The sequence below is a fragment of the Planococcus antarcticus DSM 14505 genome, assembly GCF_001687565.2.
Lineage (GTDB): Bacteria > Bacillota > Bacilli > Bacillales_A > Planococcaceae > Planococcus > Planococcus antarcticus.
In genome coordinates this window covers 620,172-677,842 of the sequence record NZ_CP016534.2, presented here as the reverse complement: position 1 = coordinate 677,842, position 57,671 = coordinate 620,172, and the positions used below count along the sequence as shown (strand labels likewise).

The 57,671-nt window shown below is 46.5% G+C and carries 54 protein-coding genes and 1 riboswitch (2 of these 55 cut by a window edge); of the genes, 15 read left to right on the top strand and 39 right to left on the bottom strand.

Going from position 1 to position 57,671, the window contains the following annotated elements; genetic code table 11:
• From BBH88_RS03490 to BBH88_RS03435, 12 genes are all read right to left on the bottom strand, one after another.
• Positions 1–241, bottom strand: partial view of a MarR family winged helix-turn-helix transcriptional regulator gene (locus BBH88_RS03490; RefSeq protein ID WP_006828580.1) — the 5' portion only. It extends 233 nt beyond the left edge of the window; 241 of the gene's 474 nt are visible here — the first part of the coding sequence; it begins with the start codon at positions 239–241; the stop codon falls past the left edge of the window.
• 166 nt (positions 242–407) lie between these two features.
• Positions 408–671: a hypothetical protein gene (locus tag BBH88_RS03485; protein WP_006828581.1), complete on the bottom strand. Its 264-nt coding sequence runs from the start codon at positions 669–671 to the stop codon at positions 408–410.
• 148 nt (positions 672–819) lie between these two features.
• Positions 820–1,707, bottom strand: a complete 888-nt coding sequence (locus BBH88_RS03480; RefSeq protein ID WP_065537282.1) for a TIGR01777 family oxidoreductase — start codon at positions 1,705–1,707, stop codon at positions 820–822.
• 67 nt (positions 1,708–1,774) lie between these two features.
• Positions 1,775–2,221: a DUF4385 domain-containing protein gene (locus BBH88_RS03475; RefSeq protein WP_006828583.1), complete on the bottom strand. Its 447-nt coding sequence runs from the start codon at positions 2,219–2,221 to the stop codon at positions 1,775–1,777.
• Positions 2,222–2,488: 267 nt separating this feature from the next.
• Positions 2,489–4,126, bottom strand: coding sequence for a glycoside hydrolase family 13 protein (locus tag BBH88_RS03470; protein WP_006828584.1), 1,638 nt, complete (start codon positions 4,124–4,126; stop codon positions 2,489–2,491).
• A gap of 12 nt (positions 4,127–4,138) precedes the next feature.
• Positions 4,139–5,158: a LacI family DNA-binding transcriptional regulator gene (locus BBH88_RS03465; protein ID WP_006828585.1), complete on the bottom strand. Its 1,020-nt coding sequence runs from the start codon at positions 5,156–5,158 to the stop codon at positions 4,139–4,141.
• A gap of 12 nt (positions 5,159–5,170) precedes the next feature.
• Positions 5,171–5,986: a carbohydrate ABC transporter permease gene (locus BBH88_RS03460; protein ID WP_006828586.1), complete on the bottom strand. Its 816-nt coding sequence runs from the start codon at positions 5,984–5,986 to the stop codon at positions 5,171–5,173.
• Positions 5,986–6,846, bottom strand: coding sequence for a carbohydrate ABC transporter permease (locus BBH88_RS03455; RefSeq protein ID WP_006828587.1), 861 nt, complete (start codon positions 6,844–6,846; stop codon positions 5,986–5,988). Before BBH88_RS03455 ends, BBH88_RS03460 begins: the two co-directional genes overlap by 1 nt.
• 723 nt (positions 6,847–7,569) lie before the next feature.
• The gene (locus tag BBH88_RS03450; protein WP_006828588.1) at positions 7,570–8,874 is read right to left on the bottom strand and encodes an ABC transporter substrate-binding protein; all 1,305 of its coding nucleotides are present in this window, start codon (positions 8,872–8,874) and stop codon (positions 7,570–7,572) included.
• Positions 8,875–9,121: 247 nt separating this feature from the next.
• Positions 9,122–9,994, bottom strand: coding sequence for an ROK family protein (locus tag BBH88_RS03445; protein ID WP_006828589.1), 873 nt, complete (start codon positions 9,992–9,994; stop codon positions 9,122–9,124).
• Positions 9,995–10,024: 30 nt separating this feature from the next.
• Positions 10,025–11,617, bottom strand: a complete 1,593-nt coding sequence (locus BBH88_RS03440) for a glycoside hydrolase family 13 protein (protein WP_006828590.1) — start codon at positions 11,615–11,617, stop codon at positions 10,025–10,027.
• 243 nt (positions 11,618–11,860) lie between these two features.
• A complete protein-coding gene (locus tag BBH88_RS03435; protein WP_006828591.1) occupies positions 11,861–12,436 on the bottom strand; it encodes an MEDS domain-containing protein in 576 nt (191 codons plus the stop codon).
• 171 nt (positions 12,437–12,607) lie between these two features.
• Here BBH88_RS03435 and BBH88_RS03430 point away from each other — a divergent pair, with 171 nt between their 5' ends.
• Both BBH88_RS03430 and BBH88_RS03425 read left to right on the top strand, forming a co-directional pair.
• Positions 12,608–13,498, top strand: a complete 891-nt coding sequence (locus BBH88_RS03430; RefSeq protein ID WP_006828592.1) for a PucR family transcriptional regulator — start codon at positions 12,608–12,610, stop codon at positions 13,496–13,498.
• Positions 13,499–13,604: 106 nt separating this feature from the next.
• A complete protein-coding gene (locus tag BBH88_RS03425; RefSeq protein ID WP_006828593.1) occupies positions 13,605–14,702 on the top strand; it encodes an ABC transporter ATP-binding protein in 1,098 nt (365 codons plus the stop codon).
• A gap of 213 nt (positions 14,703–14,915) precedes the next feature.
• Here the strand turns inward: BBH88_RS03425 and BBH88_RS03420 are convergent, their stop codons facing one another.
• Both BBH88_RS03420 and BBH88_RS03415 read right to left on the bottom strand, forming a co-directional pair.
• Positions 14,916–15,788, bottom strand: coding sequence for an ROK family protein (locus BBH88_RS03420; protein ID WP_065537283.1), 873 nt, complete (start codon positions 15,786–15,788; stop codon positions 14,916–14,918).
• Positions 15,789–15,965: 177 nt separating this feature from the next.
• Positions 15,966–16,607 carry an alpha/beta fold hydrolase gene (locus tag BBH88_RS03415; RefSeq protein ID WP_065537284.1) on the bottom strand — a complete coding sequence of 214 codons (642 nt, stop codon included), beginning with the start codon at positions 16,605–16,607 and terminating at the stop codon, positions 15,966–15,968.
• Between the two features lie 115 nt (positions 16,608–16,722).
• Between BBH88_RS03415 and BBH88_RS03410 the strand changes: the two genes are divergently transcribed.
• Entirely contained in the window at positions 16,723–17,283 is a 561-nt protein-coding gene (locus BBH88_RS03410) for a maltose acetyltransferase domain-containing protein (protein ID WP_006828596.1), read from the top strand.
• Positions 17,284–17,567: 284 nt separating this feature from the next.
• Here the strand turns inward: BBH88_RS03410 and BBH88_RS03405 are convergent, their stop codons facing one another.
• From BBH88_RS03405 to BBH88_RS03395, 3 genes are all read right to left on the bottom strand, one after another.
• Complete coding sequence (locus tag BBH88_RS03405; protein WP_083387738.1) at positions 17,568–18,074, bottom strand: alpha/beta fold hydrolase; 507 nt, start codon at positions 18,072–18,074, stop codon at positions 17,568–17,570.
• A 201-nt stretch (positions 18,075–18,275) separates the two neighbouring features.
• Complete coding sequence (locus BBH88_RS03400; protein ID WP_006828598.1) at positions 18,276–19,259, bottom strand: ornithine cyclodeaminase family protein; 984 nt, start codon at positions 19,257–19,259, stop codon at positions 18,276–18,278.
• A gap of 24 nt (positions 19,260–19,283) precedes the next feature.
• On the bottom strand, positions 19,284–20,600 hold the full coding sequence (locus BBH88_RS03395) for an MFS transporter (RefSeq protein ID WP_006828599.1): 1,317 nt from the start codon (positions 20,598–20,600) through the stop codon (positions 19,284–19,286).
• A gap of 162 nt (positions 20,601–20,762) precedes the next feature.
• On the opposite strand from BBH88_RS03395, the gene BBH88_RS03390 reads away from it, so the two are divergent.
• Positions 20,763–21,281: a helix-turn-helix domain-containing protein gene (locus tag BBH88_RS03390; RefSeq protein WP_006828600.1), complete on the top strand. Its 519-nt coding sequence runs from the start codon at positions 20,763–20,765 to the stop codon at positions 21,279–21,281.
• A gap of 13 nt (positions 21,282–21,294) precedes the next feature.
• Positions 21,295–21,651 (top strand): DUF1801 domain-containing protein, encoded by a 357-nt coding sequence (locus BBH88_RS03385; RefSeq protein ID WP_006828601.1) that lies wholly within the window; start codon positions 21,295–21,297, stop codon positions 21,649–21,651.
• 187 nt (positions 21,652–21,838) lie between these two features.
• On the opposite strand, the gene BBH88_RS03380 is transcribed toward BBH88_RS03385, so the two are convergent.
• Together BBH88_RS03380 and BBH88_RS03375 are read right to left on the bottom strand one after the other, a co-directional pair.
• Entirely contained in the window at positions 21,839–22,591 is a 753-nt protein-coding gene (locus BBH88_RS03380) for a class I SAM-dependent methyltransferase (protein WP_040851858.1), read from the bottom strand.
• An 18-nt stretch (positions 22,592–22,609) separates the two neighbouring features.
• The gene (locus BBH88_RS03375; protein WP_006828603.1) at positions 22,610–22,894 is read right to left on the bottom strand and encodes a DUF5316 domain-containing protein; all 285 of its coding nucleotides are present in this window, start codon (positions 22,892–22,894) and stop codon (positions 22,610–22,612) included.
• 102 nt (positions 22,895–22,996) lie between these two features.
• Between BBH88_RS03375 and BBH88_RS03370 the strand changes: the two genes are divergently transcribed.
• On the top strand, positions 22,997–23,239 hold the full coding sequence (locus tag BBH88_RS03370) for a hypothetical protein (protein WP_006828604.1): 243 nt from the start codon (positions 22,997–22,999) through the stop codon (positions 23,237–23,239).
• Between the two features lie 72 nt (positions 23,240–23,311).
• Here BBH88_RS03370 and BBH88_RS03365 read toward each other — a convergent pair whose 3' ends face one another.
• The 3 genes from BBH88_RS03365 to BBH88_RS03355 all read right to left on the bottom strand — a co-directional run bounded on the left by BBH88_RS03365 (position 23,312) and on the right by BBH88_RS03355 (position 25,907).
• Entirely contained in the window at positions 23,312–24,334 is a 1,023-nt protein-coding gene (locus tag BBH88_RS03365; RefSeq protein WP_065537285.1) for an ABC transporter permease, read from the bottom strand.
• Entirely contained in the window at positions 24,331–25,056 is a 726-nt protein-coding gene (locus BBH88_RS03360) for an ABC transporter ATP-binding protein (RefSeq protein ID WP_065537286.1), read from the bottom strand. Before BBH88_RS03360 ends, BBH88_RS03365 begins: the two co-directional genes overlap by 4 nt.
• Positions 25,057–25,367: 311 nt before the next feature.
• Positions 25,368–25,907 (bottom strand): GNAT family N-acetyltransferase, encoded by a 540-nt coding sequence (locus tag BBH88_RS03355; protein WP_065537287.1) that lies wholly within the window; start codon positions 25,905–25,907, stop codon positions 25,368–25,370.
• A gap of 172 nt (positions 25,908–26,079) precedes the next feature.
• Between BBH88_RS03355 and BBH88_RS03350 the strand changes: the two genes are divergently transcribed.
• From BBH88_RS03350 to BBH88_RS03335, 4 genes are all read left to right on the top strand, one after another.
• A complete protein-coding gene (locus tag BBH88_RS03350) occupies positions 26,080–26,337 on the top strand; it encodes an SHOCT domain-containing protein (RefSeq protein ID WP_006828608.1) in 258 nt (85 codons plus the stop codon).
• A gap of 31 nt (positions 26,338–26,368) precedes the next feature.
• Positions 26,369–26,623, top strand: a complete 255-nt coding sequence (locus BBH88_RS03345; protein ID WP_065537288.1) for an SHOCT domain-containing protein — start codon at positions 26,369–26,371, stop codon at positions 26,621–26,623.
• Between the two features lie 99 nt (positions 26,624–26,722).
• Positions 26,723–27,049, top strand: coding sequence for a four-helix bundle copper-binding protein (locus tag BBH88_RS03340; protein WP_065537289.1), 327 nt, complete (start codon positions 26,723–26,725; stop codon positions 27,047–27,049).
• 297 nt (positions 27,050–27,346) lie between these two features.
• Positions 27,347–28,825, top strand: a complete 1,479-nt coding sequence (locus BBH88_RS03335) for a phytoene desaturase family protein (RefSeq protein WP_065537290.1) — start codon at positions 27,347–27,349, stop codon at positions 28,823–28,825.
• Between the two features lie 275 nt (positions 28,826–29,100).
• Here the strand turns inward: BBH88_RS03335 and BBH88_RS03330 are convergent, their stop codons facing one another.
• Genes BBH88_RS03330 through BBH88_RS03320 form a run of 3 tightly spaced genes read right to left on the bottom strand, consistent with a single transcriptional unit; the run spans position 29,101 to position 32,165 of the window.
• On the bottom strand, positions 29,101–29,769 hold the full coding sequence (locus tag BBH88_RS03330) for a response regulator transcription factor (RefSeq protein ID WP_050977212.1): 669 nt from the start codon (positions 29,767–29,769) through the stop codon (positions 29,101–29,103).
• Complete coding sequence (locus tag BBH88_RS03325) at positions 29,762–31,150, bottom strand: sensor histidine kinase (RefSeq protein ID WP_006828613.1); 1,389 nt, start codon at positions 31,148–31,150, stop codon at positions 29,762–29,764. The genes BBH88_RS03330 and BBH88_RS03325 overlap by 8 nt, the downstream gene beginning before the upstream one ends.
• A gap of 34 nt (positions 31,151–31,184) precedes the next feature.
• Positions 31,185–32,165, bottom strand: a complete 981-nt coding sequence (locus BBH88_RS03320; RefSeq protein WP_006828614.1) for a F510_1955 family glycosylhydrolase — start codon at positions 32,163–32,165, stop codon at positions 31,185–31,187.
• Positions 32,166–32,298: 133 nt separating this feature from the next.
• On the opposite strand from BBH88_RS03320, the gene BBH88_RS03315 reads away from it, so the two are divergent.
• Positions 32,299–32,916, top strand: coding sequence for a YdhK family protein (locus BBH88_RS03315; protein WP_065537291.1), 618 nt, complete (start codon positions 32,299–32,301; stop codon positions 32,914–32,916).
• A 659-nt stretch (positions 32,917–33,575) separates the two neighbouring features.
• Here BBH88_RS03315 and BBH88_RS03310 read toward each other — a convergent pair.
• The 9 genes from BBH88_RS03310 to BBH88_RS03270 form a co-directional block, all read right to left on the bottom strand.
• Complete coding sequence (locus BBH88_RS03310) at positions 33,576–34,310, bottom strand: SIS domain-containing protein (RefSeq protein WP_006828616.1); 735 nt, start codon at positions 34,308–34,310, stop codon at positions 33,576–33,578.
• 25 nt (positions 34,311–34,335) lie between these two features.
• Positions 34,336–34,605, bottom strand: a complete 270-nt coding sequence (locus BBH88_RS03305; RefSeq protein ID WP_006828617.1) for a phosphocarrier protein HPr — start codon at positions 34,603–34,605, stop codon at positions 34,336–34,338.
• A gap of 18 nt (positions 34,606–34,623) precedes the next feature.
• Positions 34,624–35,346, bottom strand: coding sequence for a GntR family transcriptional regulator (locus BBH88_RS03300; protein ID WP_006828618.1), 723 nt, complete (start codon positions 35,344–35,346; stop codon positions 34,624–34,626).
• A 5-nt stretch (positions 35,347–35,351) separates the two neighbouring features.
• Entirely contained in the window at positions 35,352–36,092 is a 741-nt protein-coding gene (gene nagB, locus BBH88_RS03295; RefSeq protein WP_065537292.1) for a glucosamine-6-phosphate deaminase, read from the bottom strand.
• Positions 36,089–37,258 carry an N-acetylglucosamine-6-phosphate deacetylase gene (gene nagA / locus BBH88_RS03290; RefSeq protein WP_065537293.1) on the bottom strand — a complete coding sequence of 390 codons (1,170 nt, stop codon included), beginning with the start codon at positions 37,256–37,258 and terminating at the stop codon, positions 36,089–36,091. Before nagA ends, nagB begins: the two co-directional genes overlap by 4 nt.
• A 69-nt stretch (positions 37,259–37,327) precedes the next feature.
• Positions 37,328–39,244: an N-acetylglucosamine-specific PTS transporter subunit IIBC gene (gene nagE / locus BBH88_RS03285; protein ID WP_065537294.1), complete on the bottom strand. Its 1,917-nt coding sequence runs from the start codon at positions 39,242–39,244 to the stop codon at positions 37,328–37,330.
• Positions 39,245–39,601: 357 nt separating this feature from the next.
• Complete coding sequence (locus BBH88_RS03280) at positions 39,602–41,629, bottom strand: TRAP transporter permease (RefSeq protein WP_006828622.1); 2,028 nt, start codon at positions 41,627–41,629, stop codon at positions 39,602–39,604.
• Positions 41,626–42,057, bottom strand: coding sequence for a DUF1850 domain-containing protein (locus BBH88_RS03275; RefSeq protein WP_006828623.1), 432 nt, complete (start codon positions 42,055–42,057; stop codon positions 41,626–41,628). The genes BBH88_RS03280 and BBH88_RS03275 overlap by 4 nt, the downstream gene beginning before the upstream one ends.
• Before the next feature lie 22 nt (positions 42,058–42,079).
• On the bottom strand, positions 42,080–43,069 hold the full coding sequence (locus BBH88_RS03270; protein WP_006828624.1) for a TAXI family TRAP transporter solute-binding subunit: 990 nt from the start codon (positions 43,067–43,069) through the stop codon (positions 42,080–42,082).
• Between the two features lie 232 nt (positions 43,070–43,301).
• On the opposite strand from BBH88_RS03270, the gene BBH88_RS03265 reads away from it, so the two are divergent.
• Positions 43,302–44,630 (top strand): TrkH family potassium uptake protein, encoded by a 1,329-nt coding sequence (locus BBH88_RS03265; protein WP_065537296.1) that lies wholly within the window; start codon positions 43,302–43,304, stop codon positions 44,628–44,630.
• 304 nt (positions 44,631–44,934) lie between these two features.
• Here the strand turns inward: BBH88_RS03265 and BBH88_RS03255 are convergent, their stop codons facing one another.
• Positions 44,935–46,059, bottom strand: coding sequence for an NADH-dependent flavin oxidoreductase (locus BBH88_RS03255; protein WP_065537298.1), 1,125 nt, complete (start codon positions 46,057–46,059; stop codon positions 44,935–44,937).
• Positions 46,060–46,242: 183 nt separating this feature from the next.
• Between BBH88_RS03255 and BBH88_RS03250 the strand changes: the two genes are divergently transcribed.
• Positions 46,243–47,271: an NADP-dependent oxidoreductase gene (locus BBH88_RS03250; protein WP_065537299.1), complete on the top strand. Its 1,029-nt coding sequence runs from the start codon at positions 46,243–46,245 to the stop codon at positions 47,269–47,271.
• 250 nt (positions 47,272–47,521) lie between these two features.
• On the opposite strand, the gene BBH88_RS19105 is transcribed toward BBH88_RS03250, so the two are convergent.
• Positions 47,522–47,659: a hypothetical protein gene (locus BBH88_RS19105; protein ID WP_154669116.1), complete on the bottom strand. Its 138-nt coding sequence runs from the start codon at positions 47,657–47,659 to the stop codon at positions 47,522–47,524.
• Entirely contained in the window at positions 47,634–48,641 is a 1,008-nt protein-coding gene (locus tag BBH88_RS03245) for an LLM class flavin-dependent oxidoreductase (RefSeq protein ID WP_065537300.1), read from the bottom strand. The genes BBH88_RS19105 and BBH88_RS03245 overlap by 26 nt, the downstream gene beginning before the upstream one ends.
• A 346-nt stretch (positions 48,642–48,987) precedes the next feature.
• On the opposite strand from BBH88_RS03245, the gene msrA reads away from it, so the two are divergent.
• Positions 48,988–50,127 carry a peptide-methionine (S)-S-oxide reductase MsrA gene (gene msrA, locus BBH88_RS03240; RefSeq protein ID WP_006828630.1) on the top strand — a complete coding sequence of 380 codons (1,140 nt, stop codon included), beginning with the start codon at positions 48,988–48,990 and terminating at the stop codon, positions 50,125–50,127.
• A 704-nt stretch (positions 50,128–50,831) separates the two neighbouring features.
• Here msrA and metH read toward each other — a convergent pair.
• A complete protein-coding gene (gene metH / locus BBH88_RS03235) occupies positions 50,832–54,269 on the bottom strand; it encodes a methionine synthase (protein WP_065537301.1) in 3,438 nt (1,145 codons plus the stop codon).
• Positions 54,250–56,109, bottom strand: a complete 1,860-nt coding sequence (locus tag BBH88_RS03230; protein ID WP_006828632.1) for a bifunctional homocysteine S-methyltransferase/methylenetetrahydrofolate reductase — start codon at positions 56,107–56,109, stop codon at positions 54,250–54,252. Before BBH88_RS03230 ends, metH begins: the two co-directional genes overlap by 20 nt.
• 71 nt (positions 56,110–56,180) lie before the next feature.
• Positions 56,181–56,285, bottom strand: a riboswitch (SAM riboswitch).
• Between the two features lie 322 nt (positions 56,286–56,607).
• Between BBH88_RS03230 and BBH88_RS03225 the strand changes: the two genes are divergently transcribed.
• Positions 56,608–57,671: the 5' portion of an ISL3 family transposase gene (locus BBH88_RS03225; RefSeq protein WP_065537302.1), read on the top strand. It continues 172 nt past the right edge of the window; 1,064 of the gene's 1,236 nt are visible here — the first part of the coding sequence; its start codon is at positions 56,608–56,610; its stop codon lies off the right edge, out of view.

The following is a 57,671-nucleotide window of genomic DNA, read 5'->3' as shown; positions in this document are numbered from 1 at the left end:
CTTCTTTAACCAGTCCATCTATCGCTTGGCTCAAAGTACTTTTGGGCAGAACGGTTTTTTCTCCAATATTCTTCTGCGTCATTTCATTGCAGCCAATAATGGTCATTAAAATCGAGTATTGCGGAATCGACAAACCCTTTTTCACGGCCGACTTTTGAATAAAACGCACCATGTTTTTCTGTACTTTAGCAAATGACAGCATTAACTGCATATACGCTTCCATCTCTTTTTTATCACTCATTTGCTGCACCATCTTTCATTTCCGAACCGTTCCAAACGGAACAATCGGATGTAATGCCTTTAAACTACTCTGATTGCTGTGGTACGTCAACTTTGTAGATCGTGTTTTTGAATCAATAAAAACAACTCCCATCAGTATACTGGTGGGAGTTGTGAATGGTTCGTGATCAGTTCTTTTTTATCGTTGCAGCGCTACGCGACCGGCAGCAGTCAATCAGCAGCATCAGCAGTTTGCGATTTTGAATAAAGTCTTGTGGTTTTGCCCAAACAGCTCGGAACACATGGGTGACAAGTTGCTCACAGACGGAACAATCTGTTTCGGACTGGCGGGCAATGTTCCATATAATTCGGTGGTAGCGGTCGTACAAATCGGATAATGCCTGTTTTTCCCGATTACGAATTCCAGTCATCAATTTCTCGTCTATGGTCAATTTGTCACCCCCCTCTTTTCCTATTCCCTTTGAAGCAATCGTCCTAAACCTAATTATCTCGAAATAAAGGCAATAATTTGAAATAAATAAAAAAACACTAGAAAAACTCTACTTTCGCAGATTTCCCTAGTGCCATTGGATTATTCTGTTATTGATGAAGGATATTTTCAAGCGCTACGTCGAGCGTCGGGTAGGTAAAACGAAATCCAGCCTGCTGCAATCGTTCCGGCAAAATCCAGCGGCTTTTTAAGATTAGTTCCGGTTCTGTCCCGATGACAACTGCTCCCATACTCAGCATCCACCCGGTTGCCGGCAAACCGATTTTTTTGTCCATCGTCATTCGCAGTTGCTTCATTAATTCGCGATTGGTGACAGGTTCAGGCGATGTAGTGTTGATGACACCACTGATGTTGTCATGATCGCGCACGAATAGGATAATGCGGTAAACGTCCTCCAAATGGATCCAGCTGAATAGTTGTCGGCCAGAACCCTGTTTGCCACCGAGACCAAAGCGCACCATGTTCTCATAAGGCGTCATGACACCACCATCTTTGCCAAGGACAATCGACAGACGCAATGCAACTTGACGCGTATTTGGCAAATTGAAGCTGAATAGCGCCTGTTCCCAAGCTTTGCCGACTTCTACTGAAAAGCCGGTGCCAAATTCTCCGTTCGCTTCCGTCATCGGCCGATCTTCCGCGTGGCGGTAAATCGTCGATGTGCTGGAATTGACCCATACCGGAGGTGGATTGTCGCAGGCCAAGATTGCTGTGCCCAGTGCTTCCGTCGTCTCCACTCGCGAATCAAAAATCTCTCGTTTATTAGCTTCGGTGTATCGGCAATTTACCGATTTTCCCGCCAAGTTGACCAACATCTCAGCGCCATCTAAAGCTTTGACAATGCCCGTGTGATTTTTCCAATTCAAGTGATCTGGCTGTCTTGAAATAATGATGACCCGGTAGCCCTGGTCTGTAAATTTCCTTTCCAAATACTGCCCAACAAAACCGGTACCTCCGGCTAATACGATTTTTTTCATTCTATCACCCATTTTCTGTAAATTATTCTTCTGCTACTTGACGCTTTATCTGAACAAAAGATGCGCCTCAGCCAAATTCTTTTTGGTGCTCTTTTTTGCGCCTTAAGTAATCCTCATCTTCCCGGATTTCGTCCCAGCGCTTCTTGAAAATCGCCGCCGACTCCGCTTTTATCGGATCGATTTCCCGCTCTTTGATGCTGCCGTCTTCGTTGTATTTGCGACCGCCTTTGTAATTCGTGTAGCGGCGCGCCCGCGTATAGCCCATCTGAATAAACTTGCGCGCCATGTCCATCCCCACAAAATCATCCTGCTTGCGGTATTCTTCGAACATCTCTGAAATCTTATCGCATGATTCCTGGGCAATGTCCGGCGTCTTGAAGCGCCAATGCGGCAAAATTTCACCCTTATACGGCTCTACCATCAGCACGCCCTGCTCTCCTTTGCCAACTCGGTACAGCTCTGGATGCTTCCGCAAATCCAGGCTCTCATAGTCCAGGTCATAATCAAACGCCATGCAAATCGACTCCTTTTATGCTTTGTTAAAGTTATACCCTTGATTGCACTTAGTGAATCCAGGGTATGCCTATGATTTTCATGTAGAAAGTGTGAGAATACTTAAATAGAACGTGAGGATTTGTTTAGAAGTTTTGATGGTTTATGTAGGAGTGTTGATTTTTCATGTAGAGATATGAAACACCTGGGTAGAGAGCAGCACCCACCACTAATTGAAAAAAGACCGGAGAAAATTTTCCGGTCTTCCATTTTGTAAGCTGCTAATTTTTCAACTACCAAACGCTTCTTTAGAAATTTTATAGACACGCGCTTCATATGGCCGCAATTGTGCCGAATCAATGTTTTGGTAATTTGCCAAAAGCAATGTCGAGTCTTCAGGATCAATGCTACACAAGCATGCATGCTGGGCAAGGTTTGTAACAATGAGCACCTTGTCGTCGTCATATTCGCGCGTATAGGCAAAGATCGATTCGTGGCCCAACTCCACCAACTTATACTCCCCATAAATGAAAACATCCATGTTCTTTCGGAGCCAGATCATCTGTTTATAGAAGGCCAGCACTGAATGCGGATCGTTTTCCTGCGCTTCGACGTTCAGCCACTCATAATTTGGATTGACGTTGATCCACGGCATCCCCGTCGAGAAACCAGCATGGAGGCTATTGTTCCATTGCATCGGTGTCCGTGAATGATCGCGGCTTGTCGCGCGCAGCAAGGTCATGATGGCTTCGTGTTCCATGCCTGTTTCTTTTTTATGGAAGTATAAATTATGTGTATGGACATCATCGAAATGGTCGAGTTCTTCAAATGGGGCGTTTGACATGCCGATCTCCTGGCCTTGGTAAATGAACGGCGTCCCTTGCATGAAGAAATACATGCAACCAAGTGCTGTCGCGCTTTCGCGCCAATATGATTGGTCATTCCCCCAAGTTGAAACGACGCGCGGCTTATCATGATTTTCTATGAATAAGGCATTCCAGCCAACACCGTTCACTTTTTCCTGCCATTTGCTGAGCACCTTTTTCAGTTCTGGTGCATTCACACCGTTTTGCACTTCCACATTCCACAAGTCAATGTCCTCGAATTGGAAGATCATATTGAATTTGCCGGTCTCAGTGCTGACCCAATCATGGATTTCGTCTGCCGAAACACCATTGGCTTCGCCGACTGTCATGATGTCATGTTTGCCAAAAGTTTCATCGTATAATTCCTGCAGGAGCGGCTGGATGCCATCAACATTCATCATTTTGTCCCATGATGGTACAAACAAATGCCCTTCTGTGTTGTCAGTGTTCGTGTAGTCTTTTTTGATATGGCTGATAGCATCCACCCGGAAGCCATCGATTCCTTTGGCTACCCACCAATTGACCATTTTGTAGAGTTCACTGCGGACTTCAGGGTTTTCCCAATTTAAATCGGGCTGTTTTTTCGAGAAGATGTGCAGGTAGTATTGTCCAGTCTTTTCATCGTAATCCCAGGCCGGTCCCCCGAAAATGCTTTCCCAATTCAACGGTTCGTCGCGCCAGACATACCAATCGCGTTTCGGGTTGTGGCGTGATGAGCTTGATTCCAAAAACCATGGGTGCTCATCACTCGTGTGGTTAATCACTAAGTCGATAATCAGCTTCATGCCACGCGCGTGTACTTCTTCCATTAGACGTTCGAAATCCGCCATTGTGCCGAAGTCTTCCAGTATCGCCTGGTAATCGCTGATGTCGTAGCCATTGTCATCGTTTGGTGATTTGTACATCGGACATATCCAAATCACATCGATGCCAAGTTCTTTCAAATAATCCAATTTGCTCGTGACGCCGTTAATATCACCAAGTCCATTACCGCTGGAATCCATGAAGCTGCGCGGATAAACTTGATAGACGACTGCTTCTTTCCACCATTTTTTATTCATATCGAATCCCTCTCATAGACGGCGACAAGATCCTCTTTCAATCAGTCGAGATGAAACTATGACTTGTTTTGGAGGCACCGACTCGTCCGTTATTTTCTCTAATACCAATTCTGCTGCGTGCAGCCCTAGATCGTAAATCGAAATATCCACTGTACTGAGCGGCGGCTTCAAATGCCGTGAAATAGCATGATTATTAAACCCGATGATGGAGACGTCCTCCGGCACCTGGATTTTCAAATCCTCGAGATAGCCAATCACTTCGTACGCCACCATGTCGTCATGTGTGACGATGGCCGTTGGCGGAACTTCAAGTGCCATCAACCGGCGGATCGCCTCGCGCTCGTTGCCGCCCATCAGTTCTTGATTTGCCGTATAAGCTTCATCAAACGGAATACCGTGTTGCGCGAGAGTTTGCTTATAGCCTTCCAATCGATCGAGCGACACTACGAAATCCACGGCTCCCCCGACAAATGCAATATGCCGGTGGCCAAGCCCGATCAAGTATTCGACCGTCTCTTTGGTGTTATTGATGTTGTCGTTGTCGACATACGATATGGAACACGGGTCTTTAAACGGACGCCCGACTACAGAGAACGGCAAGCCACTTTTACTCAAATATTCCATGACCGGATCGCCAATTTTTGAGTACAGCAGAATGATGCCATCGACCCGCCTGCCTTGTGCCATTTCAACGACTTCGCTATAGATTTCCTCTTGCGTGGCACCGGTCGACAAATACAAGCCATACTGACTGCCATGCGCACGAGTTGAGATTCCCCGCAACACTTCCGGAAAGAAAGGATTTTGGAATGCCAATGTCGCTGAGTTTTCCATGACGACTCCGAGGGTCTGGCTTTTTTTCGCTACCAGATTGCGGGCTTGGAAATTCGGGTAGTAGCCTAGTCCTTCCATCACTTCACGTACTTTCACTTTCGTCTTGCTGCTGATTCGTGGATTATCGGCGATTACCCGGGAAACAGTAGCAGGCGACACGCCAGCCTGTTTCGCAACGTCTTTGATCGTGACGGCCATTTGAGTACCTCCTTATTTTACTGCTCCATCTGATACCCCTTTAATAATTTCACGTTGTGCAAAGAAGTAGAAGATAATGACCGGAACGATGGCGAGCGTCAATCCGGCAAGCGCCAAATGCCATTGTTTCGTATATTCTCCGAAGAAGAAGAACATCTTCAGCGGAATCGTTTCGCTCCCTGGTGTATTGATAACAAGTGACGGCAACAAGTAATCGTTCCAGATCCAAATGATGTTGAGGATCGCCACCGTAACCGTAATCGGCTTCAGAATCGGAAAGATAATGTGCCAGAATACTTGCCAGCGATTTGCCCCGTCAATCGTCGCCGCTTCATCAAGTGAGCGTGGTACATTATTCAACGCCCCATGATATAGGAAAATGGAAAGACTTGCGCCGAATCCAAGATACATGAAGATAAGGCCGCCGCGGTTCAGCATTTCAAATTGGCCGAATACCGTTACGAGCGGAATCATGACCGACTGAAACGGAATCAGCATCGCTGCAACGAATGTAAAAAACAGCACTGTGCTTAGCCTACTCTTAGCGCGCGATAACGCATATGCTGCCATCGCGGAAAAGACAATGATCAAAACCACACTGACGACGGTGATCAAAAGAGAGTTAAAAAGCGTACGCATAAAATCAAGTTCTTCAAAAGCAGTGATGTAATTGTCAAAACTCCATTGTTCTGGAAGACTGATCGTATCCATGAAAATTTCCTTCTTCGATTTAAAGGAGTTGACGAACATCAAATAAAATGGGGCTAGCCATAATAGCGCCAGCAGTCCCCCGAAGACTTCCAGTTTGATATCCCACTTTTTCTTCATTACATTTCAACCTCCTTGCGTTTGTTCAAATACACTTGGACAAGGGCAATGATTGCGACAATCACAAAGAAAATGACGGCTTTCGCCTGCGCGTAGGCGAAGGCGTTCTGTGTGAACGCTGTTTTGAAGATTTCCATTGCAACCATTTCGGTCGAATTGTAAGGTCCGCCGCCTGTCAGCGACAAGTTCTGGTCGTATAGCTTGAACGAATTGGACAGTGTCAGGAACATGCTGACGGTGAATGCTGGAGCAACGAGCGGAAAAACGATATAGCGAAAACGCTGAAACGTTGATGCCCCATCGATTTCAGAAGCTTCCAGCAATTCTTTCGGCATGCCTTCCAAATAAGCGATGTAAATAACCATTATGTAACCTGCCATTTGCCAGCTCATTAAAATGACCAAGCCCCAGAATCCGGTGTCCGTCGTGGATAGCCATCCCTGAAGACTTTCCATTCCAATGATTTCGCCGACACTGGCAAAAACTTTAATGAAAATAAACTGCCAGATAAAGCCCAAGATCAATCCACCGATCAAGTTTGGCATGAAGAACGTTGTGCGCAACAGTTTGCTTGAACGGACACGTCCAGTAACGAGCAATGCCAGCGACAAGCCGATAATATTAATTAGGATAACCGAAACAATTGAGAATTTCGTAGTGAACCAAAGAGAATCCAAGAACCTTTCATCTTTGAACAGGTCGATGTAATTTTGGAACCCAACAAACTCACCGGTATCAATCCCGTTCCAGGTGGTGAACGAATAATAAACTCCAAGAAGCATAGGAACGATGACAACCAGCGTAAGTGCCAGCAAAACCGGGGCTAGAAACAACCAATAAGATAAATCTTTTGTACGCATAAAGGCACCATTCCTTTCATATTTCATTCGGTAAACTTTAATGAGTGGAGTGAAGAAAAGAAGAAATCGCTCCAGACGGACGCTTTGGGCCCACAGGATGTGGGTCATGCAACTGGCACGACAGGACTTCGCGCCAGTTGTGTCACCCCAGCCTCCCCGTCGCAAGCTCCTGCAGGGTCTCCTGGGTGTCGCTTCAATGCTCCAGCAGGAAAGTCATTGAACGAAGAGAGTTCGGGCAATGGCTTTGCGATGCAGGAGCACATCTTTGCACTTCGCCGTCTTCCGTTCTTTCTTTTAGGTATCTTCTAACAACTCATCAGGATATGGAGCAAACTAGCGAAAACTCCTAAGGGAGCATTGCGGCGACATGGAAAGAAATCGACTCGGGGGTAAAGAGTTAGTTCGGCGCAATCCCTTGGCAGCTGCCCCACATTCTGTGTCCCCCTCAGCAAAGCTAGTTTGTGGAATATCCATTGCAGAACAATTTTCATTACAAATAATCGACTCGACATATCTAGCAAATTTCTTAGCGACGGCGCGTCCAGGGGCTAGGCGGAGCAATAAGACGAATGTTCTTCTCGGCTTATTGTGGGAGCCATGTCCAAATCGGCCGCAGTGGTTTATAAAAGTAAATCATGTCCAATTTACCCTAGTAACAAAACAAAGTAGCACAGAGGCTACTTTGTTTGAAACGCTCATAATGAAAATTAGCTTGAGTTTTTATTATTCAGCTCTGTTTGTTCCCCAAGCTTCTTTGGCTGAATCGATGACTTCGTCCCAGCTTGCTTCTTCGCTCAGGTACTTCTGGATATTAGATCCAAGTTCGTCTTCTCCCCATCCAGTCGGATAGCCCATGAAGACCCAACCGATTGTGTTGCCTGACTCGGATGCATCATAGATTGCTTTCGACATAGGATCTGTGATCTTCGAAGTATCATACCCTTCGTAAGCGGGAATGAATTTGAAGTCTTCCACTACAGCAGTTTTGCCTGCATCAGATGTGTAGAGCCAATCTAAAAACGCTTTCGATTCTTTAACGACAGCTTCATCAGCTTTTTTGTTTACGCCCCAGTACATTGGTACGCCAACTGGCAATCCTGCATTTTCCACTCCTTCAACAGGAATTGGCATCATGCCGATACCATTGTCTGCAAGTTCAGGATCAATACCAGCGATTGAGCCGTAAGCCCAGTTTCCTTGCTGGATAATCGCAACACGTTCCAGCGAGAACAATTCTTCTACTTGTTGAGAGTAGTCAAGGCTTACTGTCGGCTGTTTGGAATATTCGTTCTGCAGATCAACGATTTTCTTGAAACCGTCTGCATATTTGAAATCGACCGTTTTCGCGTCGAATGCCGTTAATACGTTGTTGTCGAATTCAGGAGCAAGGAATGTGTTCGACAAATGAAGGCCTGTAACCCACGCTTCTTTTCCTGGGAAAGCGAAGACCGATTCCAGTCCAAGTTCCTCTTTTTGCGAATCCAATGTTTTTACAGCTTCCTCAAGTGCTGCGAAATCAGTGATCGATGCAGGATCGATTCCGGCTTCTTCGAATAAGCGTGTGTTATAGATGAATCCGTATCCTTCCTGGTTATAAGGAAGTCCCAGTACTTCAGACTCGACGGTTACGCCATCAAGTGTTCCTTCAAGTGCTGCTCCAGCAGCTTCTGTGTCTGCTAAGTCTGATAAGTTATCTTTCCAATCCGCGACATCTTGGGGTCCACCGATGTTAAAGATCGCTGGCTCGTTGCCAGATGCAAAACGTGAACGAAGTGCTGCGCCGTAATCCTCTCCGCCACCGACAGTCGTAATTTCAATGTTAACGTTCGGATTTTCTTCTTCGTAAAGCGCTACAACATCTTCAAACTGGTCTTTGAACTCCACTTTAAATTGGAAAATATCAACTGTCACTTCTTCCCCATCAGATCCTGAAGCATTTTCCTCTCCATCACTATTACATCCTGCCAAAACTGCTGCTGACAGCATCAATGACGCCACAAGCCCCTTGCTGAACTTTAATTCCTTCATCCCAAAATCCCCCTTTAAAATGTTGTGAAATCGTTTGCACAAATTGGTAAATAAAAAATGGAAACAGCATCGATAAAGTTTCCAATAATTAATTATTTTGATCATACCACCATGAAAACGTTTGCACAAGATAAAATTTTAAAAAAGTCAAATTTTTTTCTGTATCCAGAATCACTTTCAAACTGAAAGAAAAAAACAGGATCGACATTTCTGCCGCTCCTGCTTTAAAATAATCAGAATTATCCACTTAATCATCTAACACTAACAACGCCGCGCCTAAAATGCCTGCATCGTTTTCAAAACGCGCCACTGCTACATCCAACGGATTCAGCAGCACAGGTTTGAGCTGCTGCTGGAGCGATTCCATCCATAGATCCGCTGCTTCTGAAACTCCGCCGCCGATGATCACCATTTCCATATCAAATGCCGCTTGCAGACTACTGATAACAAACGCCAGGTCTCTGGTGAATTCTTCCACGACTTGCTTAGCTGCCGGGTCCGTTCGTGCATTTTCAAAAAGCTCAGGCGGTGTGATTGCGAGTCCCGCTTCACTGATCCGGCGGCGCAACGCCGTTCCAGACACATACATTTCACTGCACCCCAAGCGACCACACGCACATTTTACGCCATTCGGATAAAGGATCATATGGCCGAGCTCTGCCGCTCCCCCGTGAGGACCGCCGCTTAAGAGCTTTCCGTCCCACAGCACCCCGCCGCCGAGGCCAGTACCGAGAGTCAATACAACCACACGATCAAGCCCTCGCGCAGCACCAAACTTCGCTTCTGCAAGCGCCACAGCGTTTGCGTCATTTTCTACTTCGACGCGTTTTCCTGTCGCTTTCTCCAGCCATGCTTTTACAGGTGTATCGGTCCACCCTGGCAAAGTCTCTGCCGCATAGATTACTTTCCCTTGCTTCGGGTCGACGAAGCCATGCGTACCGACGCCGATTGCGCTGATTTCCGGCCGTTTAGCCAGCACCCGCAAGATATTCTCTTCTAGATAGGGATACAGCGGAATTTGTGTGGGAATTTGTTCTTCGTATAAAATCTGGCCGCCGCCGTCAATAACGCCCATGCGGATTTTGGTGCCACCAATGTCGATTCCTAATACTTTTGCCATAGCTCCTCCTAGTATTGTCCGTATTTCTGCTTATTGTTGATAATAGACCATCGCTTCGTATGGTCTGAGCAGAACATCATTTCCAGCATTCGTTTCCGTATAATTGCCGATTAGCAATTTGCCTTCCGGACGGGCTGCCGATTTTATGTTTTTCGAGAAATTGCAATAGACGGTCAGCTGCTCATCATTCCATTTGCGCGTATACGCAAAGATCTCGCCGTCTTCGCGGTACAACAATTCGAAATCGCCATGTGTGATAATATCCATTTTCTTGCGGTATCCAATCAGTTTTTTATAATACTGGTAAACCGAATTCGGATCTGTGTGCTGCAATGCGTTGATTTTCTTGTAATTCGGGTTGGTTTTCAGCCACGGCGTCCCTGTCGTAAAGCCGCCGTTCGGCTCAGCGGACCATTGCATCGGTGTCCGCGCATTGTCTCGGCTTTTGACTTGAATTTGCTGCATGATGTCATCGTGCGGAACACCGGCTTGGCGTTTTTCTTTGTACATATTCAAGGTCTCGATGTCTTTATAGTCGTCAATCGAGTCAAAGTGAACATTGGTCATTCCGAGTTCTTCGCCTTGGTAGATATAAGGCGTGCCTTGCATGAAGTGAAGGCACGTGGCGAGCATCTTCGCTGATTCAACGCGCCAGTCCGTGTCTTCGCCAAAGCGTGAGACAATACGCGGCTGGTCGTGGTTGTTCCAATACAGGCTATTCCACCCTTCGTCGTGGAGGCCATGCTGCCATTTTTCCATATTCTTTTTCAAATCAGTCAGTAGCAAGGGCTTCAGATCCCATTTTTCACCGGATGCCTGATCAAGCCCCATGTGCTCAAACGTGAAGATCATGTTCAGTTCCTGATTTTTCACAGCGGTATAGTCACGTGCCTCTTTCGGCGTCGTGCCTGGAGTTTCGCCGACCGTGACAATATCGTATTTCGACAGCACCTCTTTGTTCATCTCTTTTAGATATCTATGGACGTTCGGTCCGTTCAGAAATTGATGGCTGCCATCGCCGCCTGGTGCATCGTGCATGTCCGATACTTTTGAGATCATATTGATAACGTCCATGCGGAAACCGTCCACGCCTTTATCGAGCCACCAGCGCATCATTTCGTAAACCGTCTTTCGTAGTTCCGGATTGTCCCAATTCAAATCCGGCTGTTTTTTTGAAAATAGGTGCAAGAAATATTGACCACGTTCTTTTTGGTATTCCCAAACAGAGCCACTAAAGAATGAACGCCAGTTTGTGGGTTTGTCGCGCCATATGTAAAAGTCTGGATGGTTCTTGAACCATTGGTGTTCGTCGGAAGTATGGTTGACGACAAGATCCATGACAAGTTTCATGCCACGATCATGGACTTCCGACAACAGCTCATCAAAATCAGCCATTGTTCCAAACTCTGTCATGATTTGATAATAATCACGGATGTCGTAGCCGTTGTCATCATTCGGCGAATCGTAGACCGGCGACAGCCAGAGAATGTCAACACCTAGACCGTTCAAGTAATCAAGTTTCTGAATAATCCCTTGAATATCACCGATGCCATCACCATTCGAGTCCATAAAGCTGCGTGGATAAATTTGATACACGGTCGACTTTTTCCACCATTCGTCCATAAATCTCCCTCTTTTCTTTAAAGTAAATATTATTCTAACATCATACATGAATTTGCTGAATTGCCAACTAATTTATGTGAATTTATTTTTTCCACCTATAATTCTAGTGGGATCCCTCTGCCTTTTTAGTCGATTTTTTGGGCGGAGAAGCTTCATTCTTCACGAAAATTCCATGTAATAAAAAAACCACCGTGGTTTCCCGGCAGTGATTGAAGACGTCCCGATTTCTAGGAGCGTGGATGGCTATTGATTTTCAGCTTCTGTTGCAGGATGTAGACCTGAAACGATGACGTCGTCTTCGACCAGAATATACGGATGTGTTTCGAGCACCATTTTTTTAATGGTTTCCGGCATCGATTTGCTGGCGTATGCGCAAATCAATGGAAACTCTAATTTCTTCACTGCGACGTCGATGAGCTTATCAAAATCCTTTACCAAGTGGATAGGATCTTCCAATGTCGCCCATTCCACATGCGCCCATGACCGAAAAGTTGCTTGCCTCTCCAAATAAGGACCGACCGTTTTTTCGAAATACGCCTGGATTGCAGACGGATGGTAGCTGCCATTTGAATAATAAAAATCGTAGTTTTTTACAAAATGGATAAATTCCATTTGTGCCTTTGTAAGCTGGATCTTCAACTCAGCATCTATCTTTGGAGACAAACGGGGATTTTCAATTAGGATGACGTAATCCCCTGCTTCAACACCGTGCTTGGCATAAGCTACAACTTGATCGATATAATTTTGGGTTTTTTCGTAAGAATACAGCACATGGACATCGCGCCTTTCGTCAAATAACCGGAGCATGTTTTTGTTCAATTCATCACCCCTTTACTAAGTTGGTATCACCCTACCATAAAAGGGAACGTTCGTCCCCAATTTAGAGATCGTTTTGCTGTTATAATGAAGAAATTAGAGTAGCAACCAGACCTGCAATAAGCAAACCAACAGGTTGAAATCACTATAAACTTTATTGAAAAGAGGTATTCAATGATCAGCCAATTGAGTAAAATTTATCCTTCACTACAAGTTCACGCTCAAGGTACTCCAGCTGCCGATCCGGATTACAAATGGTTTTCTTCAGCAGACGGTCTTATTGTCGGCATCCACGAAATGGAACTTGCTCAGAAAGACTTGACGCTGTTGTCGGCATTTCTCACTCCTTATAACCCGAAGTTCCCGGTCAACACAGCTGAAGAAAAGAAATGGCTGGCTGCGGTAAATCCTGCCGAACAAGCTGATATCAACGAACTCCAATCGGATTCCCTCTACCGCTTTGTCCATTTCTCGATTCAGGAAAAGCAGATCAGTCCAGTTTCTTTCAAGCATGCAGTTGATGATTTCTCCGCCCAACAAGTTCCCATACTGTGGGAAAACGACCACGAGGGCATTCTTGTCGAATACTTGGCAAAGGAAGACGGTCCCATCTCCTATGAGGAGATCATTGACATATTAATGAGCGACCTGTATGTTAAAATCCGTTTTTTTGTCGGCCCTTTTCGGGACAGCCTGATCGATACGGCTGCTCATTACCGCTCAGTGACCACTGCCGCGAAGGCGATGGTCCTTCATTCCAATAAAGCAGTCACTAGGTATGTAGATGCTGTTCCCTATCTGTTAATCGGCCAAGCTCAGGAGCCATTGCTCAGTGATATCAGACAGACCATTTTGCAAGTCTATCAGGACGATGAAGAAACAGTGAAAATGCTCAAAACTTTTGTTGGCAATAACTTAAATATCTCTGAGACGTCAAAAGCACTGCATATGCACCGTAACAGCCTGCAATACCGGCTCGATCGCTTCCATGAAAATACTGGCATCGATGTCCGCAATTTCCATCATGCTATGGCTGTCTATTTGGCGATATTGATCCAAAAGTAAATGTGCACAAAAAAGCGCTTTCATTTTTAGGCAGTTTTGACATTCTCTTAAAACTGTCTTTCGGTTATGCTGTTACCCATGACATTACATTATTGGGGGAAAACAAATGACTGGCTTATCTTTAGTAAATATTAAAAAAGAATATGAAAAAGGCGTGGTGTCTGTACAAGACTTCAACCTTGAAATCCGCGATAAAGAGTTTTTGGTGTTGGTCGGCCCTTCAGGCTGTGGGAAATCAACAACACTCCGCATGATCGCTGGATTGGAAGACATTACAGAAGGTGATTTGTTTATCGGTGACAGAAGAGTCAACGACGTCTCACCAAAAGACCGCGACATTGCAATGGTCTTTCAAAACTACGCGCTGTATCCGCATATGACCGTTTATGAAAATATGGCTTTTAGTTTGAAATTACGCAAGATGAAGAAAGAAGATATCAAAGCCCGCGTAGCCAATGCTTCAAAAATCCTCGGGCTGGACGACTATTTGAACCGCAAACCAAAAGCGTTATCAGGCGGGCAGCGTCAGCGTGTCGCTTTAGGACGCGCAATTGTCCGTGACGCAAAAGTATTCCTGATGGATGAACCTTTATCGAATCTAGATGCAAAACTGCGTGTGCAGATGCGTGCAGAAATTCAAAAATTGCATCGCCGCTTGCAGACAACGACTGTCTATGTAACGCATGATCAGACGGAAGCTATGACCATGGCTACTCGCTTGGTCGTTATGAAAGACGGATTTATCCATCAAGTCGGTACACCAAAAGAAGTATACGATTTACCTGAAAACATTTTCGTTGGCGGATTTATCGGCTCGCCGTCTATGAACTTCCTGCGCGGCAAATTGGTCGGCAACCATTTTGTTATGGGTGACAACCAGGTCCTTATCCCTGAAGGCAAATTGAAGATGCTCAAAGAACAGGGCTATGAAACGAAAGATTTTGTCCTAGGCATCCGCCCTGAAGATATCCATGATGAGCCGCTTTTCCTTGAGCATTCACCGAATACGAAACTCAAAGCATACATCGATGTTGCAGAATTAATGGGCGCGGAAATCATCCTCTATTCCAAAATCGATGATCAGGATTTCGTAGCGCGCGTCGATTCGCGATTTAATGTCGAAGCAGACTCTACAATCGATATGGCCTTCGATATGAATAAAGCACATTTCTTCGATAGCGAATCCGAGCTGCGCATTCGTTGAGTGATTGTTTCTTCAGAAGGATAAATGTTTGCCACCGAGGGTTTTCGGTGGCTTTTTTTTGTTTGTTAGGTTGTGAGGGACAATCCTTGTAGAAGAATTTTTGTTCATGTAAGAGTATTTAGACTCCATGTAGAATCTTTAGCCATGCCTTATATACCAACAAAACAACTAGAACAAGAGCGGTCTATCCACACCCTCATTCTAGTTATTTAATCACTCTTCAAGCACCAACAACGCAGCACCCAAAATTCCAGCATCGTTTTTGAAACGCGCTACTTCAACTTCTAAGGGATTTAATAAAACCGTTTCGAGCTTTTGTTGGAGCGAATCCATCCACAAGTCAGCAGCTTCTGAAACACCACCGCCGATGATCAGCATTTCCATGTCGAATATGGCTTGTAAGTTGCTGATGACAAGCGCCAAGTCTGTGGTGAATTCTTCAACAATTTTCTTTGCATGTGGGTCCATACTGGCGTTTCCAAAAAGCTCAGGTGGTGTAATTGACAGTCCCGCTTCTTTGATCCGGCGTTGCAACGCAGTTCCCGAGACATACATTCCGCTGCACCCTAAACGTCCGCAAATACATTTCACACCATTTGGATACAGGGTCATATGGCCAAACTCTGCGGCTCCCCCGTTTGGACCGCCACTTAATAATTTGCCATCCCACAACACGCCACCACCAAGACCAGTTCCGAGTGTTAACACCACCACGCGATTTAGTCTTTGTGCTGCACCAAAATTTGCTTCGGCAAGGGCTACGACGTTTGCATCATTTTCGACTTCAACATGTTTGCCTGTCGCTTTTTCGAGCCATTCTTTTACAGGTGTGTTGCTCCAGCCAGATAATATTCTTGGAGAATAAATTACTTTTCCTCTCTCAGGATCAACAAAGCCATGGGTTCCGACGCCAATTGCCCGAACTTCTTGTTGAGCTGCTAAAATACGCAACACATTCTCTTCGAGATATGGATAAAGCGGATCGCGCGCCAGAATTTTTTCTTCGTATAAAATTTGTCCGTTTGTGTTGATGATGCCAAAGCGGATTTCTGTACCTCCGATATCAACTCCTAATACTTTTTCCATGGCGCCTCCTTATGGTTATCGTCTGATTTGGGCAAAATTTGTCTTTGACATCAGTATATCAATTGCAATGGAGTTCTTGCCTCCTTTAAGAATTAAATGAAGCGTCTGCTCATTTTTCTCTTGATTGTATCGAAAACACTTCTATCAAAAAAGGCCACCCAAAAGGGCAGCTCTACATCAAAAATTTTTGATTCCAGCGATGATCTGCTTCAAGGCATCGATGGATTTGAGTGGATCGGTTGCGCTATCCAATCGGTGGTTGATGTCTGGCAATAGTGTCAACTCCAAGTTAGGATTTGCCTTCAGCAATTCAAATGCACCTGGTGAATAATAGCGATCTTTATCGCCGATATAGCATTGTGCAGCATTTTTAGTGTTGACCATTGTGTTCAGCACTCGTTCTCGATTCAATAGCGGCGTGACCCATACGGCTTTGGCTTCGTTGAATTCAGAACGCTCCATTTCAGCTCCCATGGCAATCGTACCGAGAGATTTGCCGACCAGGTAAAAATCCTGATAGTTTCTTCCTTTGAGCACTTCACTAATCACTAAACGCACGTCGTGAACAATCGCCTCGTCCAATTCTTCCATGGTGAATTCATCGTAGGCCTTGTCTGTGTATTGATAATTAACCCGCAGAACATCGTAGCTTTTGTCTAAGAAAATTTCTTCTGCGAAATGAAACAGCGGACTTTTTGTCGTATAGCCGGCACCGGGCAAAAAGATGGCCAATTTTTTTGTATAGTCTTCTGTCAGCATCACTGTATAGGGAACTTCAATTCCCTTGTACCCCGTGACTTTGTTGTTGATTGCTTTCATAATTACCACTCCTATCTCTCTCTATTATAAAGAATATTCCATCAGTTTACTAAATATTTTCTAAATTGGTTATGATACAATCGATTTACCATTATTCTTTGAGGGAGGTTGACAGATGAAAACGGAAAAAGAAAAGATGTTGGCTGGGGAAATGTACGACCCGCAGGATGCTGAGCTACGCCAAAACCGTATGAATGCTCGCCGTCTTAGCCGTCTATTCAATGAAACAACCGAAATGGATGGTCAGGATCGCGCAGATCTCCTGAAAAAATTATTCGGCACGACCGGTGAAATTATCCACGTCGAACCGACAATCCGCTGTGACTACGGATTCAATATGCATGTCGGGGAAAACTTTTATGCTAATTTTGACTGTGTTTTTCTGGATATTTGCGAAATACGGATCGGTGACAATTGTATGATTGCACCGGGTGTCCACATTTACACGGCGACTCATCCGCTTGAACCCACTGCCCGGAATTCCGGCAAAGAATTCGGCAAGCCTATCACAATTGGCGACAATGTCTGGATTGGCGGCCGCGCCATCATTAACCCCGGCATCACAATCGGCGACAATGCCATCATCGCGGCCGGTGCCGTCGTTACCAAAAACGTGTCCGCCAATTCCGTAGTCGGTGGCAATCCAGCAAAGATCATCCGTCATATTGAAGAATAACTAGCAATACGCTCTGGCGTGTTGCTTTGTTGTGTAAGTTGAACATATGTATCTTCAAATTTTAGATATTCCGCAAAACAACTCCGCTTTCCGGCGGGCTTATGCCGAAGTGGCGGGAGAAAGTTAGTTTTTTAGTTCAACTCGCATTGTTAAAAATTTGAAATGTCTGTGATAATGTTTTGCAAAATCTCAATAGAATTGATGGGTTTATCTCCGTACTCCAAACTGTGGTTCAACCCAGAATACAGGTTCGACACCAGGTTCGGATTGGCTGACAGCCTGCTCTAGTCTTCTTTCGAATAATAACGATCCTGATTACCAATAAAACAAAATGCTTGATGAGGATTCTGAATCATTGCCTCCAACATGTCCTGCTGATTGATCAGCGGCGTCAGCCAAATCGCTTTGGCTTTTTCAAAACGTTGCTTTTTTAATTCCACGCTCATTGCGATTGTCCCGAGTGATTTTCCAACTATATAAACCTCCTCGTATAAATGATTTGAAAAGAATTTATCCAAAACAGCAGCTGTATCCACTTTCACCGCTCTGTACAACTCTTCATTTGTAAACTCATCATATTTCTCATCTACATACCGGTAATCCACCCGCAACACATCATAGCCGCGGTTTAAATACACCTCTTCTGTGAAATGAAACAAAGGAGATGTTGTATGGTAGCCAGCACCCGGAAGAAAGATTGCCAGAGTTTTAAGTTTTTTATCATTTTGAATATAATGGTATGCAATGGCTAAATCCTTGTAGCCTTTGACACTGCCTCTAATCCATCTCATTGCTTCTCCTCCTTTTCACCATTACACAAAAAATATTGTATTTTTATTCACTGTTACTTGTAAACGCTTTTCCTTTTTGACAGGGCTATATTCAACCTACTTATTTGTGCCGCAAGATCAACGTTTTGTTTAGCCTACACGCAACACAAAAAATCCCATAAGCGCCAACTGCCGCTTGTGGGATGCTGCTTAACCTTATGCCTACAATTCCACTGTCATGCCCGCTCCGCTTGCCTTCACTTTACTGTAGACACCTTTACCAACTGCCAAATCAAAATAGGCGGCGCCAACACATTTGAAAAATGTGATTTCAGATTCTGATTCGCGCGCTGCAGCACCTCCGACGATCAATTGGCCGAGTTCGGCATGTAGCTGATCGAATGACCATGCACCACTTTCAACACTTTGGATCAATTCGCCTGCTTCGTCTTTGACACCGGCTATATCGTCAGCCACAATTTTATCCGCACGCAAGATAGTCGTTTGGTCCATTTCACGCATGCTCGGTAAATAGGAACCAACACCGTTAATATGTGTGCCGGGTTTCAGATCTTCTCCATTGAACACGGGCTCATTCGAACGCGTCGCACAGCAGATGATGTCTGCTTGCTGAACAGCTGACGAGACGATGGTTTCGACCGTATACGGAATCTCGATGCCAAACGCCAACAAGCTCTCGCCGAAGCGCTCTGCTTTTTCAGGTGTCCGATTGACCAAAATAATTTTTTCAATCGTCCGAACAGCTAATATGCCGAGCACTTGCTCGAACGCCATCCCGCCTGTACCGATGACCGTCAGCACTCGACTTTCTTTGCGCGCCAATAAATCTGTAGCAATGCCGCTAAGTGCACCCGTGCGTAACCGGGTTAAATAAGAAGCGGTCATCATCGCGACATGTTCCCCATTATTGCCGTCGGATAAAAGAATGACGCCTTGCGTGGTCGGCTTACCGTGTGCTGGATTTTCTGGGAAGATGGTGACGATTTTGACGCCTGAAATTTTATTGACCATATCAGCGCTCGGCATATAAAGTGATGAGGCCTGCCGTTCCGGGAAATCAAAGACGGTGCGATGCGGGCTATTGATCTGGCCCTGCTCTTTTGCTCGGAGTACTTCCGTGACGTCACGGATGGCGTCCTTCATATGATATTGTTGCTGAATCTGCTGTTCGTTGATGAGAAGCATGAATATCCTCCTAAAAATATGCGCTCAAACGCGGCTTTCTTTTGTTGCGAATGTTGGTTTCGTTTTCGGTTGAGCTTGCTTGCCGCTCAAATCTTTTACTGCCCAAATGGACAGCAGCGAAATGACAGCTGTCAAGACGATATACAGCGCTACCGGAACGTAAGAGTTATCGAATGTCGCCAGCAGGAACGTGGCGACCAATGGCGCAGTTCCACCCGCTAATGCAGCACCGATTTGATAACCCAATGTGACTCCAGTATAACGCACTTTGGCGTCAAAGATTTCTGAGAACATCGTGCCGAGAACCGCTGTGATTGGCGCCCAGATAACACCAAGGCCAATGATAGTCGCAGCGATCAATAAAACCACAGAACCTTGCTGCAACATCCAGAAGTATGGAAAAGCGAACAAGCCCATCGCTACCGCTCCTGTAACATACATCTTTTTGCGACCAACTCGGTCGGACAACGAACCCATAATCGGTATCAAAATTGTCGTTATAATAGTCGCGATCATAACAGCCGCTAGTGTAGCCGTTCTTGAAAATTCAAGGTTTGTTGTTGCGTAAGATACAACGAACGTTCCGAAAATGTAAAATGGTGCCGTTTCGACCACTTTTGCGCCAATGGCAATCAACACCTCACGCCAGTGGTATTTTAATGTTTCCACAATCGGTAATTTGGGAATGTCACCGGATGCTTGCACGGCTTTAAATTCTGGGGTTTCATCGATCCCTTTACGAATCCATAGACCGAAAATCACCAAGAACGCACTCAGGATAAACGGCACGCGCCAGCCCCAACTCAGAAAAGCCGCTTCTGGCAATAACGTCATGACATACAGCGCCAACGTTCCCATCATCATTCCGATAGTGACGCCCATCTGTGGGATACTGCCGAAAAATCCACGTCTTTCAGGTGGTGCATATTCAGTGGCGAGCAGCAATGCCCCTCCCCATTCTCCGCCAATGCCAAGACCTTGGATCAAGCGAAGCGTAATCAACAAGATCGGTGCGGCGATTCCGATTGCCTGATAGGTCGGCAATAAACCCATAGCGAACGTCGCAAAGCCCATTAAACTTAAGGTAATGACCAATGTCTTTTTACGACCGATGCGGTCACCGATATGGCTGAAGATAATACCGCCGAATGGACGAATAAAGAATGATAACGCAAACGATGCATAAGCGAGCATCAGTCCAACGGTCGGATCTTCATTGACAAAAAATAATTGGTTAAAGACTAATGCTGCCATTGTGCCATAGAGAAAATAATCAAACCACTCAATTGAGCTTCCCACGAGACTTGCCGTTAAAACTTTGCGTGTTTGTTTTTTATCCATTCTATTTTCCCCCTTGCGAATAAATTGAAGTGACACTTTAATTTTCCCTTTTCAACAGTCTAATTAGTTAACAATATTCTGTCAATGTATTGCGGAAATTTTATTTTCTCCTCTATGTAAGTTATGATGAGTGCAGAACATTTAGTAAAGTGGGGTTTCTGCATGTCACATGGAACAATTGGAGTTACATTAAAAAGCCTTCGCAAAGAGCGAAACATGACCTTGAAAGAGCTAGCGGAGCAAACCAACGTCTCCATCAGTTTCCTATCACAAGTCGAGCGCGGAAAATCCAGCGTGACGCTGGAATCCCTGCGAAAAATAGCAGATGCCTTGAATGTCGATCCTAGTCTTTTTTTCGCAAATGAAACCGAAAACGCCGGTTGGGCTACGCGTCTTGAACGATTTTTTTATCAGGATTTGTCACATGGTGTGAAAGAAGCTACTTTCGTACCGATGCTAGTGACCATGAAGCCAGGCGATTCGGAAGGCAATCCATTCGCCCATAGCGGCTATGAATTTTTATTCGTAGTCGACGGCGTGTTGACGGTCGAAGTAGATGGCGAACGCACCGAGCTCGCCCCACAGCAGTCAACTCTGTTCGATGCACGTAAAAAACATTATTGGTTCAACTTAACCCAACAAGATGTACGGTTTTTACTAGTATCATCCAAAACGAATTAAGGAGAGTCCGTCTATGCATCCAATCAAAGATCCGCAAGTAGATGAATTTATCGAAGGGCTAGAAAGTCCGACACAGGAAATTGCAGCGCAACTGCGCACATTGGTGTTTGAAGCCTATCCGGAAATGGACGAAGGCTTTAAATGGTCCAAGCCAAGCTATGCCAAAGAAGGTCTTGTTTGTTATATGGAGACGGCCAAAAGCCACGTCAACTTCGGCTTCTACCGAGGCGCTGAACTTCGCGACGAGTCCAACTTGCTGGAGGGTGACGGCAAAAAAATGCGCCATGTGCGGCTGAACCGGACAGACGAAATCCATGCCGATGAACTCAAGCTGCTGATTTGGGATGCAGTGGAGTTAAATAGAAGATAACGAAAAGCGCAAGCGCCCGTGTAGATTCGACGGGCATAAGACAGACCAGCAGTGTGGCGCTCTTTGCCACGCAGCTGGGTTGACTTATGACCCTAGAATCTGGGCGCTTGCGCTAGACAATCAGAAAAGCGCAAAAATCACCTTTCTTAAACATAAAAAAAACGAGGCGCAATCCGCCTTGTTTTTTTTATTTCATTGCTTCAAAGGTAATGATGGAGTCTGCATTTTTCGGGTATTCACCATATTGATAGCCTGTTGAAATGGTGATGTCGCTGAACCCGACACCTTCGAGGATGGTCTTGAATTCGTCGACACCATACCAACGCATCGGATAGCGCTCAAGTTCCGCTTCGACCAGCCGGCCTTCGCGCCAGCGTTCATAGCGGCCCTGCGAAACGAAATATTGTCGAATCCAGTCAACTTCGATTTTCTTGCTTTCCACGGTCAGCGTGTCGCCATTAGCAGCCTGCCAAGTTCGAGTCGAGGTTTTCTCGAGTTCGATATCGGATGGTACATGCAAATCGACAATCAAGCGGCCTCCTGTTTCTAGATGGCTATAGAAATTCTGCAAAGCCTGAAGCGATTTTTCGCGTTCGTGGAGCAATAGGAATGTCCCCGTCGGAATGATAATTGCAGCGTACTTTGCATCGATCGAGAACGACTCCATTTTTGCATGAAATAACTTTGGTGCGAACCCCCATTTTTCACAATTGGAATGGCACACTTGGAGCATTTCCTCAGATACGTCAAAGCCGTCCACTTGAAACCCTTGTTCCAGGAGTGGCACCAGCAAACGCCCTGTTCCCGTTGCCGGCTCCAGGATTCGTCCTTTGCACGAAGCCAGCCGCTCCGAGTAATATTCGATGTCCCCAAATGAACTGCCGATCGGCTTATCGAGATTATAGACTTCCGATGACAACCTGCTGTAGTACCCTAACAATTCCTCACCCCATCTGATTTATGAAATCATCGTCAAGTTAACGATGACCGCAATGATATTCGGCACAGCGATCATGACTGCGTTTTTCATTTTTGTTACACGCTGTTGTTTTTCTCGACGTTTTTCTGAACTTGTTGTTCTTGTCGACTTGTTCTTGCCTGTTCCCAAAGCCAACACGCCCCAAATCAATGCGATGCCAGCAGTAAGTCCGCTAATGATAGAGACCAGTGACCAATCAGTTGTTAAATAAGCAACCAGCACGCCGATCAAGGCGATTATTGTTCCAATCAAAAAATATTTCATACTATTGTTCTCTCCTTTAGGTACTGTGAGTAGCTAAAATTTCCCTGCATATTAATATTATCAAATGTCACGCCTTAGAGGTAGCCGGGAGGAGTGATTTTTGTGTTCGATGTGGAAGATTTGGCTTTCTGGGTGATGGGTTGGAATTTGTACATGACAGTTCGAGATTTCTACACGACAACTGGAAGCTTCTATATGAACTTTTCGTCTCTTTACACGGCTACACGTACGCTGGATGCCACATTCCATTTATCCTCCCAAGAAACCGCAAAAGAAAGCAGTTCTCCTCTACGAACTGAGTTTCGCTACCTGACACTGCTGATCTCATTAAGCAGGCTGGTTTAAGCCCAAACTTTTAAGAACCTAAATTAACATATACCAAAAGCTGTTCGCAATCGCGTACAGCTTTCTCTAATTTCATAATTTCCGGTAACGCTTCAAGGCGAAGACGTTCAAGAAGATGAAAACCGCTGCAAAAGCAGTGAGTGCCAGCAAGTTATTCGACACATCCACTAAGCCTTCCCCTCTGTACATAATGGCTTTCAGGGCGTCGGCTGCGTAATACAAGGGCATAATGCGGCTAAGATTTTGCAGCCAATCAGCCATGCCTTCAAGTGGAATGATCCCAGCAAAAAAGATTTGTGGAATCACAACAATCGAGATAAACTGAACCATCTGAAATTCAGAAGACGCGAAAGTCGACAAGAGAATGCCAAGTGATAACGCCACCAAAGCCAGCAGCAGGTTGATAATAATAACGTGCCATACTTGGCCAATCATGACCATATCTAATACTTGAATTGAGTAGAACACAACGATGATCGTCTGGATGATAGCGAAAATACCAAAGCCAGTCAGGTAGGCCAAAACGATTTCCCATCGCCGGATTGGCGTCGCAAGCAACCGCTCCAATGTTCCCGACACCCGTTCTTTCAATAAACCAATTCCAGAAATCAAGAACACGAAAAAGAAGACGAAAAAGCCGACCAATATCGGTCCAAGAACATCAAAGAATTCTGTTTCTGCATCCCCGTAAATATATTCGGCATCAATGCTTGCGGGCGCACCCGCTCCAGCTTGCATAGCAGACACTTGTGTGACTTGCATCAACAACGCCCGTGAAGTGCTTGGGTCATCATTTTCCAATGTTAGCTGAAATCCGACTTCATCGATTTCCAGCAAACCATCCAGTTTATCCGCAATGATGATTTGATTGTCAGCTTCGTCATAGGAAACCACGTCAATCGATGCATTTCCCAAGGCAGCGATGAGCGGATCGCTTGCTCCGACAACCCCGAGCTGCGGGTTATCGTTGTCGCCGTTGAAAAAGAAATACATCAGGGTCAGCACAATCAACGGTGCAAAAAACAGCAGCGCCATCGTACGTTTATCACGAAGCAACTGCAGCATGATGCGTTGGATTAATGCCATAATTCTCATCGTGCATCCCTCCCCGCCTGCAAAAAGACACCTTCCAAGTCAGTCGCTCCATATGTCGCCTTTAATTCGCCTGGCGTCCCGGCTGCCAGAATGCCACCTTCACGGACCATAGCAATGCGGTCGCATTTTTCCGCTTCGTCCATAACATGCGTGGTCACGATGATAGTCTTGCCATGTTCCCTTTTCAAGAGCATCAATTCACTCCAAATCGACAGCCGAAGTTCCGGATCGATGCCGACGGTCGGTTCATCGAGAATCAGGATGTGCGGATCATGAACTAAAGCGATTGCCAACGACAAGCGCCGTTTCATGCCACCTGAATAAGCAGAGACTTTCTTGCCCAGCTCACCGGTCAGCTGGACCAAATCTGCCGCATAAGCGATTCGTTCCTTTAGCTTCGACTTTTTCATGTTGTACAGTGAAGCGAAAAATCTCAAGTTTTCCTTACCGGTCAATTCCGGATACAGCGCATCCGATTGCGCCATGTAGCCAATATCCTGGAGCAACGTCAGATTCGGTAATCGTTTACCGAGCACATCCACAGTACCGGCACTCGGCGAATCAATGCCCACGATCATCTTCACTAAAGTGGTTTTCCCCGACCCTGATGGACCAATCAACCCAAAAATTTCGCCACCTGCAATTTGCAGATTGACTCGATCGAGCACGGCCGTTTTCCCATAGTTTTTGTTGAGATTGTTGATGGAGATGCTAGTGTTCATGTGCATTCCCTCCAATCAAATAAAAGCCTTTTGTTACTTTGTATTCTACGCTCATTTCAAAAAAAGCAAAGCAGCGGGTCTACTGCTTTGCTTAATTTTTATTAAGGATGCGTTTATTTTTTCTGGTACTTTGGTTTTTCTTTGTGTCTAAGTTTCGGCAGCCAAATTCTAAGGTCATAAGCCACTCTGGTGTCCAGTTGCAGTGCCTAGCTCTTCGGGATGTAAGCCACTCTGGCTGTGCGGCTGAAAATATACCGCTTCGCCAGAGCGTCTTATGCCTGTCGGAGCGGTACGGCCATTTTCGCTTTTCTTTAACACCATTCCTCTGCCAACATGCCGTAAACTATGTGATCGACGTAATGATCATGCAGCCATTCGGCTTGGCGGATGGTGCCTTCTTCGGTGTAGCCGAGGCGTTCGGGGATGCTACGGCTTTTGTGGTTCTCGACTGCTGCGCGGATTTCAACTTTGTTGAGTTTGAGATCGGTTAAGGCGTAATCGGTTAAGGCTTTGGCAACGCGGGTCATGATCCCTTTGCCCTGGTATTCCTGACCAAGCCAATAGCCGATATAAGCCGTCTTGTTCGCATGGTTGATGTTATTGAAGCCGCCAATTCCGACAATTTCGCCTTTGTAGAGGATAACTGCGCCAAGGCTTTTACCTTCGACAAAATTGCTACTGCCTGCTTTAATAAAGTCTTTTGTGTCTTGCAATTCTTTTGTGAAATCCAGCCATGGCAGCCATTCTTTCAAATAATCCCGCGATGTGTCGGTCAACTCAAAAATTCGTTCCGCATCGCGCATTTCCTGAATCTTGAGCGATAGGTCTTCATCAATTTTATGTACGAACATGAAATTGCCTCCTTTTTCTCTGTAGACATATCGTAGCATAAATATCATAATTTCCCATTAATAAATTATTGCTTTATTGATTTCCAAAAACTTTCATACTCGTTGTCTGAAAAGTGTAAAATGAAAGGTATAACAGATGCGTAGATTTATTCCGGAGAGGAGCGCGAAAAGCATGGAAGCTGTCGATGTGAATTCCATGAACCTGGGGATTCCACTATACCTTTGGATGTTGCTGTTCTTGGTATTTCTGGTAATTGCGTTTATTGGATTGGTGATCTACTCCAGCCGAAAAGGGATGCCCCGCGACATTCTGCCTCCGCAAAATAAACAATCGAAGCTGCTGAAGGAACAGTATGCCAATGGCGAAATAAGCGAGGAAGAGTTTCTGAAACGCATGAAAAGCTTGGAGAAACGATCCGCAAAGAGATAAAAATTTAGATAAAGAAAGGAAGTTGAAGATAATGGGAGAATTTTTTACACCGGGCAATCAGGCACTTGGCGTAACCATCGCTGTGGGGATTATCGTTTTATTGGCTGCGATGGGTACGGTCCTATGGTTCACGCTGATTAAAGCACGCAGTCAATCAGCCAGCACTGAGCCGAGTGAAGCGAATAAAGCAGTTGAATTATTGCGACAAAGCTACGTTAGCGGAGAAATCAGCAAAGAAGAATATGATGAGCAGTTACGCGACTTAAAAGGCTCAACGGAAAACTGATGTGCAGTTTTTGTGGAGTTTTTCAATTTCTGTTTAATTGACAACTTAAAGGGAATCCAGAGGGAGAAACAACAAAATCTGAAACTGGAGGTTTTTTTGATGGCACATGAACAACATGCAGAACTGATTAAAACCTTGCACGATTGCGCAGCGGCGTGCAACCATTGTTTTGACGCGTGTTTGCAAGAAGACGACGTCAGAATGATGGCACAATGCATTCGCCTCGACCGAGAATGTGCGGACATCTGTGCATATCTGGAACACGCGGTTACCCGCAACTCGCCTTTTGTAGCTGAACTAGCACAAGCTTGTGCAACGATTTGTGAAGCGTGCGCCGCAGAATGTTCAAAACACGACCATGACCACTGCCAGAAATGTGCTGAAGCTTGTGCAAAATGCGCAGAAGCTTGCCGAAACGTAGCATAATTTTTTTGTCAAAAGCCCGACTGCTGGGAAATTCCCTGCAGCCGGGCTTTTGTGTTGGCAGGATCGATAAGTTTTCCTCATAATGAAAGAAAAGCGGAAACAGCCGTGTAGATTCGACGGGCATAAGACAGACCAACAAAGTGGCGCTCTTTGCCGCGCAGTTGGGTTGACTTATGACCCTAGAATCTGGCTGTTGGAGTCTAGACAATTAGAAAAGCGGAAACAGCCGTGTAGCAGCTGCACAAAATAACAAACTAAGATTAAATATTCTTAAGCAAACCAAAGGGGTGGATTCGAATGGCACGAACCGTATTGGTAATAGGCGCCGGCATCGGCGGATTGACAGCGGGTTCGCTGTTGGCAAAAGATGGATGGCCAGTAACACTGCTAGAAGCCTCCTCCGAACTCGGCGGTTGCGCCAGTAAATTCAAGCGTAATAAGTATTTATTCCCGGCTGGTGCAACGCTCGGTATGGGCCTTGAACCAGGTGGTATTCATGACCGTGTTTTCCGTCACCTCGGCAAACCAATGGCCATCGAACCGCTTGAACGCGTCATGGAGATGGTTCATCCAGAAGCAACGTTTGTGTTCCACAAAGACCGCGCCCGTCACGTCGACGGCATCACGGCACATTTCCCACAACACAGCAAACAGATCCGCTCGTTCTACAAAGAAATCCATCAAACCGCGGCCATTGTCCGGACCTTGATGGACCCACTCCCTGCCCTGCCTCCAGCGACGGCAAAAGAATGGACGTTCCTCACAAAATCCATACGCCCAAAACACTTCAAGCTCCTGCCTTTCTTTAACCAAACCTTGGATCAGCGACTAAAAAAGCATGGCCTCGATACATTAAAAGAATTCCGTCACATGCTGGATGGCTTGTTAATCGACAGCATGCAGACCGGCAGCGAAGATGTGGCGTATTTATTAGCTGCGGTGGCTCTTGATATTTACCATGAAGGGGCCTATTACGTTCCCGGCGGCTTGTATCGTTTTTCTGAATTGATGGGCGACAGCTTGAGAGAAAACGGTGGCGTACTGAAAAAACGGCGTACCTTGGAAAAGCTGGAACGGCAAGGCGAGCTATGGGTAGCGACCGACCATCGCGGAAATGCCTATGAAGCAACGGATGTTATCCTCAATGTGCCAATCCAGCAATTGCCGAAGATTTTGGCGCCGGAGCTGGTATCCAAACTAAAGGTTTCTTTGCGCGATGGCATTGCCGGAGAAACCTGGACGACGCTGACTTTGTATTTGGCTGTTGATTTAACCAAGCTAAAAGAACCGTTGCCGCCGTTCCGCCAAATTTCAACAGGTGTGAACCTTGCTGAAGGCGGTCATTTCTTCATGTCTTCGTCTGTTCCCGGCGACGAGTTGCGGGCTCCTGAAGGCTTTCAGACTGTGACGATCTCCACGCATTCGCGCTTACAAGAATGGGACAGCCAAGAAAAATACGAGAAGCAACGGACAGTTTTAACAGAGTGCATGCTCCAAGCCATTCAAAGGCTTATCCCGGAATTCCGCGAGGCGATCGTCCATATGGAAAGCGGAGCCCCGAAAGCCTGGGAGCGTTTTGCAGGAAGGCCGAATGGTTTGGTTGGAGGCTTCCCTCAAACCTTGGATGCTGCTTTGTTCAACTCGATTTCGCATCGTTCCGGCTTGCCGAATCTTTACGTTTGCGGCGATCACATCTTCCCAGGAGGGGGGACTATCGGAGCGGCAGCAAGTGGAATTCATGCCGCACGGTCGGTATCGGGCAAAAAATTGGTTTAGATTTTGGGGTTTCCAAATTAGAATATATGCAACCCGTATCTGATATTCGCGCTCCAGCGAAATTACGCTAGATTCAGCAAATTGCCATGTGGTTGAATGGACTCTGACCGCACTTTTCGATTGATACTGCTAGTTTGCAGTCGTTTAGCCCGAATGATGACCATTCAAAAAAATGTGCAAATTCCCAGCGCAAACTCCATACCGAGCCCCCAAAGCACGAGAGAATAACGTCGATATGCACAAAAACCGCTGCAGAAAAATTCTGCAGCGGTTTTCTAATTGATCCATTTATAACCGATTCCCCATACCGTCTGGAAATGGTCGTCGATGGGAAAGCCGGCTTGACGGATTTTTTCCCGAACATTACGAACATGTGAATCCACCGTACGACCTTCCGTTTCCGAATCAAAGCCCCATACTAATTCCAATAGGCGGTCGCGCTCGAATACTTTGTTTGGGTTTTTCATCAGCAGTCCAAGCATCGAAAACTCTTTTGGTGTCAGGCGAATCGGCTTGTGGTTGTAGCTCAACTCGAAGCGGTCTTCTTCCCATGTTAATCCTTCTATTTCTATGCGTTTTGATGGGAGGCTGCGGCGCAGGACAGCTTCCATCCGCGCCAACAATTCCTCTTCACCGAAAGGCTTTGTCATGTAATCGTCCGCGCCAAGGCGCAAACCTTTGACAATATCTTCTTGCTGCTCACGTGCCGTCAGCATAATGACGGGTATAGTGGAAAATTTGCGGATTTCACGGCATACTTCCCAACCGTCTATGTCGGGCATCATAATGTCCAGCAACACCAGATCGAAAGCTTCTTTGTTCAGCAAATCTAGTGCCTGTTTGCCGCTGCTTGCTTTTGTGCAGGCATAGTCATGTGGTCGCAAATAAAGCGCCACCAGGTCAAGCATCCGTTTTTCATCGTCTACCAGCAGTACTTTATGAATGGTCTTCACCCCTTTTCAGTCGGACAGTGACAGCCGTCCCTTTGCCGAATTGGCTGTCGATACGGATCCACCCACCATGCGACTCAACGATTTCTTTAGCGATCGCCAGGCCGAGTCCGGATCCGCCACGTTCGCGCGATCTCGACTTTTCCACTCGGTACAGCCGGTCAAAAACAAAAGGCAGCTCTTCCTCGGGTATTCCCTGCCCTTCATCACTAATGCGAATGGAAATGCCGTCCATTTCCTCCCAGCATTCCACTACCACACGGTCGCCAGCGAAAGAATGTTTGCGAGCATTGTCGAGAATGTTCAGTATCACCTGCTGAATGCGCTCAGGATCGATGGAGACATGCACGTCTTCCTTGCAGCTGATCGACAACTCAATCTGCTCCTCATCAAAGGCCGGTCTGACCAAAACTGCGACCGAATTTAATAGTTCCGCAATAAACACGTCTTGTTGTTCAATCGTGAATTGATTGCGGTCCAGCTTCGCCAAGTCGAATAAACTCCCGACCAGCACCGTCAAATGGGCCGCCTCTTCCCGGATGATGGCCATGTATTCCTCACGCTCCCGCTCTGTCGTGTCCGGCCGGTCCAATATATCGGCATAGCCTTTGATATAGGTCAGCGGCGTCCGCAATTCGTGCGAAATACTTGATAGGAATTCATTGCGGGCATTTTTCAGTCGGTCGAGATCTGTCGACAGCTTAGTGATGGCATTCGCCAATTCTCCGAGCTCGTCATTGCGGTCATTCTTCAGATCGACATGGTTGTTGCCCTGGCTCAATTGCTCGGTCGCTTCCTTCATCCGAATCAGTGGCAACGTGATAAGCCTCGACAGTAAAAGGATTGTGACAATGGTCAAAAGAGCGGTGATAAGACCAACTAAGAGAAACTGGTTTTTCAGATGGTCGATGATGCGTTCGATATTATCAGTCGGTGCAAACATGAAGACATGGCCTTCGTGTACCCCGTCAATCGTAATGGGACTATCTGTTGCGATGTAGCGCTTGTCTTTCCAATCTTCTTCAATGATTTCCCCGTCGATTGGCATGGCCTCGAAATCCGTATGCCCCAGCACCGCCAGCATTTCGGATTCCAAGGCATCCGAATTGACCAAAATCTCACCTGTGCCATCAGTAATGACGACAATAAAATCTGTTGCCGCTTCCATCATACCAACATGGGCCAGGGTCATTTCTTCGAAGCTGTCTTCTAGCACATCACTGTGCGTTTCGCCCCTAACCAATAAATTCTCCACCACTTCGTCAACGCGTTCATTGACTAGGGTGAAATAAAGTGTCGAGAACAGAAACGCTTCGATAATTATGATGAAAATAAAAAATAACAAGCCAATCTTTAAGGATAATTTATTAAACATAGGGACCTCCGCTGTTACAAAACATGTCTTCTCGTCACTTTACTTGACCCGCATTCATCATTTGTTTCCAGTTACCATCTTCAAGAACATAGACGTGTCCTGCTGCTGTGTAAATGGCGAGCTCATTCGTATTGGACGGATTTTGCGCGATGTATACAATGCCATCTTCAGGCAAGTCAGGCAATTCAAGCGCCTGCTGCTCGCCATTTTTCCAAGTATACTTGATGAGCTCTGCTTGTGTGCCGTAAGTTGCAAAATATAGCGATTCTTCACTGAAAAACGCAGCAGTTCCGTAACTCCCATCTTCTGTCAGCAGCGTAAAACGGTCACCTCCGTCTTCTGACAGAAAAATCCCTTCTGTCGTCGCTGCAGCAATCAATTGTGAATCACTTGGGTGCATCGCAAAAGAAGAAATGTCACCTTCTAATCCCGATCCCTCGACTTGTTGCCACTCTTCACCTTCGTCTTCACTGCGGAAATACCCGGGTCCCATCCGTGAATTTTCCTGAGGATTCATGACAAACATGTGGTGGCTGCGGTAGCCGACCGCCATGCCATGAAAATCAGTTTCCCCCTCAAATCCCATATGGTCCAGCGAACGTCCGCCGTCTGTGCTGCGCTGTATCCCGATCGGATTTTGCATCATGGAGCCCGGTCCTGGGTGTCCTGACGTATAAAAACCGTCATCGACCGCGTTAAAACCCATATAATCATGAGAGTTGTCAGTTGTCTCCAGCCACTCTCCGTTGCGGTATATCTTCAGGCCTTCGTGTGATGCAAAATATAATCCTTCCTCATTTTCGATATAGTTCATCCCATGAACATGATCTATCCGGCCATCGAACGCCACTTCAAATTCCTCTGTGGTTTCGACGTCTTGGCTTGTTTCATTCGTTTCAGGTGCTTCAGTGGTTGTTGTCGATTCTGTGACTGACGTTTCTGGTTCTTCGTTCTCTGCGCATCCTGCCATCAGCAAAACCGTCGCCAACGGAGCCAACATCCATTTTCGATTCATTCTATTCGTCCTCCAATTGTTTAATTTTACTTATTATACAAGAAAAGTTTTGATTTTGTGTGCAGATTCTGCACAGCATTTGCATATTTTTTGGGTACAGTGTAGAAACTAAGCTAATGAAAGAGGGATTCTAATGACCAAACACAAATTTATGCTAATGACGATGTCAGCTCTAACTGCAATTACACTGGCAGCCTGCGGTGATACGGAAGAAGATGCCATGAACCCGGCAGATCCTGACAGCCAGGTCGAGATGAACGAAGAAATGGACGAAAACATGGATGGGGAAATGGAAGAAGACATGGGCCATGAAGGCATGGATCACTCTAGCTCCGGTGAAGTGCCGGAAGGACTGGCGGAAGCTGAAAGCCCAACATTCGAGGTCGGCAGCCAGGCCATCATGAGCGCTGAACACATGTCGGGCATGGACGGTGCTGAAGCAACTATCGCCGGCGCCTACGACACAACCGTTTACGCCTTAAGCTTTACCCCCACTACTGGCGGCGAACCGATCGAAAATCACAAATGGGTGATCCACGAGGAATTAGAAGATGCTGGCGACGCACCGCTAGTAGCTGGTGATGAAGCGGTGATTGCTACAGATCATATGGAAGGCATGGAAGGCGCCACAGCGACCATCGATTCTGCGGAAGAAACTACCGTCTACATGGTCGACTTCACCACTACGGATAGCGGCGAAGAAGTCACTAACCATAAATGGGTAACCGAAAGCGAATTATCTGCCGAATAAATGAAAAAATCCCCTGCGTTTTTGCGCAGGGGATTTTTTTAAGACTTTGAGTGGGAAGCACACTTGCATTTGTTTATGTTTATTGTGCGTCCATGCTTGCTTACGCTCGCTCGACGCAAAACACGCTCGTCCCCGAAAACTTACGCTCGCTCAGCGCAAAACACGCTCGCCCACGAAAACTTACGCTCGCTCAGCGCAAAATACGCTCGTCCCCGAACACTTACGCTCGCTCGACGCAAATACGCTCGTCCCCAAACACTTACGCTCGCTCGACGAAAACACGCTCGTCCCCAAACACTTACGCTCGCTCGACGCAAAATACGCTCGCCCCTGAACACTTACGCTCGCTCGACAAAAACACGCTCGTCCCCAAACACTTACGCTCGCTCGACGCAAATACGCTCGCCCCTGAACACTTACGCTCGCTCGACAAAAACACGCTCGTCCCCAAACACTTACGCTCGCTCGACGCAAATACGCTCGTCCCCAAACACTTACGCTCGCTCGACGCAAAATACGCTCGTCCCTGAACACTTACGCTCGCTCGACGCAAAATACGCTCATCCTCGAAAACTTACGCTCGCTCGACGAAAACATACACCCAACCATAGTTACACAAAAAAAGCACGGCAGAAAACCTCTGCCGTGCACTCAGACCTTCAAGACAACAGCGAAATCCGGTTGCTATACTTGTCGATCAGCATGCTATTATGTGTGTCTGCTCCATCGATATTGCCACTCAGGAATATCGGCGGCGCAAAGCCGGCATCCGCCATTTCTTTGATCGCTTCTGCAAAAATGGCGTTCAAAATTGTTGCGCCAACAACAGTGGATGTCGGACCGAATGGAACATCGACGCTGGCATATGCTAGGATTGCGTCGCCTGAAACCGAATGGTTATCGATGACCAGATCAACTGAGTTGAACAAGTGCTTACCTGTTTTATGGCGCGAAGGCTGGCTGTTGGAATACTCCAGCGACGTAATTCCGATAACGAACGCCCCTTTTTCACGTGCCGTCAAGGCGACATCCACTGGCACCGGGTTGCGGCCAGAAGTGGAGATGACAAAGACCACATCGTCCGCACGGAAATCCTGTTCCTTCAGGAAACTTGCTGCGTAATCATTTTGCCGCTCCCGCTGTGATGACTGGACCGCACCTTTATGCAACATGAGCGGTTCCACAAAAATCGGTTTAATGGGCACCAATCCGCCGGCGCGGTAGAACACTTCCTCTGTCAAAATATGTGAATGGCCGCAGCCGAACAATTGGATGATGCCGCCCGCTTGAATCGTGGCTGCCACTTTTTTAGCCGCCCCAAGCAGCGCTTGCTTTTCATTTTTCTCCACAAGCTCAAGGCGTTCTTGTACCTGTTTGAAATAACTGCTTAGCATTTTGACTCAACTCCAGATCAACTGTTTACGCTTCTCCAAGCCCTTCGGCCACAATCAATTCGTCGACTTTGGCCATCAACGATTCTTCGTCGCTGCCGTCAGCAGTAATTTTGACAGTATTGCCTTTTGAAACGCCGAGTGACATGACGCCCATGATGGATTTCAAGTTGACTTCTCTTTCTTTGTACAGCATTTTCACGTCTGCAGAAAACGGTGATACTGCTCCTACTAATTTTGATGCTGGGCGTGCGTGTAGTCCTTCGTCGCTGGTGATGGTGTACGTTTTTTCAATCATATCCATTTCTCCTTTTGATTATCTCTGAATATCGGTTATAAATTTGTAGCGGTCGGCTCTGTACGTGCTGCGAACTACCTCGAATGGCAAATCGCCATCCAGATAGCTGATGCGTTCAATCATTAAGATGGCCGCTGGCGATTGGATCTGCAGCAGTTCGGCATCTTCCTTCTTCAATAGTCCCGCTTCCATCCGCTGGGTGGCGTGACTAATCTTCAGCTGCTGATCTTCTTCAATCATTGCATAGAGAGATCCATGCAACAAATCGCGATGCAGGCCAGGGAAACGTTCGACAGGCAGATAAGTTCGTTCGATAGCCATCGTTTTTTCATCGGCAAAGCGGATGCGTTCGATGAAATATACCTTATCTCCATCAGCCAGCTGCAAATCAGCTGCAATGTCAGCATCTGGATCCCGGACTTCAAAGACAATCACCTTATTGCTCGGCGTCATGCCACGCGCTAGCATATCTTCTGTAAAGCTGGTCAAGCCATTCAGCGGTTGCTCGACTTTTGGCGATGCCACGAATGTGCCGCGTCCTTTTTCCCGGTACAACAGACCGTCGTTGACCAGATTGGTGATAGACTGGCGCACCGTCATCCGACTGACGCTGAAACGCTCGGTCAGTTCGCGTTCTGAGGGGATCGCTGTACCTATTGGAAAGTCGCCTTGCTGAATTTGCTGCTTCAACTGTTCTTCTATTTGAATATAAATCGGAATCGGCGATTGTTTGTCCAGCACAGCGTTCACTCCTCTTCTGCCGCAGCTAGGCTATAGGCATCGCTGTCTACAATCAGTGTAACATGATTGTGTTTCCATAAAAATGAAGCAGGAAAATCTTTGCTGGTGTGACCTTCCAAAAACCGCTTTACTGCCTGCGCTTTCTTTTTACCGGAAGCCAACACTAGGATTTGTTCGCTTTTTAGAATTGACTGGATCCCCATCGTGATGGCGTGTGTCGGCACACTGTCGCGATCACTGAAAAATCTGGCATTGCTGCTGCGCGTCGATGCTTCGAGCTTCACGCAATGGGTCAGGCTTGTCTCCAGCGTCCCTGGTTCGTTAAAACCGATATGGCCATTCGTCCCCATGCCGAGCATTTGCAGATGAGGTGGTCCGATTTTATCGATCAGCGCTTCGTACCGTTGGCATTCCGCTTCCACTGGTAAAGATTTGCCGCTTGGAATATGAGTATTTTCTAGTGAGATATCGATATGCCCCAATAGTTTTTCATTCATGAAATGACGGTAGCTGTTCGGATGGTCGCCCGACAGTCCTTGGTATTCATCTAAATTGATGGTTTGGACATGCCGATAGGAAATGCCGCGCTCGCTGACTCCTTGAATTAGTTGTTCATAGAGGCCGAGCGGTGTTGAGCCCGTTGCGAGCCCCAGCACCGAATGGGGGTTGTCCAGAATTTGCTGTTCCACCAATTGCGCCGCCTTGCTACTCATCTCTTTGTAGTTTTCGACCCGTATCAGTTTCATGACAGCCACTCCTTCGTATAAGCAATCGTACCTCTGCATATGGTCATTTGGACATTGAAGCTGTCGTCAAGAATCGCCACATCAGCGTCCGCACCAGCCTTCAGCTTGCCTTTATTCGCAAGGGCAAACTCTTTTGCCGCATTGGCGGAAGTCATTGCGACCAGCTCGTTCAAGCTGCAGCCGGTGATCGACTGAACATTCCTGACCGCTGTTTCCATCGTCAGGATGCTGCCGGCCAATGTGCCGTCGGCAAGCCGCGCATCTTTTTTGGTGACTTGTACATCCTGTCCACCCAAATCATAAACACCGGGCGGCAGACCTTTCGCGCGCATGGCGTCAGTGATCAAGATGAGCCTCTCTGCTCCTTTTTCACGGAAAGCCAGTTTGACTGAAGTCGGATGGCTGTGAATAAAATCAGCAATCACTTCTACCGTTAAGCCGTCTTCCATCAAAGCTCCACCCACCACGCCGGGATTGCGGTGATGGAACGGGCTCATCTGGTTGTAAAGATGGGTCACATGGCTTGCGCCTGAACGGACCGCCGTCTGCACTTCCTCCAAGGTAGCGTCCGAATGACCGATAGACGCTATCACGCCATCGTCCGCCAGCCTTTTGATGAACACCATGCCATTTTTTGTTTCCGGAGCAAGAGTCACCAGCCGGATTTGGTTGCCACTGAGCTTTTGCCATTTGCGGAATAAGGGATAAGATGCTTCTGCAATGTGCTCAATCGGCTGTGCCCCTGCCCGTTTATCGGAAATGAACGGCCCTTCCAAGTGGACGCCCAACATTTCAGCCTGCCCTTCCTGTGACGTGAATTCACGGATATTTTGCAGTGCAGCTGAAATCGCGTTGTCCGACTGCGTCATCGTTGTCGCTAGAAAACTGGTCGTACCTTCTTTCGGCAACGCACTGGCTAAGCCATTTAATGCTGCTGATGTTGCGTCCATGGCATCGTGCCCGGCAGCACCGTGTGTATGGATGTCAATAAATCCAGGAAACGCCGTCCAATTTTTACCGGTTGCATCTATATGAATATCCGCCTGGGCATCCATCTTTTTAGCGACACGGCTTATTTTTCCATCTTCCACGAGGATGTCCCCCACGAAACTTTCTTCTATAGCATCCGCAATGGTGATGCCTGACACCAATATACTTTTCTTCATCTTGACCACTCCACTCCTTGCGAAAAACCAGGAAAATCGCGGTGGATGTCCCTGGTTTTCCGTCTCGTATTATTCGACTTTCAAGATCGAAGCTGCTCCTTGTTCTTGGAAACCATTTTTCATAACAGTAACTTTTTGTTCGGTTAAGTTCGTAAAAATAATCGGTGTTGCAACAGAAGGTGCATTGGCTTTCAAGAATTCCAAATCGAGCTTCAACAAAGCGTCTCCGCGTTGTACCAGCTGTCCTTGCTCTACCAATGTTTCGAAACCTTCACCTTTCAGTTTAACTGTATCCAATCCAACATGAATTAGAATTTCAATTCCTGTATCCGTTTCGATGCCAATTGCGTGCTTTGTTGGGAAAACGCTGACTACACGCCCATCAACTGGCGAATGGAGAATATTTCCAGACGGGATAATCGCAAAGCCTTGCCCCATCATGCCTTTCGCGAATACATCATCCGGTACTTCTGATAGTGGAATAATTTCTCCTTGAATCGGCATTTCAAAATCTTTAGCGATGACTCGTTTCATTGCTGGTTCTTCAGTCGTTTCGTTTTCCACAACAGCCTTTTTCGAACTATCTGAAGGAACTGGATTGCCATTTGCTACGCGAGGCTTCATTGCATCCCCTAGGAATTCAACAGCCGTTCCGATTACCACTTGAACATTTGTTTTATTGATTTTCATGACGCCCATCGCACCGTGGCGTTTCAAATCTTTTTCATTTACTAAATCAGAATCTTTAACTGTCATACGTAGACGTGTCGTACAATAGTCGACTGCGACAATATTATCGACGCCACCAAGTCCTTCAATTGTATGGTAGGCTCTAACATCAACTGCATTATTGCTTGAACTTGCATTTTCTGCACCGTCGTCGTCTTCGTCTTCACGACCAGGCGTTTTCAAATCCAACTTGATGATTAGGAAGTAGAAGACGATAAAGTAAATAACGCCGACAACTAATCCCATTACCAGCAGCATCAGCGGATTCTTCGCCAATCCATAATTCAACACATAGTCAATCGCTCCGGCAGAAAAACCAAAACCGTGATGGATATCCAACGCATAAGCAACCATCATCGAAGCACCAGTTAACAGCGCATGGACTACATATAAAATAGGTGACAAGAACATAAATGAGAACTCAATCGGTTCTGTGATCCCTGTCAAAAACGAAGTAAAAGCAATACTGAAGAGCATTCCGCCAACAATAGCTTTGCGTTCTCTTTTAGCAGTCGCGTACATTGCCAGACACGCTGCTGGCAGACCGAACATCATAATCGGGAAGAAACCGGACAGGAATGGTCCCGCAGTTGGATCACCTTTTAGGAAACGGTTGATTTCCCCGCGCACTACTTCTCCAGATGGGGATGTGAAGGTACCAAAATCAAACCAAACAACTGTGTTGATTACGTGATGCAAACCAGTTGGCAGCAATAGGCGGTTTAAGAAACCATAAGCGCCTACGCCAAACATCCCCGCATTTAAAATCCACTCACCTGCACTATCAATACCTTCTTGAATTGGAGGCCAAGCATAACCGAGTAAACCTGCTAAAATTGTCATGGTTGCCGCGGTGATAATCGGCACAAATCGCCGGCCCCCGAAAAAAGCGAGCCATTGTGGGAATTTTACATTATAAAATTTATTGTATAAAAGCCCCCCGACAATACCGGATAAAATACCGGCAAAGACGCCCATATCGATCGATTCGTTGATTGTTACGATTGCCGAAGTCAATACGAGATAGGCAATGGCACCGGCCAACGCTGCTCCCCCGTTGCCATCATGGGCAAGGCCCATCGCAATCCCGATGGCAAAGATGATTGCCAGGTTGTCGATAATCCCTGCGCCGGCAGCTGACATGAACGGAATGTCGAAAACATCATCCTGACCCAAGCGCAGCAGCAAAGCAGCCGCTGGCAATGTAGCGATTGGGAACATCAACGATTTCCCTATTTTCTGAAGAAAACTGAACATAAAATTTCCACCCCTTTAATATATTCTTAATTTTCACTATAGCCACTATCGGTATAGTTGTCTATACCAATTTAAGAAACTAAAGAAATAAAGTAAGCGGTTACTTTACATTTTTTATTTCTGCCTTTTTATTCAGAACTTCTACCAGCCTTAAAAGCATACATAAAATTGATAAATAATTCTTTCCTCTATTTTTATCGTTAAGAGTCAGATTTAACCCACTTTAACGGGTAGTAAGACCCGCACTTATTGACATTCCTCTTTATTTCAACCTCCTCGCACTTCAGCTCTGCCTTTTATTTATTCTACCAAAAAACCGGACAGCAAAGGTTCTGCTGTCCGGTTGGTGTGAGTCGATTACGTGGCCGCGGTGGCCGCATTTTCTTTTTTACTTTTCATAAAATTGATGACGAAAATACCGAGCACAATGGTCAAACCGATAATATCCGTCAAGGTTTCCGGAACAATCAGCAGCAAAGCTCCCGCCCCGAGAACGATTCGGAACAACAGATTGAGCCTGGTCTGGAAATAGCCCTCTGCAGCAGCACTTAATCCGATGATGCCGATAATGGCGGTAATGGTGATCGTCATGATCTCCCATATCGGCGGCAGGGCGAACTCGGTGGCATTAACTGCAATATCAGTCGTATCGATCATTAGCATCGCTGGATTGTAGACAAACAGATACGGGATAATGAAACCCGCTATTGAGAGGCGCAAGGCGTTCAAGCCAGTCCTCATCGGATCGCCTCCGGATATTCCGGCTCCGGCAAACGCAGCGAGCGCGACCGGCGGCGTTATATTGGCAAAAATCCCAAAATAAAATACAAACAGATGCGCGACCAGCACCGGGATGCCGAATTCAGCAAGTGCTGGCGCTGTCATTGTCGCAGTAATAATATAAGCCGGGATGGACGGCAAGCCCATTCCCAGAACAATCGATGCCAGCATCGTCAGGAACAAAGTCCAGAAAAGCGATCCTGCGCCGAAGCTTGTAATCGCTGAAGTCATGACAGTACCAAAGCTTGTCAGGCTGACCACACCAATGATGATGCCAACGACTGCACAGGCGATCATGACAGACAAGGATTGCCGCGCACCATTTTCCAATGCTTCCAGAATATCCTTGAAGCCCATGCGTGTCGATTTTCTGAATCCTGCCACGACTACGGTCAGGACGATGGTATAGAATGCTGCATAGGCGATCGGCATGCCGGTATAAAGCATGAAAACCAGGCCGACAATCGGCAGCAGCAAATGGCCTTTTTCTTTCAGCACTTCTTTAGTTCTTGGCAAATCCGCTTTCGGAATGCCTTTCAGACTTTCTTTGCCGGCACGAAAATGCACCTGCATAATGACACCCAAGAAATACAACACAGCCGGTAGTAACGCCGCAAGTGCTATCGTACCGTAAGCAATTCCTGTCGTTTCCGCCATGATGAACGCGCTCGCCCCCATGATTGGCGGCAGGATTTGCCCACCCACGGAGGCACTCGCTTCTACGGCGCCGGCAAAGTTTTTATTGTAGCCAATTTTCTTCATCAAAGGAATCGTGAAGGCGCCAGTTCCTACAACATTGGCAATCGCCGAACCGTTGATGCTGCCCATGAATCCGCTGGAAATGACCGCCACTTTGGCAGGTCCCCCCTGCTTGCTACCTGCTAAGGCCATGGCCAGGTCATTGAATAATTGGCCCATCCCCGATTTGGCCAGAAACGCACCGAACAAGATGAACAGAAAGATGAACTGCAAAGAAGCCGAAATGGCCGTCGAATAAAGCCCTTCAGTCTTCAGATACAGCTGGCCGAAAATGTCGCCAAGATCGAATGGCCGTGTCATCAGCATATCCGGCATCCAGACAAAATGGCTGATGAATGGATAAGTTAAAAACACCAAAGCCAGAATCGGCAGGATGATGCCGGTTACGCGTCTTGCCGCTTCAAGTACCAGGACAACCGTCAGAATGGCGAAAATAATATCTAATGTATTCGGAATCCCGCCGCGGGTTGTCATGATGTCATTGTATTCATACATTAAGTATCCCGCTGTCCCCAAACTGAAAACAAACAAAATCCAGTCATAGAAAGGAATTTTCATGCGATTCTGTTTCTTGAATGTCGGATAGACAAGGAAAATCAGGCCCATCCCAACTGCCACGTGGATGGAGCGTGCCTGAAGGGCAGGAAGCGGATTGAAAGTTACATATAGATGGAAGACCGAATAGGCGATGGCAATCGCTGCAATCAAAAATACCAATTTCCGGCTTTTCAATTTGCGGACTTTGGCATCCGTATCGTATTTCTCCAGCACTTCCTGGCTGACGTTTTTGTCTTCTTCATGGCCTGAGACGCTTTCAACGTCCAAGTCCCGGTTGTCTTTTGTCATAGCTTGTTCCTCCTTGCATAATCCCAAAGATGAATAAATTCAATCTTGATTGTAACTAGCTCATAATCTTCCGTATATTCATATAATGGAATTTCTTCCTCAGCTGTTATGATGGTCGTTTGCGCATTTTCAGATACCGTCAAGTTCATTTCAGTAAAGAGGCGTCCGATTTTCATATGGACATAACCATCTTCTGAAGAAATGATTTCCCCATCAGAAGGGACTCCCGCTCCGTAGGTTTTAAACTTCGTTTCCGTCAGCAGCAGGCTGTCACCATCCCGTTCATAAAATTCCAGCCATTCTTCTTTTTCGACTGAATGGATCCACTGCAGAGTGAATTCTTTTTCCTTCAAATAATAGCGTTCTTCCCCGAAATCGAATTGCACAACCGGGATCCGCCATAGCAGGAAAAAAAGGAGCACAATCACATATGCTCCTCCTGCCAAAACCTTATTGTTCATCGTAGTAACGCTGTGCCCCCGGATGCAATGGTGCTACTAAGCCTTCCTGAGCAGCTTCTAAGCTGATATCAGCGGCTGCTTGGTGGGAATTCTCCAAGGTATCCAGATTTTCAAAGAAGGTTTTTGTTAATTTGTAAACATCGTCTTCGCTCATATCCGAGTCGACTACCAAGGCGTTCATGATGGCCGCAGTTGGAATGGCTTCTTCATTGCCATAAGTGCCGGCAGGAATTTCGAGTGCGATGAAATAGGATTGATCTTCCGCCACTCGCTCAACGTCTTCCGGTGCGATAGAAACCATACGAATATCCAGTGTCTCAGATAATTCCAGCAGCGATGCATTCGGCAGACCGCTTGTCAGGAAGGCTGCGTCAATCTGTCCGGCACGCAGGCCATCAGCCGCTTCCGCGTAGCCCAGGTAATCTACATCAATGTCATCATATGTGATGCCGTATCCTTCAAGCAGCGTACGGGCATTCACCTCTACTCCGGAGTTCTGGTCACCTACTGCGATTCGCTTGCCGCGCAGGTCTTCAAAGGTTTCAATTCCTGAATCCGCGGTTGTAACGATTTGAACATAGTTTGGATACAAAGCAGCGATTTGGCTAATTTTATCTGTCGGCTCTGTAAAGCCTTCAGTACCTTCAACTGCCTGGCTGACAACATCGCTCATGGTGAAGGCCATTTCAATCTTGTCTTCTTTGATCAGATTGACGTTTTCCACTGATGCTCCGGTTGTTTGAGTTCTTGAATTGACACCGTATTCCGTGCTATAAGTTTCAGCCAGTGTCGAGCCGATAATGTTATAGGGACCTGATGCGCCACCGGTAGCAATGGTGACAATATTCGCTTCCAATCCTGCAGCTTCTTCCCCGCCGCCTTCTTCCGGATCCGCTGTCACATTGTCTTCTCCACAAGCTGCTAGGGCCATACTGCCAGCAACCATCAAAGAGAAAGCGCTTGCTTTCATTTTTTTCATCTTTCTACCCCCTAGGTTTTTTCTCATTATACCGAAAATATACACTGATTAATAGGTAATATTCATTTTTTTCTGATTTAACAAACTTTTTATGAGCATTTATGCATAACTTCAACTACTTAGACGAGTGAATCATTGATTCTCTACCCCTGAATAATTTTGTTGACAGCTTCACGAAACAAGCATAGAGTAGGCTCATATTTTATTTCAATAGGATGAGGAAGTGTCTTGCATGCGTTCCTGGAAAAAAAAGCGGATAACCATTTCTCCGCCATTGCTAATTTCCGGAAGTTTTCTGTTTTTGATTATGGTAGGCACAATTTTATTGAAGCTACCGTTCGCGACCACTCGTCCGATTTCTTGGACCGATGCCTTATTCACCGCCACATCCGCTACTACGGTAACGGGACTCAGCGTCTTTGATCCAGGCACCGTCCTTACCGGCTTTGGTGAATTGGTTCTACTGGTGCTGATTCAATGCGGCGGCATCGGCTTGATGACTTTTGCTGTGGCCATTCTTATTCTGTTCCGCAAGAAAGTCGGCCTTCAAAACCGAATTTACCTGCAGGAATCGCTCACGCAAAATACGGTCGGCGGCATCGTTAGGCTCGTCAAATTGATTCTGACATTCGCTTTGACGGTGGAAGCAGTCTCCGCTGTCCTGCTGACCATTTACTGGATACCGGAGTTTGGCTTTAAAGATGCACTCAATTTCAGCATCTTCCATGTCATTTCTGCTTTCAATAATGCTGGATTCTCTTTATTTCCTGATAATATGATCAGCTTTGCCGGAGATCCGCTGGTCACTGTATTGATATCCTCACTATTTATCATTGGTGGCATCGGATTCACCGTCGTCATGGATGTCTCGCAAAAGAAATCGTTTCATCGATGGGCATTGCACACAAAGCTGATGGTTGGCGGGACCTTGATTTTAAATATTGTTGCCATGATCGTGATTTTCGCTTTAGAATACGGCAATCCGGGTACACTAGGCACGATGTCTCTGTATGATAAATTATTAACTTCTTATTTTAGTGCCGTGACGCCGCGAACCGCTGGATTCAATATGCTGGATTACGGCGAGCTTGAAGATCCGACTTTGTTATTCACGATGCTGTTGATGTTCATTGGCGGCGGCAGCGCTTCGACAGCTTCCGGCATCAAACTGACGACTTTCATCGTTGTCATCCTGGCAACTGTTTCTTTTTTGCGGTCACGGCGAGAACCCGAAATTTTTGGTCGTTCTATCCGTCTTGAGACGGTAATCCGCTCACTTGCCATCACGACCATCAGCGTATTGCTAGTTGTCTTCTTGCTGTTCCTATTGACCGTAACAGAAAAAACCCCATTCCTACCGCTGGCATTTGAAGTGGTGTCAGCGTTCGGGACCGTCGGCTTGTCCATGGGCATTACCGCCGATCTCAGCGACCTCGGTGAAGTCCTGCTAAGCTTAGTGATGTTCACAGGCCGCATTGGACCACTGACTTTGTTCTTTATCTTAATGAAGCCACGCAAGGAAAATTATCGCTATCCGTATGATCCGGTATTCACCGGTTGAATACAAAAAAACGCAGCTCCAAGTAGTTCAGGAGCTGCGTTTTTGTATTCAATCTATTAAATGCTATCCCACAAGTTTCGAAAAATAAAATGGGTGGAGAAATTTTTTTGATTTTTCTCCACCCATTTTTTCTACAATTTGAGAACAGGCTGATTGGAATGGTGGCGGCCAAGATGTGCTCTTGCACCGCTGCGCTAGCTTCGACGCAATGGAAATTAGCCTGTCTTTCTGAGAACGGGGAAAGGGCTGTTACCAAAAGTCATTTTTTATGGCCTTTTGGAGCAGCTTCTTAAAAATTATCAGATCAACTTTCTGCGACTTTAATCATTCCGTATGAAGTGATCAAGTTCCACATGTTTTGCGGAATATCCAATTTACCGACCATTTGTTGTGTAATCGCCGGATGAATTTCTTGTTCTTTTCCTTGTCTTACTTTATCCGTCCATTCAGGGTCAATCAGCGCTTGACGTCCGATTACCACAATATCAGCACCTTCTGCCAAAGCCGTTACCGCGTCTTCTGGTGTTTTAATACTGCCGACTGCGACAAACGTGATGCGGCCGTTGATTTGATCCGCTAAGATGCGCACAATGCTGTCGCCTTGCTCTGCGCCTTTTGGTGCTTTTTTGAATTCGAACAATGAAACGTGAAGATAATGGATGCCACCTTGAATCAGTTTCTCTACTAATATTTTTGTTTCTTCTATTGTATAGCCAACTGATGTTTCATTGTTTTCTTCTGGTGATAAGCGGTAACCAACGATAAATTGCTCATTTGCGTATTTCGCAACGGTGTCTTGCACTTTTTTCAATACCGCAAGTGGGAACTTCAAGCGATTTTCTAGGCTACCTCCCCACTGATCTTCACGTAGGTTCGTAACTGAAGAAACAAACTGCTGAATCAAATACGTGTTGGCACCATGAATTTCAACACCATCAAATCCTGCTTCAATGGCTCTTCTAGTTGTTTCGCCGAAGTCTTCGATGATGGCTTCGATTTCTTGGTTCGTTAATTCACGAGGTATCGGTTTTTCTGGTCCAGCTGGAACAGCGCTTGGAGCTACGGTTTCATTTGCCTTGATCAACGCAGGCTGTCCTTGACGGCCACCGTGTTGAATTTGCAAAATCGCTTTGCTCCCTTTTGCTTTCATTTCTTTTGCCATTTGAGTCAGGCGGGGAATGGCATTGTCGTCAAAACCGATAAACTGGTTTGGAAATGCAAGACCGTTTTCTGAAACCGCGATGCATGCAGAGATATACAGGCTGCCAAGGCCCGCGCGTCGGTTGTAATACATCAATTCTTCATCTGAAACGGTGCCGTCTTCATTTCCTGAATACGTCGTCATGGGCGCAACACCAAGACGATCCTTCAACACGGTGCCATTTGGCAAAGTGATTTCTTTAAATAACTCTTTATATAATGGATTCACTAGACTTCCTCTTTTCTGCAAAATGTTCTCTTCCGAAAGGCTTCGGAATTTCAAAATAGCATATGAATTTTAAGGAATCAAGAATACGCGCTCGCCCTCTTTTTTCAGTACATTATTTTTGACCACCCCCGATTCAAGTGGTACGCTTTTCATCGAATTCGTATACGTGAGGAGGAATTTTCCATGACAACTAAACAACATAAAGAAATTCATTTGGCAAATCGCCCTGAAGGCATGCCAACCAATGATGATTTTAATTTTGTCGAAAAAGAAATTCCGACACCCGCTGAAAATGAAGTGTTATTAAAAACGCTTTATCTTTCAGTCGACCCATACATGCGCGGCCGGATGAGAGACGTCAAATCATATATTCCACCATTTGAACTAAACCAAGCATTAGTCGGCGGTGTTTTAGCTGAAGTCGTTGAATCGAACTCGGATTTATTTGAAAAAGGCGATATCGTCAGCAGCAATCTTAGCTGGTCGGAGTACAATGTTGCGGATGCTGCCAAGCTTCAAAAAGTTGATCCAACTGCAGCACCAATCACAGCACATCTGAGTGTTCTTGGATTGACTGGGCTCACTGCTTATTTCGGATTGCTCGACATTGCCAAGCCACAAGCTGGTGAAACAATCGTTGTTTCAGGTGCAGCAGGTGCAGTCGGCTCGATTGTGGGCCAACTCGCTAAAATCAAAGGAGCTCGCGTTGTTGGCATCGCCGGTTCTGATGAAAAAATCGATTACTTGATCAATGAACTTGGTTTCGATGCAGCAGTTAATTACAAAAAAGACAGCTTCAAAGAAGACTTGATTGCCGCTCTTCCAAATGGCGTCGATGTTTACTTTGATAATGTCGGTGGCGACATTTCCGATGCAGTCATGAAAGAATTAAACAAGCACGCGCGTGTTACAGTATGCGGTGCGATTTCTTCATATAATTCTGTAGATGGCGACATCGGACCACGCATTCAAGGACAATTTATCAAAACAAGCGCGATGATGAAGGGCTTCACACTCGGCGATTACGCAAAAGATTTACCAACAGGTGTTGCGGCACTAACGCAATGGCTACAAGAAGGAAAATTAAAATACGACGAAACAATTGTCGAAGGCTTTGAAAATACGCCGGAAGCTTTCCTCGGTCTTTTTAAAGGAACAAATCTCGGCAAACAATTAGTAAAAGTAGCAGATCCTGCGTTCGCAAAGCTATAAAACGATAAAAAATCGCATCCTCATTGCTGGAGGATGCGATTTTTCCCATTTAATTGGATATACTTTCTGTTTCGGGTAAAATACTTTCCATTTATGAGCAAATACTTTCCATTTCACAAAAAATACTTTCTAAAAACGCTACAATACTTTCCAAACCCGAAAATCCCCTTACAATTTCCTCGTGAACCGCAAGAGCAGCCGTAGAAGATACAGCCCAATCTCCAATATGCTGATGAAGAAATTAAACACATCAGATATCCACCAGCGATCTTTCTTTTCCTTCGCTTTCGTTTTGATTGTCATCTACCATCTCTGCCTCTTCTGCTTTTTTTACGTTATACGCAGCAGCAACGGAAATGGTTTCATTTTCCAGGAAGATTAAATGCATTTGCCAATAACCGCAGCTCATCCATGCGGTTATCCGCTCCAGAAATATTCGGGATGATGGTGATTTCATCTGTAGCGCATTGTTCCGCAATGGCTTCGATCTGCTCTTTCACCTGTTTGGCGGTACCGATCAGCATCCGCTGCCGATTGCGCTCCACCTTTTCCTGCTCGCTGTCGCTGAAGCCCCGCTTTTTTGCCGTTTCGACGGACGGGTAATAAGGAGGCTGTGAATCAGACTCAATAAACAGCAGCCACAGATCGAATGCCTTCGCTAGCTCCTCGGCTTTTTCCGCCGTTTCAGCGACGACCGCAAAGACTGCGATGATCACATTCGGCACCTGCACAAACTGTGATGGCTGGAATTCCCTTCGGTACACGTCTACCACTTCTACAGTTTGCTGCGACGGCTTGGCGAAATGGGCAAAGGCATAGCCCATCCCTCTTTCAGCAGCAAGCTGTGCGCTTCCTTGCCCTGTGCCAAGCAGCCATAACTCAGGCGCTGTCTCAATGACTGGCATAGCCTGCAGTGACTGAAAGCGGTGCTCGTTGTCCGTGTCATCAGCAAAATACTTCCCGAGATCCGTCAATTGCTGCTCATAGGGCAACCGTTTCGTTTTGCTTTCATTCAACGCCTCATTGACGACCCGGTAGCTGCGGGAACGGCCGATACCGAGATCGATGCGGCCGGGATACAGCGCTTCTAGCATGCGGAAATTTTCCGCAACTTTGTAGGCGCTGTAATGCGGCAGCATGACACCTCCCGAACCAATGCGGATGGTCTCGGTGGACGCCGCCAAATGCATCATCAGCATTTCGGGCGTGCTGCCGGCAACCGAACTCACCTGATGATGCTCGGCTACCCAAAAACGTTTAAAACCGAGCCGTTCTGCCAGCTGAGCGAGCTCCGTCGTCTGTTTTAGGGCCATTGCTGCGGTCTCACCTTCGTCGATTGGCGAATAATCCAGGATGTTCAATGAAATCATCTGCCAGTCCCCTTTCACTCGTCTTTGAATTTTAGCACGCCAGTCCAAATCCCCTCCACTATGGTGTCCTACAGTGCAAGGGAAATATTCCCTTATACATCGAGTTCTCTACTGTGAACCATACATCTTTTTTGTGACGGACAAAGCAATTTAACAGTTTTTTCCGAACCGCTTCATTTCCTCTTTTGCAGAAATTCGATTAAACTGGAGATAGAAACGTCAGGATAACGCTTACAATCCTCTTTTATTTTTCGCCATATCAGGCCATTACTGAAAAAATGCGCTGACCCTGGCAGGTGATGAACAGTTTCATCAGTACTCCATCTGGAAAGGCAGGAGATTCGATATGAAAAAGATTTCATTTACAGGCTTTCTATTATTATTGCTGATGGTGCTTGCGGGTTGTTCAGCCGAGAGCGCAGATAATTCCAGCAGCTCAGCTTCGGGACAGGTAGCAGATACGAGCACGTCCAAATATCCCGACAACCCGAATGTGGATCTCGACTTTGACACGGACAACCTGCAGGATATTTATTTGGCCGGCGGCTGCTTCTGGGGAGTCGAAGCTTATATGGCACGGGTTTATGGCGTTTATGATGTAACTTCAGGCTACGCCAACGGCAACACTGAAAATCCGACTTACGAGGAAGTCATCCGTGAAAATACCGGACACGCTGAAACCGTTCACGTCCGCTACGACCCGGAGCGCGTGGATCTCGAGAAGCTTTTGGGCCATTACTTTATGATCATCGATCCAACACTCCTCAATCAGCAAGGCAATGACCGAGGCGAACAATACCGGACGGGCATTTATTTTGAAAACGAAGCTGACCGCGCTGTTATCGACAAAGTGATCACAGCCGAGAAGGAACGCTACGATGATCCAATCGTGACAGAAGTCGAAATGCTGGAACATTATTATCTGGCAGAAGACTATCACCAGGATTATCTTGAAAAAAATCCAGATGGTTACTGTCACGTCGAATTTGATAGCCTCGAAGGCCAGGAAGTGGGGGAAGATTCCCAATCACTGATCGATCCGGCGCTTTACCCGAAACCGAGCGATGAAGAGCTGAAAGAGACATTAACTGATATTCAATACAAAGTTACTCAAGAAGACGATACTGAGCGTGCCTTTTCCAGTGAATACGATGGCTTTTATGAGCCGGGCATCTATGTAGACATTACTACTGGAGAACCTTTATTCTCTTCTGCAGATAAATACGATTCCACAACAGGATGGCCGAGCTTCACCAAGCCGATTGACCCGGCTGTTGTCACTGAGCACGATGACGGTCTGCTGTTCATGAAACGGACTGAAATTAGAAGCCGTACTGGCGACAGCCACCTGGGCCACGTCTTCACCGACGGCCCCGAAGATAAAGGCGGCCTGCGTTATTGCATGAACGGTGCTGCTTTGTTATTTGTACCTGAAGCGGAAATGGAAGCAGAAGGCTATGGCTTTTTGTTGGATAAAGTAAATTGATCGACAGTAGATTATTAAGTTAAAACACAAAACCCCGAAATCCACAGAGAATGTGGATTTTGGGGTTTTGTTTATTTTAGAGGTGAAAAAATTCGCTTCAGGCGGACGAAGCGCCGAGCCTCCTTGTTGCAAGCTCCTGCGGGGTTCTCAGCACTCCGTTTTTCCGCAGGAAAGGCATTGACCGAAAGAAGTTCGGGCAATGGCTTTGCGACGAAGCTAGCGCAGCGGTGCAGGAGCACACCTTTGCTCTTCGCCGCCTTTCGCTCTTTCTTCTACGCATTTTTGAATAACTAATAAATGAAAATTGGCGAGGACTCCTGCAGTATAAGATTTTGGCAAGTGATAATGCTGCGTCTTATGACCGTCGAGGGCCCGCAGGATGCGGGTCAGCTAACTGTTGCGACAGGATGTCTCGATCTTAGGTTAGCTTCTGCTTTTGGCTACCTCCGCTTTTCCCTGTCCAGCTTCAGTGCCCAGGTCCTCGAGTCGCTTCAGCCTTTCCGCCAATGGCTGAAAATCGCCAGTACCGGTAAGGCTTCCAGCGCTTGTCGGACCTACACGGGCGCTTTCGCTTTTCTTTGTCCAGCTTCAGTGCCCAGGTCCTCGAGTCGCTTCAGCCTTTCCGCCAATGGCTGAAAATCGCCAGTACCGGTAAGGCTTCCAGCGCTTGTCGGACCTACACGGGCGCTTTCGCTTTTCTTTCATCAATCAACAATAAAATACCTGGCATCCGGATGAGCAAAGACAATCGCTGACACCGAAGCTTCCGGATCCATCATGTATTCTTCGGTTAAATGGACACCGATGTCTTCGGGCTTGATGAGATTAAAGAGTTTGGCTTGGTCTTCTAGGTTCGGACATGCCGGGTAGCCGAACGAGAAGCGCTGGCCTTGGTATTTTGCGGCAAAGCGTTCGCGCATCGAGAAGTCTGTGGCGTCTGAGAAGCCCCATTGGTCACGGATCTCTTGGTGGATGCGCTCGGCAAAACCTTCTGCAAGTTCAAGCGCTGTTGCTTGAAGTGCGTGACTTTCTAGGAATTTCCCTTGCTCTTTCAAACGCGTTGCTTCTTCTCTTACGCCAAATCCGGCAGTTACTTGCATCAAGGCTGCGTAATCCATTTCTCCACTGTCCACGGATTTCAAGTAATCGGACAGGCACAAAAATGGCGACGCTGATTGGCGCGGGAAAGTAAAGCGCTCGATTTCCGTTTTGGCGTCTTTCGGATCGTAGATGATGACATCATCCCCGTCACTTTGAGCGGGGAAAAATTGATAAAGACCGGATGGCTTCAAAAGACCCGACCCCAAGAATTCGGTTGCCAGTTCATGCAACTCGACTGCACGCGGATCACCTTGTGCTAAGGTTTTATCACTATAGCCTTTTAAGCCGAGGTGATGGCCAATCAATGTACGCATATTGACGTATGGATACAGATGCGCCACGGAATAATCCTTTAACACATGACGGCGCAAATCGTTCGGAACATACACTTGAACATCTTCACGAACGGTTTTGACTGGCTTCTCAGCAACTGCAACAGCCGGCTTCGCTGTTCGCACAGCTTCAGAAGCTTGGCGTTTTTCTTGTTGTGCATCTAATTCCAGCAGCAACTCCGCTTTTCCGGCATCACTTTGCAGACGATTCGCTAAGTCTAGTCCTTGCATTGCGTCTTTCGCATAAATGACCGGTCCGTCGTATTCCGCTGAAATCTTGGTTTCCGTAAAGCGTCTAGACAACGCCGCACCACCAACTAGAATCGGCACATCAATGCCTGCTTCCTTGAAATCTTGCGCAGTAATAACCATTTGCTTCGCTGACTTAACGAGTAACCCAGACAAGCCAATCATATCCGGCTTTTCTTTTCGAATCACTTCAATCAACGTGGCCGGTGTCACTTTAATGCCGACATCAATCACTTTAAAGCCATTATTGCTCAAGATGATTTCGACTAGGTTTTTGCCGATGTCATGGACATCCCCTTTAACCGTGGCCAGCACAATCTTCCCTTTTCCAGAGTCATCTTCTTTCTTCTCCATAAACTGTTCGAGGAATGAAACCGCAGCTTTCATAACGCCTGCACTTTGCAGCACTTCGGCGACAATCAATTGATTGTCATTAAACAATCGACCTACTTCGGCCATTCCTTTCATTAATGGTCCATTGATAACATCCAGCGGTTCATCGTATATTTCCAATGCTTTTTCCAAATCTGGAACCAAGCCTTCTTTTGTTCCCTCTATAATATAGTAGGCGAGGCGATCAGGTACCGTTTTTGGGATATCGTCTTCGGTTTTCTCTTTTTTCTTGTCGCGGTAGAAAGCGGTAAAATCAGCCAATGTGGCATCTGTCGTCGTAAACAGCAATTCATTGGCCATATCAATTTCTTGTTTCGGTATCGATGCATAACGTTCCAGTTTTTCGGTGTTGACGATGGCATAATCCAAACCTGCCTGCGTGCAATGGTATAAATAGACCGCATTCAAGACTTCACGGCCAACCGGCGGCAAGCCGAACGATACGTTACTGACACCTAAAATGGTTAATGCACGCGGCAGTTTTTCTTTGATTAAGCGGATTCCTTCGATGGTTTCCACCGCAGAGCCGATGTATTGCTGATCACCCGTGCCCACTGGAAATACCAATGGATCGAAAATAATGTCTTCCGGCGCTAGGCCCCATTTATTGACCAATAAGTCATAAGAACGTTTTGCAATTTCCAGCTTGCGTTCACGCGTGACCGCCATTCCCACTTCATCGATCGTGCCGACCACAACTGCCGCACCGTATTTTTTCACCAACGGCATGACCGCCTCAAAGCGCTCTTCTCCGTCTTCTAAGTTAATCGAGTTGATAATGGCCTTTCCCTGGGAAAACTTTAATGCCACTTCAATGACTTCTTCGTCCGTGGAATCGATAACCAGCGGGACTTTGACTTTTTTGACGACTTCTTTCATGAAATGTGTCATGTCTTCAACTTCATCACGATCCGGATTCGCCAAACAAATATCAATGACATGTGCGCCATTCTTCACTTGTGCACGTGCGATTTCAGACGCTTCCTCGAACTGGCCATCAACAATTAGTCGTTTAAATTTACGAGAACCGATGACATTTGTTCGTTCGCCAATGAATAAAGGACGCATGGTTTCGTCGTATTGCAGCGGTTCAATGCCGGAAACGACATGACCGTGATTGACAGGATCCGGTTTTCTTGGTGGCAGGCCTTCCATCGCTTCACGCACCGCCTTAATATGCGCGGGCGTTGTGCCGCAACAGCCGCCGACCACATTCAACCAGCCTTTATCCGCAAATCCCCGCAGCTTTTTCGCAAGCGACTCGGGTGTTTCGTGATAATGACCTTCTTCATCCGGTAAACCAGCGTTCGGGTAACAGCTAACGTAGCCGTCCGACAGCTCAGACAGCGAACGGATATGGTCTGTCATGAATTCCGGCCCGGTTGCACAGTTCAACCCGACCGATAGCGGTTTAACGTGTTCAATTGAGATGTAAAACGCTTCGATGCTCTGGCCCGCGAGCGTGGTACCCATCGGTTCGATGGTCCCTGAAACCATAATTGGCAATTCGATTCCTGTTTCTTCAAAGGCTTGTTTGATGCCAATGGTTGCCGCTTTGACATTCAGCATGTCTTGGCTGGTTTCCAGCAGGATCAAATCTGCGCCGCCTTCGATCAAGGCCTTGGCTTGTACATAGAAGTTTTCCCGCATTTCATCAAATGTTGCGCCACCTGTCACAGACAAGGTTTTCGTCGTCGGCCCAATAGCACCCGCCACAAAACGCGGCCATTCCGGTGTTGAAAAAGCATATGCCGCTTTTTTGGCGATTTCCACTGCGCGTCGGTTGATTTCCGCCGCCTGACTACCAATTCCATACTCATCCAAAACAATTGGCGTACCGCCAAAGGAATTGGTACAAAGAATATCCGCTCCCGCTTCGAGATAAGCGGTATGGACATCCTCGATGACATCCGGACGGACAATATTTAAGTACTCGTTGCAGCCGTCAAACTCTTCGCCCCCGAAGTCTTCAGGAGAAAGATCGACGTTCTGGATCATCGTTCCCATGGCTCCGTCGATGATTAATATTCTTTTTTCAAGTTGCTGTTCAATAAGATGTTTGGGCATGGCTGCGATCGCTCTCTTTCTGTTGATCTAGTTGTCGGATGTAACGGATCAATTCAACGGTCATATCGTAACGGACGAACGGAGTGATTAGGTAAATGCCGTGGAACAGCTCCGCCGCCGTATCAATCAATTCTTTCGCGATTTGGATGCCTTCCACTGTTGCGCGGTCTTTGTCTTCGCCGCACGTACGCATGCGTTCGAGCGCATCGTCCGACAGCTTGATGCCCGGCACTTCGTTGTGCAGGAATTCCGCACTGCGAATACTGGTCAACGGCATCACACCAATGAAAATCGGTGTTTCCAGATGTTTGGTCGCTTCGTGGATTTCGATGATTTTTTCTTTGGTATAAACCGGCTGCGAGATAAAATAATCCGCACCGCTTTCGATTTTCTTTTCAAGCCTTGCAACTGCCCGGTCTAGTACACGGACATTCGGATTGAATGCCGCAGCGACCGAGAAGTTGGCTTTTTTCCGCAGCGGCTTGCCGGAAAATGAAATACCTTCATTTAGCTTTTTAATCAATTGGATTAATTCCATACTCGATACGTCATAGACGCTGGTCGCTCCCGGGAAATCACCGACTTTGGTCGGATCGCCCGTCACGGCGAGTATATCATGCATACCGAGCGCATCAAGCCCCATCAAATGCGATTGCAGGCCAATCAGGTTACGATCGCGACAAGTGATATGGGCTAGCGGTCGAATGTTTTCCGTATGCTTGAGGATTGAGCCCATTGCCATATTGCTGATGCGCGGCGACGCCAGCGAATTGTCCGCCATGGTCACGGCATCGACTCCTGCTTCGTTTAAAGCAACAGATCCTTCCATAAATTTAGTGATGTCCAAATGGCGTGGCGTATCCAATTCCACAATGATGGTTCGTTCCGTTTTTGCTTTTTCGTGGAGCGGCTTAACCTCCAACGCTTCCGCTTCACGGATGACAATCGGTTTTCTGGCTGTTACTTCTTTATGGAAGATTGGTGGCAAATTGCCGAGATGCTTTTTCACCGCTTCGATGTGCTTCGGTGTTGTGCCACAGCAACCGCCGATCAAACGAACGCCTTCTTCTCTCAATAGCAAAGCAGCGCGTCCGAAATAATCTGCTTCCGATTCATAGACGATCCGGCCATCTTCCACATCCAGCAAGCTGGCATTTGGGTAGGCAGAAAGAAAAGCTGTTTCAGGCAAAGTGACTTCTTCAAAAGCTTGGATGGTGTGGTGTGGCCCAAGACGGCAATTGACTCCGACAATATCGGCTCCGAGTGCCTCCAATTGATGCAAGGCATCATTCAAAGACATGCCATTTTGCAGGATGCCTGGGTCATGCATCGATACTTGTGCAATTAATGGCGTGTCTGTGATGCCTTTCAACTGTTTAACGGTTGCCGCCAACTCTTCAAAATCGTAATAGGTTTCCAGTAACAATCCGTCTGGGTTTCCGGCAAGCAAATGACTGGCTTGCTGGTCAACCATCGCAATGATTTCCTGCAAGGTAGCGTCACTTTTACGAATTCCTCGGATGCCGCCGATCGTTCCAAAGACAAATTGACCACCCGGTGCCGCTGCGCGTTTAGCGATTTCAATAGCAGCTTTGTTGATGTCTGCGACTTGCTCTTCTAGTCCGTAACGGGCAAGTTTGAATGCGTTCGCTCCGTAAGTATTCGTTTGGATGATATCTGCTCCGGCTGTAATGTAATCTTGATGGATCTTCTCGATGATTTCGGGGCGTTGCAAATTCAATTCCTCGTTGCAATACTCGATTCCGTAAGAATACAGCAAGGTTCCCATGCCACCGTCCGCCGTTAAAATTTTAGTCTTCAGTTCATCCAATAAGCCCATCTACTCACCCCCCTATATATACAAAAAAAGCCTCCGTGAAAAAGAAGGCTTTACGATATCAAACTCGTTCCTTTTCATCTGCCAGACAATTTCTTGCCTGCTGGATTTAGCACCTGACCTTTCGGCTGGTTGCTGAAGCGTCACAGGGCCAGTCCCTCAACTTCTCTCGATAAGAATTCACTATTCAATTTTAAGTGTTCTACGTATGGTAACCGTATCTGTTGAGCAGGTCAAGGGAATATAACAATAAACAATGAATTTTCTGTTATTTATTTCACGATGTACCAGTCGAAACAAAAAGCAGCTCCTAGATGTTTGTTGGAACGCGGCTCCTAATGAAAAGCTACGCGGAAAAATTCTCTTTGACTTTCCTATATTTTAACTTCTATTTTTTTTGGCTCAACACCAAAGTCTGTTCTTGACGTGAAAAACGATACAAAAAAACACCTGTATCCTCTATAGTTGAAAGTACCACCCAACAACGAAAGAGGTATACAGATGCACACTCATTTTACCAATTTTCTTCTTAATATAAAAGAACTTTCGGTTTCAGAAGTCCAAAAAGTGGAGGCCGACGTTTGGATTCAGGTCCAGCCGACCGACCGCCTCCAAGCGTGTCCGCAATGCCAGGGAACAGAGGTCATCCGGAAAGGCTGTGCTTATCAGCGGAAAGTACGCCATCTTTCTGCTTTTGGCTGCCGTGTCTTTCTCTTTCTTCCGGCCATCCGGTTGATGTGTAAACAGTGCGACGTTTCATTTGTCTGGCAATATGGGTGCGTCGCGCCTGGGAGACGGTATACAAAACAGTTTGAAGCTTCTCTCCCGCGTCAGGTGATCGGCGCAACCGTGACCCACGCAGCGAAACAGACACAAACACCGGCTACGACCGTGGAACGTGTGTTCAAACAATGGATGGAAACGGAAAGTGCACATGTCCAGGGCACTTGCCAGGAACAGGCTCTAAACAGCAGCCAGTTGGTTTTGGGCATCGATGATTTCGCAATTCGGAAAGGCCATACGTATAATACCGGGATTCATGATTTGCGCGGCGGAACGTTCCTGGACATCATTCCGGGTCGAAGACTGGATGAACTGCGGGCTTATGACCAAGTGAATCCGAAATGGCGCGACCTTCAACCGGCGGCCGTCGTCATGGATCTGGCAACAGGCTACCACACGTTCATCAAGGAACTGTATCCGTCGGCGATCCGGATTGCCGATCGGTTTCACGTCAATCGCTACGTAACGGAAGCGCTGCAAGTGGTTCGGAAACGGGTCGAGAAAGAGCTTGCTTCCCGCGCCCGTCATCAATTGAAGCAGCATCACCGAATCCTCGGGAAACGGGCGGATCAACTGTCCGAAAAGGAAAACAAATTGGTTAGCCAATTCCTTCAGTATTCAGAGGTTTTACGGAAAGTCTACGAATGGAAAGAAGCATTTATCACTTGGTACGACTGCAGTGCCAGTCATTCTTTGGCTGAAAAAGGATATGCACGATGGCTGGAACAAGGGGAACAAATCGAACATTTCGCTGTACAGAATTGCCTGAAAACCATGAAAAA

Bases quoted from the DNA above. Each gene is read 5' to 3' on its own strand.
- BBH88_RS03480 (WP_065537282.1), bottom strand. From the start codon at position 1,707: ATGAAAAAAATCGTATTAGCCGGAGGTACCGGTTTTGTTGGGCAGTAT.
- BBH88_RS03475 (WP_006828583.1), bottom strand. From the start codon at position 2,221: ATGGCGTTTGATTATGACCTGGACTATGAGAGCCTGGATTTGCGGAAG.
- BBH88_RS03470 (WP_006828584.1), bottom strand. From the start codon at position 4,126: ATGAATAAAAAATGGTGGAAAGAAGCAGTCGTCTATCAAGTTTATCCG.
- BBH88_RS03465 (WP_006828585.1), bottom strand. From the start codon at position 5,158: ATGGCCGTCACGATCAAAGACGTTGCGAAACAGGCTGGCGTGTCGCCT.
- BBH88_RS03460 (WP_006828586.1), bottom strand. From the start codon at position 5,986: ATGAAGAAAAAGTGGGATATCAAACTGGAAGTCTTCGGGGGACTGCTG.
- BBH88_RS03455 (WP_006828587.1), bottom strand. From the start codon at position 6,846: ATGCGTACAAAAGATTTATCTTATTGGTTGTTTCTAGCCCCGGTTTTG.
- BBH88_RS03450 (WP_006828588.1), bottom strand. From the start codon at position 8,874: ATGAAGGAATTAAAGTTCAGCAAGGGGCTTGTGGCGTCATTGATGCTG.
- BBH88_RS03445 (WP_006828589.1), bottom strand. From the start codon at position 9,994: ATGGCAAAAGTATTAGGAATCGACATTGGTGGCACCAAAATCCGCATG.
- BBH88_RS03440 (WP_006828590.1), bottom strand. From the start codon at position 11,617: ATGGACGAATGGTGGAAAAAGTCGACCGTGTATCAAATTTATCCACGC.
- BBH88_RS03430 (WP_006828592.1), top strand. From the start codon at position 12,608: ATGATCAGCCAATTGAGTAAAATTTATCCTTCACTACAAGTTCACGCT.
- BBH88_RS03425 (WP_006828593.1), top strand. From the start codon at position 13,605: ATGACTGGCTTATCTTTAGTAAATATTAAAAAAGAATATGAAAAAGGC.
- BBH88_RS03420 (WP_065537283.1), bottom strand. From the start codon at position 15,788: ATGGAAAAAGTATTAGGAGTTGATATCGGAGGTACAGAAATCCGCTTT.
- BBH88_RS03415 (WP_065537284.1), bottom strand. From the start codon at position 16,607: ATGAAAGCAATCAACAACAAAGTCACGGGGTACAAGGGAATTGAAGTT.
- BBH88_RS03410 (WP_006828596.1), top strand. From the start codon at position 16,723: ATGAAAACGGAAAAAGAAAAGATGTTGGCTGGGGAAATGTACGACCCG.
- BBH88_RS03405 (WP_083387738.1), bottom strand. From the start codon at position 18,074: ATGAGATGGATTAGAGGCAGTGTCAAAGGCTACAAGGATTTAGCCATT.
- BBH88_RS03400 (WP_006828598.1), bottom strand. From the start codon at position 19,259: ATGCTTCTCATCAACGAACAGCAGATTCAGCAACAATATCATATGAAG.
- BBH88_RS03395 (WP_006828599.1), bottom strand. From the start codon at position 20,600: ATGGATAAAAAACAAACACGCAAAGTTTTAACGGCAAGTCTCGTGGGA.
- BBH88_RS03390 (WP_006828600.1), top strand. From the start codon at position 20,763: ATGTCACATGGAACAATTGGAGTTACATTAAAAAGCCTTCGCAAAGAG.
- BBH88_RS03385 (WP_006828601.1), top strand. From the start codon at position 21,295: ATGCATCCAATCAAAGATCCGCAAGTAGATGAATTTATCGAAGGGCTA.
- BBH88_RS03375 (WP_006828603.1), bottom strand. From the start codon at position 22,894: ATGAAATATTTTTTGATTGGAACAATAATCGCCTTGATCGGCGTGCTG.
- BBH88_RS03365 (WP_065537285.1), bottom strand. From the start codon at position 24,334: ATGAGAATTATGGCATTAATCCAACGCATCATGCTGCAGTTGCTTCGT.
- BBH88_RS03360 (WP_065537286.1), bottom strand. From the start codon at position 25,056: ATGAACACTAGCATCTCCATCAACAATCTCAACAAAAACTATGGGAAA.
- BBH88_RS03355 (WP_065537287.1), bottom strand. From the start codon at position 25,907: ATGTTCGTACATAAAATTGATGAAGACCTATCGCTCAAGATTCAGGAA.
- BBH88_RS03350 (WP_006828608.1), top strand. From the start codon at position 26,080: ATGGAAGCTGTCGATGTGAATTCCATGAACCTGGGGATTCCACTATAC.
- BBH88_RS03345 (WP_065537288.1), top strand. From the start codon at position 26,369: ATGGGAGAATTTTTTACACCGGGCAATCAGGCACTTGGCGTAACCATC.
- BBH88_RS03340 (WP_065537289.1), top strand. From the start codon at position 26,723: ATGGCACATGAACAACATGCAGAACTGATTAAAACCTTGCACGATTGC.
- BBH88_RS03335 (WP_065537290.1), top strand. From the start codon at position 27,347: ATGGCACGAACCGTATTGGTAATAGGCGCCGGCATCGGCGGATTGACA.
- BBH88_RS03325 (WP_006828613.1), bottom strand. From the start codon at position 31,150: ATGTTTAATAAATTATCCTTAAAGATTGGCTTGTTATTTTTTATTTTC.
- BBH88_RS03320 (WP_006828614.1), bottom strand. From the start codon at position 32,165: ATGAATCGAAAATGGATGTTGGCTCCGTTGGCGACGGTTTTGCTGATG.
- BBH88_RS03315 (WP_065537291.1), top strand. From the start codon at position 32,299: ATGACCAAACACAAATTTATGCTAATGACGATGTCAGCTCTAACTGCA.
- BBH88_RS03310 (WP_006828616.1), bottom strand. From the start codon at position 34,310: ATGCTAAGCAGTTATTTCAAACAGGTACAAGAACGCCTTGAGCTTGTG.
- BBH88_RS03305 (WP_006828617.1), bottom strand. From the start codon at position 34,605: ATGATTGAAAAAACGTACACCATCACCAGCGACGAAGGACTACACGCA.
- nagB (WP_065537292.1), bottom strand. From the start codon at position 36,092: ATGAAACTGATACGGGTCGAAAACTACAAAGAGATGAGTAGCAAGGCG.
- nagA (WP_065537293.1), bottom strand. From the start codon at position 37,258: ATGAAGAAAAGTATATTGGTGTCAGGCATCACCATTGCGGATGCTATA.
- nagE (WP_065537294.1), bottom strand. From the start codon at position 39,244: ATGTTCAGTTTTCTTCAGAAAATAGGGAAATCGTTGATGTTCCCAATC.
- BBH88_RS03280 (WP_006828622.1), bottom strand. From the start codon at position 41,629: ATGACAAAAGACAACCGGGACTTGGACGTTGAAAGCGTCTCAGGCCAT.
- BBH88_RS03270 (WP_006828624.1), bottom strand. From the start codon at position 43,069: ATGAAAAAAATGAAAGCAAGCGCTTTCTCTTTGATGGTTGCTGGCAGT.
- BBH88_RS03265 (WP_065537296.1), top strand. From the start codon at position 43,302: ATGCGTTCCTGGAAAAAAAAGCGGATAACCATTTCTCCGCCATTGCTA.
- BBH88_RS03250 (WP_065537299.1), top strand. From the start codon at position 46,243: ATGACAACTAAACAACATAAAGAAATTCATTTGGCAAATCGCCCTGAA.
- BBH88_RS19105 (WP_154669116.1), bottom strand. From the start codon at position 47,659: ATGCATTTAATCTTCCTGGAAAATGAAACCATTTCCGTTGCTGCTGCG.
- BBH88_RS03245 (WP_065537300.1), bottom strand. From the start codon at position 48,641: ATGATTTCATTGAACATCCTGGATTATTCGCCAATCGACGAAGGTGAG.
- msrA (WP_006828630.1), top strand. From the start codon at position 48,988: ATGAAAAAGATTTCATTTACAGGCTTTCTATTATTATTGCTGATGGTG.
- metH (WP_065537301.1), bottom strand. From the start codon at position 54,269: ATGCCCAAACATCTTATTGAACAGCAACTTGAAAAAAGAATATTAATC.
- BBH88_RS03230 (WP_006828632.1), bottom strand. From the start codon at position 56,109: ATGGGCTTATTGGATGAACTGAAGACTAAAATTTTAACGGCGGACGGT.